The organism is Pseudomonas sp. PDM18 (assembly GCF_014852585.1).
Taxonomy (GTDB): domain Bacteria; phylum Pseudomonadota; class Gammaproteobacteria; order Pseudomonadales; family Pseudomonadaceae; genus Pseudomonas.
The window spans coordinates 168904-226574 of record NZ_JACVBX010000006.1 but is presented as its reverse complement, the minus strand read 5'-3'; the positions used below and the strand labels follow the sequence as shown (position 1 = coordinate 226574).

General features: G+C 62.5%; 47 protein-coding genes (2 of these 47 only partly in view). 33 read left to right on the top strand and 14 right to left on the bottom strand.

All coding sequences use genetic code 11. The features are described from left to right. Positions 1 to 561: the 3' end of an EAL domain-containing protein gene (locus IB274_RS14785; protein ID WP_192432684.1), read on the top strand. It extends 996 nt beyond the left edge of the window; only the last 561 of its 1557 coding nucleotides appear in the window; its start codon lies off the left edge, out of view; its stop codon occupies positions 559 to 561. A gap of 29 nt (positions 562 to 590) precedes the next feature. After that, positions 591 to 995 (top strand): g-type lysozyme inhibitor, encoded by a 405-nt coding sequence (locus tag IB274_RS14780; protein ID WP_192432683.1) that lies wholly within the window; start codon positions 591 to 593, stop codon positions 993 to 995. A gap of 3 nt (positions 996 to 998) precedes the next feature. On the opposite strand, the gene IB274_RS14775 is transcribed toward IB274_RS14780, so the two are convergent. From IB274_RS14775 to IB274_RS14755, 5 genes are all read right to left on the bottom strand, one after another. Further along, on the bottom strand, positions 999 to 2543 hold the full coding sequence (locus IB274_RS14775; RefSeq protein WP_192432682.1) for an MDR family MFS transporter: 1545 nt from the start codon (positions 2541 to 2543) through the stop codon (positions 999 to 1001). Then, a complete protein-coding gene (locus IB274_RS14770; RefSeq protein WP_192432681.1) occupies positions 2536 to 3681 on the bottom strand; it encodes an HlyD family secretion protein in 1146 nt (381 codons plus the stop codon). Before IB274_RS14770 ends, IB274_RS14775 begins: the two co-directional genes overlap by 8 nt. Beyond that, positions 3678 to 5165 (bottom strand): efflux transporter outer membrane subunit, encoded by a 1488-nt coding sequence (locus tag IB274_RS14765; RefSeq protein ID WP_192432680.1) that lies wholly within the window; start codon positions 5163 to 5165, stop codon positions 3678 to 3680. Before IB274_RS14765 ends, IB274_RS14770 begins: the two co-directional genes overlap by 4 nt. Positions 5166 to 5266: 101 nt before the next feature. Further along, on the bottom strand, positions 5267 to 6013 hold the full coding sequence (locus tag IB274_RS14760) for an AraC family transcriptional regulator (RefSeq protein WP_192432679.1): 747 nt from the start codon (positions 6011 to 6013) through the stop codon (positions 5267 to 5269). 182 nt (positions 6014 to 6195) lie between these two features. Further along, positions 6196 to 7149, bottom strand: a complete 954-nt coding sequence (locus IB274_RS14755; protein ID WP_192432678.1) for an AraC family transcriptional regulator — start codon at positions 7147 to 7149, stop codon at positions 6196 to 6198. 93 nt (positions 7150 to 7242) lie between these two features. Between IB274_RS14755 and IB274_RS14750 the strand changes: the two genes are divergently transcribed. Next, entirely contained in the window at positions 7243 to 8076 is an 834-nt protein-coding gene (locus IB274_RS14750; protein ID WP_192432677.1) for an oxidoreductase, read from the top strand. A 465-nt stretch (positions 8077 to 8541) separates the two neighbouring features. Here IB274_RS14750 and IB274_RS14745 read toward each other — a convergent pair whose 3' ends face one another. After that, positions 8542 to 9456, bottom strand: coding sequence for a LysR substrate-binding domain-containing protein (locus IB274_RS14745; protein WP_192432676.1), 915 nt, complete (start codon positions 9454 to 9456; stop codon positions 8542 to 8544). A gap of 154 nt (positions 9457 to 9610) precedes the next feature. On the opposite strand from IB274_RS14745, the gene IB274_RS14740 reads away from it, so the two are divergent. The 9 genes from IB274_RS14740 to IB274_RS14700 all read left to right on the top strand — a co-directional run bounded on the left by IB274_RS14740 (position 9611) and on the right by IB274_RS14700 (position 20033). Continuing rightward, on the top strand, positions 9611 to 10438 hold the full coding sequence (locus tag IB274_RS14740) for a MaoC family dehydratase N-terminal domain-containing protein (protein ID WP_192432675.1): 828 nt from the start codon (positions 9611 to 9613) through the stop codon (positions 10436 to 10438). Positions 10439 to 10485: 47 nt separating this feature from the next. Next, positions 10486 to 11646 carry an acyl-CoA dehydrogenase family protein gene (locus tag IB274_RS14735; protein ID WP_192432674.1) on the top strand — a complete coding sequence of 387 codons (1161 nt, stop codon included), beginning with the start codon at positions 10486 to 10488 and terminating at the stop codon, positions 11644 to 11646. An 18-nt stretch (positions 11647 to 11664) separates the two neighbouring features. Further along, entirely contained in the window at positions 11665 to 13014 is a 1350-nt protein-coding gene (locus tag IB274_RS14730) for an MmgE/PrpD family protein (RefSeq protein WP_192432673.1), read from the top strand. 80 nt (positions 13015 to 13094) lie between these two features. Then, positions 13095 to 14285 carry a CaiB/BaiF CoA transferase family protein gene (locus tag IB274_RS14725; RefSeq protein WP_192432672.1) on the top strand — a complete coding sequence of 397 codons (1191 nt, stop codon included), beginning with the start codon at positions 13095 to 13097 and terminating at the stop codon, positions 14283 to 14285. Between the two features lie 14 nt (positions 14286 to 14299). After that, on the top strand, positions 14300 to 15133 hold the full coding sequence (locus tag IB274_RS14720; RefSeq protein ID WP_192432671.1) for an HpcH/HpaI aldolase/citrate lyase family protein: 834 nt from the start codon (positions 14300 to 14302) through the stop codon (positions 15131 to 15133). Between the two features lie 227 nt (positions 15134 to 15360). Further along, on the top strand, positions 15361 to 16278 hold the full coding sequence (locus tag IB274_RS14715) for a LysR family transcriptional regulator (protein WP_192432670.1): 918 nt from the start codon (positions 15361 to 15363) through the stop codon (positions 16276 to 16278). A 108-nt stretch (positions 16279 to 16386) separates the two neighbouring features. Beyond that, positions 16387 to 17595 (top strand): M20 aminoacylase family protein, encoded by a 1209-nt coding sequence (locus tag IB274_RS14710; RefSeq protein WP_192432669.1) that lies wholly within the window; start codon positions 16387 to 16389, stop codon positions 17593 to 17595. Further along, positions 17592 to 18866 carry an MFS transporter gene (locus tag IB274_RS14705; protein ID WP_192432668.1) on the top strand — a complete coding sequence of 425 codons (1275 nt, stop codon included), beginning with the start codon at positions 17592 to 17594 and terminating at the stop codon, positions 18864 to 18866. The genes IB274_RS14710 and IB274_RS14705 overlap by 4 nt, the downstream gene beginning before the upstream one ends. Positions 18867 to 18923: 57 nt before the next feature. Next, the gene (locus IB274_RS14700; protein WP_192432667.1) at positions 18924 to 20033 is read left to right on the top strand and encodes a M14 family metallopeptidase; all 1110 of its coding nucleotides are present in this window, start codon (positions 18924 to 18926) and stop codon (positions 20031 to 20033) included. Positions 20034 to 20066: 33 nt separating this feature from the next. Here IB274_RS14700 and IB274_RS14695 read toward each other — a convergent pair whose 3' ends face one another. The 4 genes from IB274_RS14695 to IB274_RS14680 all read right to left on the bottom strand — a co-directional run bounded on the left by IB274_RS14695 (position 20067) and on the right by IB274_RS14680 (position 23612). Next, entirely contained in the window at positions 20067 to 20246 is a 180-nt protein-coding gene (locus IB274_RS14695; RefSeq protein ID WP_024762799.1) for a hypothetical protein, read from the bottom strand. A gap of 165 nt (positions 20247 to 20411) precedes the next feature. Further along, the gene (locus IB274_RS14690) at positions 20412 to 20858 is read right to left on the bottom strand and encodes a hypothetical protein (protein ID WP_192432666.1); all 447 of its coding nucleotides are present in this window, start codon (positions 20856 to 20858) and stop codon (positions 20412 to 20414) included. Between the two features lie 327 nt (positions 20859 to 21185). Then, positions 21186 to 22979: an acyl-CoA dehydrogenase gene (locus IB274_RS14685; RefSeq protein ID WP_192432665.1), complete on the bottom strand. Its 1794-nt coding sequence runs from the start codon at positions 22977 to 22979 to the stop codon at positions 21186 to 21188. Between the two features lie 291 nt (positions 22980 to 23270). Further along, a complete protein-coding gene (locus IB274_RS14680) occupies positions 23271 to 23612 on the bottom strand; it encodes a hypothetical protein (RefSeq protein ID WP_192432664.1) in 342 nt (113 codons plus the stop codon). A 117-nt stretch (positions 23613 to 23729) separates the two neighbouring features. On the opposite strand from IB274_RS14680, the gene IB274_RS14675 reads away from it, so the two are divergent. After that, on the top strand, positions 23730 to 24503 hold the full coding sequence (locus IB274_RS14675) for an ABC transporter ATP-binding protein (RefSeq protein ID WP_192432663.1): 774 nt from the start codon (positions 23730 to 23732) through the stop codon (positions 24501 to 24503). Between the two features lie 33 nt (positions 24504 to 24536). Here the strand turns inward: IB274_RS14675 and IB274_RS14670 are convergent, their stop codons facing one another. From IB274_RS14670 to IB274_RS14660, 3 genes are read right to left on the bottom strand one after another with little or no spacing between them, the layout of a single operon-like run. Further along, entirely contained in the window at positions 24537 to 24887 is a 351-nt protein-coding gene (locus tag IB274_RS14670) for a hydroxyisourate hydrolase (protein WP_192432662.1), read from the bottom strand. Further along, complete coding sequence (locus tag IB274_RS14665; protein ID WP_192432661.1) at positions 24884 to 25393, bottom strand: nucleoside deaminase; 510 nt, start codon at positions 25391 to 25393, stop codon at positions 24884 to 24886. The genes IB274_RS14670 and IB274_RS14665 overlap by 4 nt, the downstream gene beginning before the upstream one ends. 56 nt (positions 25394 to 25449) lie before the next feature. Next, entirely contained in the window at positions 25450 to 26787 is a 1338-nt protein-coding gene (locus IB274_RS14660) for a nucleobase:cation symporter-2 family protein (protein WP_192432660.1), read from the bottom strand. A 180-nt stretch (positions 26788 to 26967) separates the two neighbouring features. Here IB274_RS14660 and IB274_RS14655 point away from each other — a divergent pair, with 180 nt between their 5' ends. Further along, on the top strand, positions 26968 to 27882 hold the full coding sequence (locus tag IB274_RS14655; protein WP_192432659.1) for a LysR family transcriptional regulator: 915 nt from the start codon (positions 26968 to 26970) through the stop codon (positions 27880 to 27882). A 126-nt stretch (positions 27883 to 28008) separates the two neighbouring features. On the opposite strand, the gene IB274_RS14650 is transcribed toward IB274_RS14655, so the two are convergent. Then, positions 28009 to 29205, bottom strand: coding sequence for an MFS transporter (locus tag IB274_RS14650; protein WP_192432658.1), 1197 nt, complete (start codon positions 29203 to 29205; stop codon positions 28009 to 28011). Between the two features lie 635 nt (positions 29206 to 29840). Between IB274_RS14650 and tssB the strand changes: the two genes are divergently transcribed. The 19 genes from tssB to IB274_RS14555 form a co-directional block, all read left to right on the top strand. After that, on the top strand, positions 29841 to 30350 hold the full coding sequence (tssB, locus tag IB274_RS14645; protein WP_192432657.1) for a type VI secretion system contractile sheath small subunit: 510 nt from the start codon (positions 29841 to 29843) through the stop codon (positions 30348 to 30350). A gap of 10 nt (positions 30351 to 30360) precedes the next feature. After that, complete coding sequence (gene tssC / locus IB274_RS14640; protein WP_192432656.1) at positions 30361 to 31899, top strand: type VI secretion system contractile sheath large subunit; 1539 nt, start codon at positions 30361 to 30363, stop codon at positions 31897 to 31899. Positions 31900 to 31920: 21 nt separating this feature from the next. Next, entirely contained in the window at positions 31921 to 33273 is a 1353-nt protein-coding gene (tssK, locus tag IB274_RS14635; protein ID WP_192432655.1) for a type VI secretion system baseplate subunit TssK, read from the top strand. Next, complete coding sequence (gene tssL / locus IB274_RS14630) at positions 33270 to 33941, top strand: type VI secretion system protein TssL, short form (protein WP_192432654.1); 672 nt, start codon at positions 33270 to 33272, stop codon at positions 33939 to 33941. The genes tssK and tssL overlap by 4 nt, the downstream gene beginning before the upstream one ends. Positions 33942 to 33949: 8 nt before the next feature. After that, positions 33950 to 35704: an OmpA family protein gene (locus tag IB274_RS14625; RefSeq protein ID WP_192432653.1), complete on the top strand. Its 1755-nt coding sequence runs from the start codon at positions 33950 to 33952 to the stop codon at positions 35702 to 35704. Positions 35705 to 35716: 12 nt separating this feature from the next. Next, positions 35717 to 36208, top strand: coding sequence for an Hcp family type VI secretion system effector (locus IB274_RS14620; RefSeq protein WP_017519252.1), 492 nt, complete (start codon positions 35717 to 35719; stop codon positions 36206 to 36208). Between the two features lie 149 nt (positions 36209 to 36357). Then, positions 36358 to 39009: a type VI secretion system ATPase TssH gene (gene tssH, locus IB274_RS14615; protein ID WP_192432652.1), complete on the top strand. Its 2652-nt coding sequence runs from the start codon at positions 36358 to 36360 to the stop codon at positions 39007 to 39009. Continuing rightward, positions 39002 to 41374: a type VI secretion system Vgr family protein gene (locus IB274_RS14610; RefSeq protein ID WP_192432651.1), complete on the top strand. Its 2373-nt coding sequence runs from the start codon at positions 39002 to 39004 to the stop codon at positions 41372 to 41374. The genes tssH and IB274_RS14610 overlap by 8 nt, the downstream gene beginning before the upstream one ends. Positions 41375 to 41517: 143 nt before the next feature. After that, entirely contained in the window at positions 41518 to 41979 is a 462-nt protein-coding gene (locus tag IB274_RS14605) for a hypothetical protein (RefSeq protein ID WP_192432650.1), read from the top strand. 38 nt (positions 41980 to 42017) lie between these two features. Next, positions 42018 to 45230 carry a hypothetical protein gene (locus IB274_RS14600; RefSeq protein WP_192432649.1) on the top strand — a complete coding sequence of 1071 codons (3213 nt, stop codon included), beginning with the start codon at positions 42018 to 42020 and terminating at the stop codon, positions 45228 to 45230. A 4-nt stretch (positions 45231 to 45234) separates the two neighbouring features. After that, on the top strand, positions 45235 to 45663 hold the full coding sequence (locus IB274_RS14595; RefSeq protein WP_192432648.1) for a hypothetical protein: 429 nt from the start codon (positions 45235 to 45237) through the stop codon (positions 45661 to 45663). After that, complete coding sequence (locus tag IB274_RS14590; RefSeq protein WP_192432647.1) at positions 45663 to 46553, top strand: tetratricopeptide repeat protein; 891 nt, start codon at positions 45663 to 45665, stop codon at positions 46551 to 46553. Before IB274_RS14595 ends, IB274_RS14590 begins: the two co-directional genes overlap by 1 nt. Further along, positions 46546 to 47367: a hypothetical protein gene (locus IB274_RS14585; protein ID WP_192432646.1), complete on the top strand. Its 822-nt coding sequence runs from the start codon at positions 46546 to 46548 to the stop codon at positions 47365 to 47367. The genes IB274_RS14590 and IB274_RS14585 overlap by 8 nt, the downstream gene beginning before the upstream one ends. Before the next feature lie 73 nt (positions 47368 to 47440). Further along, complete coding sequence (locus IB274_RS14580) at positions 47441 to 48553, top strand: hypothetical protein (RefSeq protein ID WP_192432645.1); 1113 nt, start codon at positions 47441 to 47443, stop codon at positions 48551 to 48553. 146 nt (positions 48554 to 48699) lie between these two features. Beyond that, entirely contained in the window at positions 48700 to 48963 is a 264-nt protein-coding gene (locus IB274_RS14575; RefSeq protein WP_192432644.1) for a PAAR domain-containing protein, read from the top strand. A 2-nt stretch (positions 48964 to 48965) separates the two neighbouring features. Further along, positions 48966 to 50183, top strand: a complete 1218-nt coding sequence (locus IB274_RS14570; RefSeq protein ID WP_192432643.1) for a hypothetical protein — start codon at positions 48966 to 48968, stop codon at positions 50181 to 50183. A gap of 9 nt (positions 50184 to 50192) precedes the next feature. Next, complete coding sequence (locus tag IB274_RS14565; RefSeq protein ID WP_192432642.1) at positions 50193 to 53522, top strand: ImcF-related family protein; 3330 nt, start codon at positions 50193 to 50195, stop codon at positions 53520 to 53522. 15 nt (positions 53523 to 53537) lie between these two features. Then, positions 53538 to 54698, top strand: a complete 1161-nt coding sequence (locus tag IB274_RS14560; protein WP_192432641.1) for a zinc-ribbon domain-containing protein — start codon at positions 53538 to 53540, stop codon at positions 54696 to 54698. A 309-nt stretch (positions 54699 to 55007) separates the two neighbouring features. Then, positions 55008 to 57671: the 5' portion of a type VI secretion system Vgr family protein gene (locus IB274_RS14555; RefSeq protein ID WP_192432640.1), read on the top strand. The gene runs 684 nt beyond the window's last position; 2664 of the gene's 3348 nt are visible here — the first part of the coding sequence; its start codon is at positions 55008 to 55010; its stop codon lies off the right edge, out of view.

The window sequence follows — 57671 nt, the reverse complement described above, 5'->3', positions numbered from 1 at the left end:
ATCGCCACGGTGTGCCGAGAGCTGGGCGAAACGCTTGCCTCGGGGCAGTTGCAGCATGTATCGATCAACCTCTCAGCGCGGGACATCGCCAGCGCCGCCTACCTGCCGCACCTGACCCGGAAGCGGCGGCGGGCGGGAATTGCCGCCCAGGCTATCTGGCTGGAAGTGACCGAAAGCAGCCTGTTGAGTATCGACGCCGCGCACCGGACACTGGCGCAAAGCCGAGAAGCGGGCCACCCGATTGCCCTGGACGACTTCGGCACCGGTTACTCCAGCCTGCAATACCTGCGGCGCCTGCCGCTGGACCTGCTGAAGATCGACCGCTCCTTCGTCCAGTCGCTGTCGGCCGGCACGCCGTGCCCGGTCACCGATCACACCATCGCCATGGCGCGCCAGCTGGAGTTGCTGATGGTCGCCGAAGGCATCGAGACCGACGAGCAACTGCAGTACCTGCGCCAGCGCGGCGTGCAATACGGCCAGGGCTGGCTGTTCGGCAAGGCGATGCCGCTGGACGAATTCCTCGCTTACATCGCCGGCCAGACCTGGCTGGCGGCCTCATGACTTCCAACTCCTGAAACAGGATGATCACCATGAAAACCTCCCTGCTGCTGTTCTGCCTGCTCAGTGCCAGCCCCGCACTCGCGCTGGCCGCCGATACCATTACGACGGTCCCGGTGCACTTCGCCAAGGGCGCGAGCAGCACCACCGTCAAAGGTAGTTTCAAGGGCTATGACACGGTTCTCTACACCCTTTCGGCAAAGGCCGGGCAGCACATGAAAGTCGCTGTCAGCGGCAGCAACAACGCCAACTTCAACCTCTACGCGCCAGGCGACGAACCAGGCGAATCCACCGCCCTGGGCAGCGGCGCCGTCGGCCAGGATTGGAGCGGTGCATTGCCGGCCTCGGGGACCTACAGCGTGCAGGTCTACCAGATGCGCGCCACCGCCCGCCGCGGGACGAAGGTGGACTACAGCATTCACGTCGGCATCCAGTGACGATCAGGCCTGGCGGTTGCTGCGCAGAGCCAGCGCGGCCACTGCACAGGCCAGCAGGGCGAGGAAGGACAGGTAGAACGCATCTCCATAAGCCATGAGTAATGACTCATGACGGATATGTGCGCCGAGGCGGGCGAAGGATTCGGCCTGTGCCGGCAACCACTCGGTGATCCCGAAGGTGCTGGCGGGCTCGCCTTGCAGGCGTTCTTGCAGGGCAGGGGAGAAAAGTGTCACCTGCTCGCCGATGCGTTCGGAGTGGAAGCGCTCGCGCTGCGACACAATCTGTGTCAGCGCCGCCGTACCGACCGCGCCGCCGAGGTTGCGCAGCATGGAGAACAGCGCCGACGCCGAACCGGCCTGCTGCTTGGACAGGCCCGAGACTGCCAGCACCGACAGCGCCACCATGATGAAAGGCTGGCCGATGCCGCGCACGACCGTCGACGGGATGATCACGTTGGCTGCGCTGTCGGCGTCCAGGTGCGCACCCAGATAGCAGCCCAGCGCCATGATGGCAAAGCCGCTGGCGACCATCAGTTTGGGGTTCAGCCAGCGCATCAGGCGCGGCATCAGCGGCGCCAGGAGCAACTGCACCAGGCCATAGGCGATCAGGCTGACGCCGATCTCGCGGGCGTTGTAGCCGTGCAGCTGGGACAGGTAGTTGGGCACCAGGAACACCAGCCCGAAGGTCGCCGCGCCGAAGATGAACATCGCCGCGCTGGCCACACCAAAGTTGTAGCCGGCCAGCAGGCGCAGGTTGATGAAGGAGCGCCGCCCGAACAACTGTGTGTAGATGAACAGCAATAGCGCAATCACGCCGATGACCAGCATCCAGACGATGAAATCGGAACCGAACCAGTCTTTGCGGCCGCCTTCCTCCAGCACGATCTGCACCGCGCCCAGGCCGACGATCATGCTGGCGATGCCCAGCCAGTCGCCATTTCGCAGTTTTTTCAACTGCATGGTTTTGGGCTCGATGGCCCAGGCCACGGCGGCCAGCAGGAGCACGCCGGGGATCAGCTGCAGGTAGAAGATCCAGCGCCAGCTGTAGGCATCGGTGAGCCAGCCGCCGATGGACGGGCCGGCGGCCTGGGCGACGCTGTTGGACAGGCTGAACAGCGCCATGCCCATGGCCACCCGCGAGGCCGGAAGCTCAGTGATGATCAGCTGGAACGACAAGGGGATCAGCACCGCGCCGGCCGCACCCTGGATGACGCGAATAGCAATCAGGGTGGCGAGGTTGGGGGAGAACGAGCACGCCACCGAGGCCGCCAGGAAAATCGCCGAACCCACCAGCATCACCCGCCGCAGGGAGAACACCTCCACCAGCCAGGCGGTCAGCGGGATCATCACGATCTCGGCGACCAGATAGGCCGTGGAAATCCATGACCCCTCCTCGAAGCTGGCGCTCAGCGAACCCTGGATTTCCGGCAGGGCGGCGCTGGTGACGTGGACGTTCATGCCGGCCATGAAGCAGCCGAACAGCCCGCCGATCACCGCTACCCAGGCCTTGAACGAGGTCTTTTCGCTGTTACTGGCTGCGCTAGTCATGCGGTTGCACCTCGCCGTCGCGGGTATCGACTTCGGCGATCACCGACATACCGGGCAGGATCGGCGCCTGTTGCCGCGCGCCGCCATCCAGGGCGATCCTCACCGGGAAGCGCTGGACGATCTTGGTAAAGTTGCCGGTGGCATTGTCCGGCGGCAGCAGGGCAAAGATCGCCCCGGAGCCAGGCGAAAAACTCTCGACGCGACCGTGCATCACGGCACCGGGAAAACTGTCCACGCGCACTTCCACCGGCTGGCCGGGACGCATGCGGCGCAGTTGGGTTTCCTTGTAGTTGGCCACCACGTAGGACTGTTCCACCGGTACCAGTGCCAGCAGCGGCAGGCCGGGCGTGACGTACTGGCGCTGCCGCACGCGGCGCTGGCCGACCACGCCGGCAATGGGGGCACGGATCAGCGTGTCGTCCAGTTCGTGCTGCGCCAGGGCGAGGCTGGCGTCCGCTTCGGCGGCGTGGGCCTGCTGCTGTCGCAACCGGGCGGCGGCCTGTTCGCGACTGGCCTGGAGCACGCTCAGGCGGGTGCGCTGCCGGCTCGCCGCCGCATCGGCACGGCTGAGTGCCGAGCGCGCGCGGGCGAAGTCCGCGGTGACGCTCTCCAGTCGCTGGCTGCTGGCGGCCTGCTGGGCCACCAGATCGCGGTAGCGCTGGAAGTCCAGTTGTGCGCGCTGGCGTTCGGCGCGGGCACTGTCGATATCGGCGACGGCCTGGTCGATCAGCGCCTGCTGTTCCTTCAGCTGCGCATCCAGCGTTACCAGAGCCGCCTGCTGTACGGCGATGGCAGCCCGGGCTGCGGTCTGCCGCGCCCTTGCCTGCTGCATGCGGGCCTGGTAGTCGCGGTCCTCGATGCGCACCAGCGGAGTGCCGGCGGCGACGCTCTGGTTGTCCTCCACCAGCACCTCGGCGACATAGCCGGATAGCTTCGGGCTGATGGCGATCCAGTCGGCGCGCACATAGGCGTCGTCGGTTTCTTCCAGGTAGCGGCCGACACCGGTCCAATAGATGCTGTATCCCAGTGCGGCGAAAGTGAGCACGCCGCCGCCCAGCCACAACAGTCGGCGCTTGCGCTCGATCCTGCTGATCTGTTCGGCGGAGTTGGCTTGTTGTTCATCGACGGCCATGTTCATCGGGCGGGTCCTGTGGAATGGGTGGAGTACTCGGCGAGTTCCCGGGCCGGCGTTTCCTGCCAGCCGCCGCCAAGGGCGTGGAAGAGGTCGATCTGGCGCTCGACCAGTTGCCGGTCGGCCTCGGCCTTGTCCGCTTCGAGGCGGACCATGGCGCGCTCGCTGTCGAGCACATCGAGGAAGTCCAGCGCGCCGGCCTGGTAGTTCAGTTGTGCCAGGCGGTAGGCGTTGCGGCTGCTGACCAGGGCACCAGTGAGCGCGTCGCGGTGGCGGCTCTCGCCGTTGTAGCGAGCCAGGCTCTGGCGTACCTCCTTGAGCGCAACCAGCGCCTGCTGCTGGAAACGGGCGAGCTGCTGGCGTTCGTGGGCCTGGGCGCCGTCGAGGTGGGCTCGGGTAGTGAGCAGGTTGGGGAAGCTCCAGCTGATCAGCGGCCCGACCGCATAGGTGATCGCCTCGTGTTCGCCGAGGTCATGCAGGCGCTGGGCGGAAGAGCTGATCGACGCGCCGAAGGAGACGCTCGGGTAGAAGTCGGCCTGGCGTGCGCCAACTTCGTGCCCAGCGGCGGCCAGCGTGCGCTCGGTGGCACGGATGTCAGGACGCCGCTGCAGCAGTGCCCAGCCATCACCGACCGGGAGCGCCCGGCTGAGTTGCGGTACGTCCTGGCAATCGCTGACGGCTGCCGGGAGTTGCTCCGGCCCGTTGCCGGTGAGCACGCCGAGTTCCTCCAGTGCGGCCTGGTGTTCCGCCTGCAGGTGCGGCAGCAGGGCACGTGTCTCTTCCAGCAGGCTGCGCACGCGATCCACCTCCAGGTCGGTGATCAGGCCAGCGCGGCGCTGGCGGAGTGTGAGTTCGAGGCTGCGTTCCACCGTCGAGACCGAGTGCTGCTGGATAGCGGCCCGCGCGGCGTAGGCGCAGGCATTGGCATAGGCGCGGGCAGTGCCTGCAGCGATGTTCACCAGCAACTGGTCATGGGCTGCCTGCGCGGCTTCAGCATTGGCCTGGGCAGAGAGGATCGACTGGCGCATCTGGCCCCAGAGGTCGAGTTGGTAGTCCAGGGCGAACCCCGGCGCCTGGTTCCATTGCGAGCCGGCGCGACTGCCGCTGACTTTGGCCTCGCTCTGGTCATCGCGGGTGCGACCGTAGAAGGTCTGCCAGCTCGTCGTGGTGCTCGGCCAGCGCTGGGCCCTAGCCTGGCCAAGCTGTGCCAGCAGTTCGTCGACATGGGCGAGGGAGGCTTGCAGGTCCTGGTTGTATTGCAGTGCCTGGGTTACCAACTGGTCGAGCTGTGGGTCCTGATACAACCGCCACCAGTCGGTGGGTGGCGCCTGCTCGGCGGTGGCGGCGGCGAGCGCCTGCCAGTCGCCGCTGGCAGGCAAATGGGCCGCCGGCGTTTCATGTTCGCTGACTGCCGCGCAGCCGCCCAGCAGCAGGCCGGCGCAAGCGAGCGCGAGCAGTGAGTGTCGCGGGTTGGAAGAAGGTATGGGCATGTCGGGAAGTCACGTGGTTTCGGACTTCCGCAGGTTAGGGATTCAGCCGGTGCGGCTCTCTCGCAAGGCCGACAACCTGTCTCGCGAAAATGACAAACTGCTCAGCCGCGCGCCGCCAGGTAGTGGCTGGGCGATTGCCCAAGGATGCGCTTGAAGGTCTGCGAGAACGCACTCGGACTCTGGTAGCCGTGCTCCAGCGCAACCTCCAGCACCGAGGCGCCGGCGATCAGGCGTTGCAGGCTGAGGACCATGCGCACGCGGGTGCGCCAGTCGCCGAAGTTCATGCCCAGTTCGCGCTGGAACAGGCGGGCGAGGGTGCGGCTGCTCATGTTCAGCTGCCGCGCCCAATCCTCCATGCCGGTTTCATCCGCCGGTGCGGCGATCACCGCGTTGCACAGGCGCAGCAGGCGCAGGTCCCGCGGCATGGCGAGGTGGATACCGACCGTCTGCGCTGCGTCCATTTCGACCAGCAACAGTTCGTGCAGGCAGCGGCGGCGGTGCTCGCTGCCATCGCCGGCCTGCACCGCAGTGGCCGCAACCAGCAGCTCGCGCAGCAGCGGTGTTACCGCGATCAACTGGCAATGCTGGCCGCCCCAGGGCCAGGTGGAGGCGGGCATGAACAGGGTGCGCATGCGCACGCTGCCGAACATGCGGATCTGGTGCTCGGTGCCCGGCGGCACCCACAGCGCGTGGCCGGCTGGCACGACCCAGTTCTTCTGCGCCGCGCCCACCAGCATCACGCCGGAGATGGAGTGGATCAGCTGCGCCTGCGAGTGGCAGTGCAGGAGGATTTCCTCGCCATCCTGATGGTCGTAGGCCAGCGCTTCGAGGGATAGGGCGCAGGTCATGCTGTCGTGCCTTCGGGGCGGGTGGGCGTGTCGAGCGGGTTCATGCAGGGCTCCTGGGGGAGCCTGCAGTCTAAGTGAAACTTGAGGCAGGTAATCGGCGATATGTGGCTGTAAATATCCTGTTTCAGCAATAAATAATCTAGAAGCGGTGGATTCATGAAATTTCTCCCATTTTTCACGCTTCAGTGAGACGAAACGTAAGCCGAAGCTTCCTGCACCGGCGGAATCGCGAAGTTCTCCCGCATGCGCTGCGCCTCCGCCAGTGGCGTGCGGCCGAACAGACGCTTGAACTCGCGGTTGAACTGCGAGGCGCTGGCGTAGCCGACCGCCAAGCTCGCCGCCTGCGCCGTCATACCCTGGCGCACGATCAGCAGCCGCGCCTGGTGCAGCCGCGTGCACTTGAGGTACTGCATGGGCGAGGTACGGGTAATGGCTTTGAAGTGGCTGTGGAAGGACGGAACGCTCATGCCGGCTTCGCTCGCCAGCTGCGGCAGGTCCATGGCCTGCGCGTAGCTCGTGTGAATGCGTTGCAGGGCCTTGGCGATGTTGCCGAAGCGGCCACGCATGGCCAGCGCCGCGCGCATGGCATTGCCCTGGGCGCCAGTGAGCACGCGGAAGTACAGCTCGCGCAGCAGCGCTGGCGCGAGGATCGTTGCCGCCAGCGGATCGCCCAGGGCTTCGAGGAAACGCAACACCGACTGCGTCAGTGCCGGGTCCATCGGGCTGGAGAACAGGCTGCGCGGCGCATCTTCGGTCAGCGGCGTGCCCGATTGGTCGATCTGCAACATCAGATCGGCGGCAAGCTGGAAGTCCAGATGCAGGTAGATGGCCAGGAGCGGGCGCTCTGGTGTGGCGTCGGTTTCCATGGTGAAGGGCACCGGAACCGCGACGGCCAGGTAATGCTGTTCGTCGTAGACGTAGATTTCATCGCCGAAATAGCCGCGCTTGCAGCCCTGGCAGACGATCACGATACCGGGGTCGTAGAGCACCGGGGTGCGCGCGAGCGGGCGATTCGAGCGCAGCAAGCGCACACTCGGCAGCGCGGTCAAGTTGTAGCCCTCCTGTGGGGCCAGTGCTGCCAGCAGGGCGATCATGCGAGCCGGTTCGGTGCCGGGTACTTCGACAGGCGTATTCATAGAATCAGGCAATAAAGGCAGAGATTGAGGCCTGCGAAAAGGGAGTTGAGGCCACGTATTGTGCACTCAATTTCCCTGCAATGGAGCCACCCTATGTCATCTCCCAAGACCCTGCTGATCACCGGCGCCAACAGCGGCTTCGGCCTGGCCCTGGCCCGCGAGGCACTGACCGTTGGGCATCGCGTAGTCGGCACGGTGCGCACCGAGCAGGCCCGCGCTGATCTCGAAGCATTGGCGCCCGGCCAGTGCTTCGGCCGGCTGCTGGACGTGACCGACTTTGACGCCATCCCCGGCGTGGTGGAGGAAATCGAAGCTAGCGTCGGCCCCCTGGACGTGCTGGTGAACAGCGCCGGCTACGGCCACGAGGGCATCCTCGAGGAGTCGCCGCTGGATGCGATGCGCCGGCAGTTCGAGGTCAACGTCGTCGGCGCCGTGGCGATGATCCAGGCCGTGCTGCCGCACATGCGCGAACGCAGGCGTGGCCACATCCTCAACATCACTTCCATGGGCGGCTACATCACCATGCCCGGCATCGCCTATTACTGCGGCAGCAAGTTTGCGTTGGAGGGCATCAGCGACGCGCTGGGCAAGGAAGTCGAGGGCTTCGGCATCGCGGTGACCGCCGTGGCGCCGGGTTCTTTCCGCACCGATTGGGCCGGGCGCTCCATGGTGCGCAGCCCGCGCTCCATCGCCGACTACGACGCGCTGTTCGACCCGCTGCGCCAGGCGCGGCAGGAAAAGAGCGGCAAGCAACTGGGCGACCCGCAGAAAGCCGCGCAAGCGATGCTGGCGGCTATCGGTGCTTCGGTGCCGCCACGGCATCTGCTGCTGGGCAGCGACGCGCTGGGCCTGGTGCGGCAGAAGCTGTCGGCACTGCAGGACGAGATCACCCAGTGGGAGGCGCTCAGCCGTTCCACCGACGGCTGAGTTGCCGGTCAGTAGCCGGCGTTGCGCGCCTCTGGGCGTAGGGTGCACCTGCTAATCCGTCGCGGTAACCGCCACGGTGGAGCCGTGCTGCCTGCCGTGCCGTTCGATGGCGTGGCCGACGTCGCCCAGGCGCTGGACGCCTGAACCGAGCGATTGCGGGCCAGCGGCGAAGGGCACGAATTGCTGCGAGGGGCCAGGCCTTGCTCGATGGCGAACTGGTACTCCTGCAGGGCGACGCCGAAGCGCCTGCGGCGCTGCTGGAGAACGGCGTGCGCCTGGCGCGATCCTGCGCCGCCCCCTACATCCTCCATGGCCTGCTGGGTCTTGGCGGAGCGGGCACGCCTGTAGCAGTTGCGCGAGGCATGCCAGATCCTGCGTGTCAGGCGCTGGCGAGCGAGGTCGAGCATGCCTTGCACAGTGAAGCTCGGCGTGCGTCGGCGGACCCAGGCCATCGTCCGCGCGAAGTCACTGGGGCTGCTCAGTTGAACCTACGTCCTGCATGCCGCGCAGCAAGTCCACCAGCGCCCGGGCGCAGGCCGGCAGCGCCTCGCGGTCGCGCAGCAGCACGCTGCGTTCGCGCACCACCCAGGGCTCGTCCAGCGGCAGAATTCGCAGATTCATGGTGCGGCTGTGGCGGATGGCGGCGGTCTCCGGAATCACGCCGATGCCGACCCCGGCCTCGACCATCCGGCAGATGGCTTCGAAGCTGGCCACCTGGATACGCAGGTTGAGGTCGCCGCCCATGCGCTCGACCCGTTCGCGCAGGAAGCTCTGCAGGGTGCTGCCTTCATGCAGGGCGATGTGCGGGTAGTCCAGGGTGTCGGCGAGGGTCAGGCGGGGCAGGGCACAAAGCGGGTGGTCGGGCGCTACTGCGAGGACCAGCCGGTCAGTGCTGAAGTGGACGATCTGCAGGCCTTCGGCGCGCACCGGGCCGGCGACTATGCCTAAGTCCGCCGAGCCGTCGAGGATGGCGCGGACGATGTCGCGGTTCAGCCGCTCCTGCAGGTCGACGCTGACACCGGGGCGCTCGGCGAGGAAGTCCGCCAGCAGTTCGGGGAGGAATTCGGTGACCGCCGTGGTGTTGGCGAAGATGCGGATGTGCCCGACCTGGTCGCCGGCCTGGCCACTGAAATCGCTTTTCAGGTGGTCCACCTGGCGCAGGATCAGGCGCGCGTGCTGCAGCAGGCGCTGGCCCGCCGGGGTCAGCTCGACGCCACGGTTGTCGCGGTAGAGCAGGCGGCAGTCGAGTTGGCCTTCCAGCGCCTTGATCCGCGCGCTGGCGGCGGCCGCCGAGAGATGGGCGCGGCGGGCGCCCTGGGTCAGGCTGGGGGCTTCGGCGATGTGCGCGAAAAGCCGCAGGTCGGCGAGGTCGAAGTGCATGAGCGGTTCTCCGCGAAGCGACCGACAGCGGCGCTAGGCTTGAAGTGTGGAAATGGCGTTAGGAATTGCCTAACGCTGGATTATGAAAATGTGGATTCGACGAACGCAAGCCCTGTTGCATGCTCCGTTCATCAAACCTGCCAAGAGGTCCGCAATGAGCGATTCACCCTACGCCGACTGGATCGGCCGCTCCCAGGAGCGCGAGGAAGAACTGAGTACGCTGCTGGTCCGCCGTCTGGCCGTGACCCTGGCCGAAGACGCCCCGGCCGCCGGCGAGGCACTGCCGCCGCTGTGGCACTGGATGTTCTTCCAGGATGAAGTGACCGAGCCGGGCCTGGGCGCCGACGGCCATCCGGCGCGCGGCGGCTTCCTGCCCCCGGCCGATGGACGCAACCGCATGTGGGCGGGCGGTCGCCTGGAGTTCCATGAGCCGCTGCGGGTCGGCGGCGTGGCGAAACGCACCACCACCATCCTGAACGTCGAGGAAAAGCACGGCCGCACCGGCTCGCTGCTGTTCGTCACCCTGCGCCACGAATTCGCCCAGGACGGCCGCCTGGCGTTCAGCGAGGAGCAGGACATCGTCTACCGCGAGCCCACTCCGCCCAAGCTCACCAGCGGCGATGCGCTGCCCGCCGGCGACTGGAGCGAGGCCGTGGTGCCGTCGCCGATCCTGCTGTTCCGCTACTCAGCGCTGACCTTCAACGGCCACCGCATCCATTACGACTGGCCCTACGTCACCGAGGCCGAGGGCTACCCCGGCCTGGTGGTGCACGGCCCCCTGATCGGCACCCTGAACCTGCGCGCGTTCTGCCGCGCCAACCCCCAGGCACGCCTGCGCCGCTACGCCTACCGTGGCCTGCGCCCGCTGATCAGCCCCGAACCGTTCGACGTCGGCGGCCGCCTGAGCGGCCCCGGCAAGGCCGAAGTCTGGGCCGGCAACGGCGCCGGTATTGCCCAGCGCGGCGAAGTGGAATTCGACTGACCGCACCTTTCCCGGTGCCTCCAACAAGAAAGACATGAGGTGTTTCGATGACGTCCACCACCGAAGAACTCCAGGCCATCCGTGACGGCGTGCGCGCCCTGTGCGCGGAGTTCCCCGCCGAGTACTGGCGCAAGATCGACGAAGAGAAAGGCTTCCCCGAGGACTTCGTCCGCGCCATGACCGAAGCCGGCTGGCTCTCGGCGATGATCCCGGAAGAATACGGCGGTTCGGGCCTGGGCCTGGCCGAAGCCTCGGTGATCCTCGAGGAGGTGAACCACTGCGGCGGCAACTCCGGCACCATCCACGGGCAGATGTACAACATGTTCACCCTGCTGCGTAACGGCAGCGCCGAACAGAAGGCCTACTACCTGCCCAAGCTCGCCAGCGGCGAGCTGCGCCTGCAGTCCATGGGCGTCACCGAGCCCACCACCGGCACCGACACCACCAAGATCAAGACCACCGCCGTGCGCCAGGGCGACAAGTACGTGATCAACGGCCAGAAGGTGTGGATCTCGCGCATCCAGCATTCCGACCTGATGATCCTGCTGGCCCGCACCACGCCGCTGGCCGAGGTGAAGAAGAAGTCCGAAGGCATGTCGATCTTCCTCGTCGACCTGCGCGAAGCCATCGGCAACGGCCTGACCGTGCAGCCGATTGCCAACATGGTCAACCATGAAACCAACGAGCTGTTCTTCGACAACCTGGAGCTGCCGGCCAGCAGCCTGATCGGCGAGGAAGGCAAGGGCTTCAAGTACATCCTCGACGGCCTCAACGCCGAGCGCACGCTGATCGCCGCCGAGTGCATCGGCGACGGCCGCTGGTTCAACGAGAAGTCCGCGCAGTATGCCCGTGACCGCGTGGTGTTCGGCCGCCCGATCGGGCAGAACCAGGGCGTGCAGTTCCCCATCGCCGAGGCGCATATCGAGATCGAGGCCGCCGACCTGATGCGCTGGCGCGCCTGTCAGGAGTACGACAGCGGCAAGAACGCCGGCGCCGCCGCCAACATGGCCAAGTACCTCGCGGCCAAGGCCAGCTGGGAAGCGGCCAACGCCTGCCTGCAGACCCACGGCGGCTTCGGCTTCGCCAACGAATACGACGTCGAACGCAAGTTCCGCGAGACCCGCCTGTACCAGGTGGCGCCGATTTCCACCAACCTGATCCTGTCGTACGTGGCCGAGCATCTGCTCGAACTGCCGCGCTCCTTCTAAGCCGGGACGAGAAGAACAATGAACAATACCCATGCCCTGGCCGAGTTCCTTGCCGGCCTGCGCTACGAAGACCTGCCCACGTCCGTGGTCGAGTACACCGAGGAACTGTTCCTCGACTGGCTCGGCTCGGCCCTGGCCAGCCAGAATCGCCACCCGATCCCGCTGTTCCAGCGTTACGCCCAGCGCATGGGCCCGGCCAGCGGTAAAAGCCGCGTGCTGGTGGACGGCACCTCGACCTCCGCGTACTTCGCCGCGCTGGTCAACGGTGCCAGCTCGCACCTGGTGGAGCAGGACGACCTGCACAACAGCTCCGTGCTGCACCCGGCCACCGTGGTCTTCCCGGCGGCCCTGGCAGCCGCGCAGGAGCTGGGCAAGTCCGGCCGCGAACTGATCCTCGCCAGCGTTGCCGGCTACGAGGCGGGCATCCGCATCGGCGAGTTCCTCGGTCGCTCGCACTACCGCATCTTCCACACCACCGCCACGGTCGGCACCCTGGCTGCCGCACTGGCCGTGGGCAAGTTGCTGGGCCTGGACAGCCGGCAGTTCGTCAACTGCCTGGGCAGCGCCGGCACCCAGGCCGCCGGGCTCTGGGAGTTCCTGCGCGACGCCGCCGACTCCAAGCAGCTGCACACTGCGAAAGCCGCCGCTGACGGCCTGCTCGCCGCCTACCTGACGGCCGATGGCCTGACCGGCGCGCAGAACATCCTCGAAGGCGAGCAGGGCATGGCTGCCGGCATGTCCAGCGACGCCGACCCGAGCCGTCTGGTGGACGGCCTGGGTACCCGCTGGGCGCTCTGCGAGACCTCCTACAAGTTCCATGCTTCCTGCCGCCACACGCATCCTGCCGCCGATGCGCTGCTGGGCCTGATGCAGCGTGAAGGGCTCGAGCATGGCGACATCGCCCAGGTCACCACCCGCGTGCACCAGGGCGCCATCGACGTGCTTGGCCGCGTGGTGGTGCCGCAGACGGTGCACCAGGCGAAGTTCTCCATGGGCACCGTGCTGGGTCTGATCGCCGTGCATGGCAAGGCCGGTCTGGTGGAGTTCGAAGAGTTCTCCCTGAACGATGCCGAGGTCTCTGCCTTCCGCGAGAAGGTCAGCATGCAGCTCGATGCGGAAGTGGACGGTGCCTACCCGCGGCGCTGGCTCGGCCGTGTGGACGTACTCACCACCGACGGCCGCCAGCTGCACGGCGCCATCGACGAGCCCAAGGGCGATCCGGGCAACGGCCTGAGCCGTGCGGAGCTGGAAGACAAGTTCCGCCGCCTGCTGGCCTTCGCCGGCCAGCGCAGCCAGGCCGAAGCGGATCGCCTGGTGCAGGCCAGCTGGGCTCTGCACCAGTTGCCGAGCCTCGACGTCTTCCACTGAGTCTGCCACGGGCGGCTGGATGGCCGCCCGGTACTTCTGACTATGCACGTCGGCCAGCCGGCCGGCGTCTGGAGTTGCCCATGAGTTCGCGTCCCCTCGACGGCATCACCGTCGTCAGCCTGGAACACGCCATCGCCGCGCCGTTCTGCACCCGTCAGCTGGCCGACCTTGGCGCCCGCGTGATCAAGGTCGAGCGCCCCGGCGTCGGCGACTTCGCCCGTGGCTATGACGAGCGCGTGCGCGGCCTGGCCTCGCACTTCGTCTGGACCAACCGCTCCAAGGAAAGCCTGTCCCTGGACCTCAAGCAGAAACCGGCGCAGGCGGTGCTGGAGCAACTGCTGGAAACCGCCGACGTGCTGGTGCAGAACCTCGCGCCGGGCGCCGCCGCGCGTCTGGGCCTGTCCTTCGACGCGCTGCATGAACGCTTCCCGCGGCTGATCGTCTGTGACATCTCCGGCTACGGCGAAGGCGGCCCCTACGAGCAGAAGAAGGCCTATGACCTGCTGATCCAGAGCGAGAGCGGCTTCCTCTCGGTAACCGGCGGACCGGGCGCCGACGAGATGGCCAAGGCCGGTTGCTCGATTGCCGACATTTCCGCCGGCATGTACGCCTACAGCGGCATCCTCTCCGCGCTGCTGCTGCGCGGCCGCACGGGGGAGGGCAGTCGCGTCGAGGTATCGATGCTCGAAGGCATGGCCGAGTGGATGGGCTTCCCCATGTACTACGCCTTCGACGGCCAGTCGCAGCCGCCGCGCGCCGGCGCTGCCCACGCCACCATCTATCCCTACGGGCCGTTCCCCACCGGCGACGGCGGCAGCGTCATGCTCGGCGTGCAGAACGAGCGGGAATGGAAGCTGTTCTGCGAAGTGGTCCTGCAGCGTCCGGAGCTGGCGGTCGATCCGCGTTTCACTGCGACCAGCCTGCGTGTGGCCAACCGCGACGCCCTGCGTGGGCTGATCGTCGAAGCCTTCGCCAGCCTCGGCGCCGAACAGGTGGTCGAACGCCTGGAGCAGGCGCAGATCGCCAACGCCCACGTCAACGACATGCGTGGCCTCTGGCAACACCCGCAGCTGGCCGCCCGCGACCGCTGGCGTGAGATCGACAGCCCGGCCGGCCGCCTGCCGGCGCTTTTGCCGCCGGTGAACAGCAATGCCTACGCGCCGCGCATGGATGCCGTGCCGGCATTAGGTCAGCAGACGGATGACCTGCTGCAGGAACTGGGTTATACCCCCGGTGATATCCAGCGCCTGCACGAGCAGGGCGCGGTATGACCCAGGAGAACCCAATGATTCAGCAAAGCCCGGCGGATTCCATCGTACGAACCGCGCTGTTCGTCCCCGGCAGCCGCCCGGAGCGTTTCGCCAAGGCCCTGGCCAGCGGCGCCGACGTGGTGATCGTCGACTTCGAGGACGCTGTCGAGGCCTCGCTCAAGGCCCAGGCGCGTGACAATCTGGAAGCCTTCCTCGGCGCCAACCCGGAGGCCCGCGTGCGGGTTCGAGTGAACGCCGCTGGCGATCCGGAACAGGCAGCCGATCTCGAACTGTGCCGGCGCCTGCCCGGCGTCATCGGTATCCTGCTGCCCAAGGCCGAACGCGCGATGCAGGTGCGCATCGCCGCTTCCTGCGGCAAACCAGTCTGGCCGCTGATCGAAAGCGCCCGTGGCCTGCTCGCACTGGGCGAAATCGCCGCCTGTGAGGGTGTGGAACGCCTGACCTTCGGTGGCCTCGACCTGGCGCTGGATATCGGCATGAGCAGCGGCACCGAGGCTGCCGCGGTGGTTTATGACCAGGTGCGCCTGAGTCTGCTGTTGCATTCGCGGGTGAACGACCTGCAACCGCCGCTGGATACCGTGTTCCCGGCGTTCGACGATGCCGAAGGCTTCGCCGCGACCATCCGCCATGGCCGCGACCTCGGTTTGCTGGGCGCGCTGTGCATTCATCCGAAGCAGGTGGACGTCGCCCATGCGGCTTTGGCCCCGAGCGCCGACGAACTGGACTGGGCGCGACGGGTGGTGGCTACCGCCGAGAGCGGTGCGGCGGCCTTCCAGGTCGACGGGCAGATGGTTGATGCCCCGGTATTGGGCCGCGCGCGGCGTCTGCTGGCCAGTGCTGGAAACTGATCGCCATTGGCGGGGCAGCCTTTGTTGGGACCAGCCAGTAGGCGTCGCTCCGGATTGCCGCTGCGATGCACCGCCGCATCACACCCTGTCCTTTCAGTGATGCGGCGACGCCCAGAGGCGCTCCGCGACCCACCAGTCCATTCTCGTTTACCAACCGTTACTCACGCCGGCCTCGATTTTGCTTTATGTTCCGATCTGTTACCGATCCCCGAGCCGACGACCACTCCATGAAGTTGCATCAACTCCGCGCCATCGTCGCCATCTGCGAAAGCGGCAGCATCCAGGAAGCTTCGCGCCTGCTGCACATCTCCCAGCCCGCCCTGTCCAAGAGCATCAAGGAGCTCGAGGCCGAGTTGGGCGTGCCGCTGCTGGTGCGTTCCAACCGCGGCATCACCGCCACTGAATACGGCGAGCGCCTGGTGCGCCGCGCCCGCCTGGTAGTGGAAGAGGTGCGCCGCGCACGAGACGAGATCGAGACGCTGAAAGGCGCCATGGACGGCCGCGTGGCCATCGGGGTGTCACCGGTTACGCCCAGCCAGCAGTTCGCCAGTTGCCTGCTGCGTTATCGCAAGCGCTACCCCAAGGTGCAGTTGCAGATCAACGAGCTGCGCCCGGCAAAGCTGCTCGAAGGCCTGCGTGAAGGCCAGTTGGACCTGGTGCTGACCTCGCAGCCGTCCTCGCGCAACGTCGATGGCTTCCATTGGCAGGAACTCTACGCCCAACCCACCACACTGGCGGTGCGCAAGGGGCATCCGCTGCGCAACGCGCGGTCGCTCCACGAGTTGCTGGACGAAGAATGGCTGGTGCCTGATTCGCTGGACGTCTCCCTTGCCGGGCAGATGTTCGAGCAGTACCAGGTGCGCCACCCCGAGCGCGTCATCGAGTGTGCCTCGGTGGTGCTCTACGCAGAGCTGGCGGCCAACACCGACGCAGTGAGCTTCTGGTCGCGGCGGGTGTTCGACCTGCCGGTGGTATCCGGCACACTGGAAGCGCTGGACATCGCCGAAACCGTGCCGGGCACCGACATCTCGCTGGTCTGCCGTCCGCCAGAGTTGATGACCCGCGAGGCGCAGACCCTTGTGGACGAGCTGGTCTACGCCTTCAAGGGGCCGCACCTGCGCAAGGCGACTGATCCTGGTGGATGAAAGCCGCGTCGATAACCAGCCTTGATAAGCATGCGCGAAGGTCATTATTCAGCGCCTCGCGCGTGGGGCATCCTGCCGGCCACATCAGAACAATGAGCAGGATGCGGCATGAGTCAGCACCCCCTTACCCAGCACGAGACAGTCGAAAGACTATTCGCTTCCCAGGAAGCCTTCGCCCGGATTCGCCGGGACCTTCACCAGCATCCCGAGCTGGGCTTCGAGGAGGCGCGTACCGCCTCCATCGTCGCCGGCTACCTGCGCGAATGGGGCTACGACGTCCATGAAGGCGTAGGCGGTACCGGGGTGGTCGGTGTCCTGCGCCAAGGCAACAGTGCACGCAGCATCGGCATTCGCGCCGACATGGACGCGCTGCCCATCGACGAAGCCAGCGGCGTGCCCTACGCCAGCCAGCACGCTGGGCGCATGCACGCCTGTGGTCATGACGGCCACACCGCCATCCTGCTCTGCGCCGCCCGCGACCTGGCCGAGCAGCGCAACTTCGACGGCACCCTCAACCTGATCTTCCAGCCCGCCGAGGAAACCCTGGGTGGCGCCGTGGCGATGATGGACGACGGCCTGTTCGAGCGCTTCCCCTGCGACGCGGTGTACGCGCTGCACAACGCGCCGGGTCTGCCGGTGGGCTGCTTCCTGACCCGCGAAGGCGCGCTGACTGCATCCTCGGACCGTGTATCGATCCGCCTGACGGGCGTCGGCGGCCATGGCGCCATGCCGCATTTGACCAAGGACCCGATTGTCGCCGCCGCGGAACTGGTATTGGCGCTGCAAAGCGTCGTCGCTCGCAACGTGCCGTCCACCGAAGTGGGCGTGGTGACCGTGGGCATGCTCAAGGCGGGGGAGGCGGCGAACGTCATTCCTGACCACGCCGACCTGCGCCTGAGCGTGCGCGCCACCAAACCGGAGGTGCGCGAGCTGCTCAAGCGGCGCATCGGCGAGATCACCCGTGGCGTCGCCGATGTGCACGGCATGGAACTGCATTACGAGTACGAGGAGCTGGTGCCGGTGCTGGTCAACACGCCGGAGGAAACCCGCCTCGCGCGCCAGGTACTGACTGAACTGGTCGGACCGCAGCGGCTGCTCTCCGAGATTCCTTCGGGCTTCCTTGGCAGCGAGGATTTCGCCTGGATGCTGGAGCGCCGTCCCGGTTGCTACATCGCCCTGGGCAATGGCAACAGCGGCCCCAGCGGCTGTATGGTCCACAACCCCGGTTACGACTTCAACGACGGCGCCATTCCCTTCGGCGCGGCGCTCTGGGTGCGGCTGGTGGAGACTTCGCTGTCGAGAGAGGAGCAGGCATGAAACAGCGCACCGTAGTCCTCATCCTGCTGATGCTGGTGATGGTCATCAGCGTACTGGACAAGACCATCTTCGCCTTCGCCGGCGCGCAGATTATCGATGAGCTGAAGCTTTCACCGACCGAGTTCGGCTTCATCGGCAGCGCGTTCTTCTTCCTCTATTCGATCTCCGGCGTGCTGGTGGGCTTCCTCGCCAACCGCTTCCCGACGCGCTGGATTCTCGCCGGGATGTCGGTGGTCTGGATGGCCTCGCAACTGCTGGTGGCGTTGTCCAGCGGCTTTGCCGCGCTGGTCGCCGGGCGCTTGCTGCTCGGCGCCGGCACCGGGCCGGGCACGGCGGTTACCCAGCACGCCTGCTTCAAGTGGTTCGGGCCGAAGGAGCGAGTGCTGCCCTCGGCGCTGATCCAGGTATCGATCATGCTCGGCGCGGTGCTCGGCGCACTGAGCCTGCCGCTGGCGATCCAGCACTTCGGCTGGCGTACCGCGTACTTCCTGCTGGCGCTGCTCGGGCTGGTCTGGCTGGTGGTCTGGCTGATCTTCGGCCGTGAAGGCCAGCAGACCGAAGAGGAGGGGCCGGGGTCGTCGCTGCGCCTGCCGTACAGCCGCCTGCTACTCAACCGCAGTTTCATCTGGATCACTCTGATGGGCTTTCTCAGCTATCTGCCTACCGCGCTGGTGTACAGCTGGGTACCGGTGTATCTGCAGAAGGGCCAGGGCATGACGCCCATGCAGTCGGGTTACACGGTGATGGTGGTAACGGTCGGGGTGATCCTCGCCAACCTGCTGCTCTCCACGCTTTCCCAGCGGGCGATGAAGCGCGGCGCCTCGGTGCAGCGCGCCATGGTGCTGCCGCCGATGGCCTTCGCAGTGGTCGCCGGTGTCGCCTTCTGCGCGCTGACCCTGCTGCACGGCGATCGCCTGGCGATCCTGGTGCTCTACGCCCTGGGCGCGATCCTGGTGAACGTCCTGCCAACCTTCTGCAACACTCTGGTTGCCTACATCGCCCCGAGCGCCCAGCGCGGTTCGATGCTGGCCATTCACATTGGCGGCATGACCAGCGCCGGGATGCTCGCGCCGTGGATCGTCGGCCAGCTGGTCGAGCTGCGCGGTGGCGACATCGCCCATGGCTTCGAGACGGCGCTCGGCCTGTTCGGCGTGCTGACCGTGGTCGGTGCCATCCTCGGCTGCCGGATCATCGCCCCCGAGCGCACCCGCCAGTCCGTGCAGGGCGAGCATGGCGAAGCGCCGGTGCCCGGTGCGGTCGGCCACGCCTGATATTCCCCGAAGGGCCCGCCCAGCGGGCCCTGCAACATCCAATCATCCGGAGCGGTGATGAACCCGTCTGCCTGTTTCTCCCAGAGCTACGCCGAAGCGCGTGGCAAGTTTCTCGCCGCGTGCCTGTCCGCCGGCCTGGTCGTCGAATCCCACCGCCACCCGCTGGCTGGCCGCGATGGCGAACCGCTTGCGCTGGACGTGGCACGCAGTGGTCCGCGCGATGCGCAGAACCTGCTGATCATCAGCAGCGGCTGTCATGGAGTGGAAGGTTTTTGCGGCTCGGCGGTGCAGGTTGCGCTGCTCAATGATCCCGACTGGCTGGAGCAATGCGCCAAGGCCGATTGCGCGGTGCTCTATCTGCATGCGGCCAACCCTTACGGTTTTTCCTGGTGGCGGCGCTGGACCCACGAGAACGTTGACCTCAACCGCAACTTCATCGACTTCTCCCAGCCGCGACAGCGCAACCAGGCCTACGCGGTGCTGGACCCGATCCTGATCCCGCGCCGTTGGCCGTCCTTCGCCAGCCATCTGCGCCTGCTGCGCTACGCCATGCGTCACGGCCGCAAGCAACTGCAGGCGGCCATATCCAGCGGCCAGGACAGCCATCCCAACGGCCTGTTCTACATCGGCGCCAAACCGACCTGGAGCAACCAGGCCGTGCGCCAGGTGCTGCGCCAGCACGCCCGCAACTGCGCACGACTGGGCTGGATCGACGTGCACACTGGCCTTGGGCCAAAAGGCCACGGCGAGCGCATCTATGTGGGCGGGAACGACCCGCAGACGCTGGCGCGCACGCGCCGCTGGTGGAGCGATGAGGTGACTTCGGCGCACGAGGGGGGATCGGTGTCGGTGCAACTGCATGGGCAGATGATCCTCAGCGCTGCGAGCGAGTGTCCGCAGGCCGAGCTGACCGCCATCGCCCTGGAGTTCGGCACGCTGCCAGGGCTCCAGGTGCTCAAGGCGCTGCGCGCGGACCAGTGGCTGGCCAACAACCCCGGCGTACCGGCGGAGAAAGCCCTGCGCATCCATCGCCAGCTGCGTGATGCCTTCTATGTGGACGAGGACGGCTGGAAGCGCCAGGTGCTGGAGCAGGCGGGCGAAGCGGCGCGGCAAGCCCTTGCCGGGCTCGGTGAGGCTCAGGCGGCGCCGGTTCGCGTGTCTGGGTAACTGAGAGTCTTGCGCTGCAACCCGTGGGCCCGATCAGCGGCCAGGCAGCATCGGCGTCAGGTGCAGGATGTTCAGCAGGTGCGGAACGCGCAGCGGGTAGCAGGCCTGCAGGCGCACGCGCGCCTCGGAGAGGGTCATCTGACGGGAAAACGAGCGCAGCACGGTCTTGCCCAGGCAGTGACCGTCCTGAAAATGCACGAGGAATTCATTCATGGCGAAGCGACAACGAGGAAACACGCACGAGGTGGCGCACAGGGCGCGAATAATAGCGACTTCGACGCGTTCATCGTTGCCATAAATCATCCTTTGCAGGAACAGTCCGACGGAACGCTCGTTCCGCCACCGGCCGAACCGACGACCGGCGGCGTCGGAAAAGGCCTAAAGCCCAGAAGCATGCTCGTAAGAGTAGTCCAGGCGCAGCACGTTGTAGTCCAGCCGCATGCCGAAGGCGTGCATGAAGAAGGCTTCCAGTTGCAGCTCCAGCGAGCGCGAAGTCAGCGTCGCCAGGCGCGCGCCCTGGCGGCGCGTGCGGCGGTTCACCGCAGTGAACTCCTCGTGGACTATGCCTTGGGCGGCGGGGTCCGCGATCAGTCGATAGCAACTGTCCGGCAGGTCATCGCGCTGGGTCGCGCTAAGGCTCAGTTCGGGATGGCCGTCAGCGTTGGTGATCAATTCCACGCTACAGCGCAGGCCCCGGTCGCGGGCGAAGCGCGAGGCCTCTTCGAAGGCCGGCAGGGCCTTCTGCAGGACCTGGATCTCGAAGGCGAGGAGGAATTGCTCGTCGAATTCGACGTCCTGGGTATTCCGGGGTGCCTGGTTCAACATCGCCGGCATCTCCTGTGTCGATGAAACGAGAAAACTTTCGTAAGCGAGTCGGGATCGCCAAAGTTTCGTCATCGCGGCATTGCAGGACACAACGCACACAGTCGACCAGCAATGCCATTTGCCTGAACGAAAGGCCATCTCACTGAAGCGGCGAGACCCTGTCAACGAGCATTCCTGCATAACGGGATCCTTCCGCAATAGCCAAGTGTGCGCACGCTTGGTGCGCGGCCTGTTGTGGCCACGGGCGACAGGATCGACAGGGGGTGTAAAGTTTGCGTTACGGAATGTGGCCGCCCTCAGGCACTTCGGACGGGCGGCGATATCCGCTCAGAAGGCAAAGTCCTCCATCGCCAGAGCGGCGTCGCCCCCCTCGACGATGACCTGCGCCAGGCCCGGTGCGCGGGTGAGGAAATGCCCGGCATAGAACTGCGCGGTGCGCAGCTTGGCCCGGTAGAACGCGGCGTCGCCGCTGTTGTCGGCCAAGCGGTGGCGGGCCACCTGGGCGGAGCGCGCCAGCTGCCAGCCGCCGGTGACGATGCCGAACAGCTCCAGCAGCGGTACCGAGCCCAGTGCTACCTGGCGCACCTGATCGTCGAAGTGGTTCACCACGTAGTTCACCGCATCATCAAGGGCGTTGATCGCCGAGAACAGGCGATGACGAATCGCCGCCAGTTGCGGGTCGTCGTCCGGTAGCGCCAGTTGCGCTTCACGCAAGCGGGTGATGAGGGCGAAGGCGGCCGCGCCCTTGTCGCGGGCAATCTTGCGACCGATCAGATCGAGCGCCTGGATGGCCGTGGTGCCCTCATAGATCGGCGTGATCCGAGCGTCGCGCAGATGCTGGGCGGCACCGGTTTCCTCGATGAAGCCCATACCGCCATGGACCTGCACGCCAAGGGAGGCGATGTCCACCGCGCTCTCGGTGCACCAGCCCTTGATCACTGGGATCATCAGCTCGACGAAGGCTTGCCGCTCACGGCGCACGGTTTCGCTCGGGTGGCTGTGGGCCAGATCGGTCGCCAGTGCCACTTCGCAGGCCAGCGCGCGCATGGCTTCCACCCGTGAGCGCATCGACATGAGCAGACGACGCACATCCGGGTGGCGGATGATCGCGGCCTTTTCTCCCCCCGGTACGCCAATCTCCGAGCCCTGGATGCGCAGCCGGGCATAGGCCAGCGCGCGCTGATAGGCCCGTTCGGCCAAGCCGATCCCTTCGATGCCAACGGAGAAGCGCGCCGCATTCATCATGATGAACATGTACTCCAGGCCGCGATTCTCTTCGCCTACCAGCCAGCCTTGGGCGCCGCCCTGGTCGCCGAAGGCCAGCACGGCGGTCGGGCTGCCGTGGATGCCAAGCTTGTGCTCGATGGAGACGCAGCGCACGTCATTGCGCTCGCCCAGGCTGCCATCGGCGTTGAGCAGCACCTTGGGCACGACGAACAGCGAGATGCCTTTCACGCCGGCCGGCGCACCCGGCACGCGCGCCAGGACCAGGTGGACGATGTTGTCGGTAAGGTCGTGCTCGCCGTAGGTGATGAAGATCTTCTGCCCGAATACCCGGTAGCTGCCGTCCGCCTGCGACTCGGCGCGCGTGCGCACGGCGGCGAGGTCGGAGCCTGCCTGGGGCTCGGTGAGGTTCATGGTGCCGGTCCATTCGCCGCTCACCAGTTTGGGCAGCCAGGTCCGCTTCAGTTCCTCCGAGCCACGCAGCTCGATGGCCTCGATGGCCCCTCGGGTGAGCATCGGGCACAGGCCGAAGGCGACGTTGGCGGCGTTCCACATTTCCTCCACCAGCGCCGAAACCAGTCGGGGCGCGCCCTGGCCGCCGAAGTCGGGCGGGCAGGAGAGCGCATTCCAGCCCTTGTCGGCGAATCGTCCGTAGGCCTCGCGCCAGCCCTCGGCCGTGCGCACATCGCCGTCCTGCCAGCGCGCACCCTGGCGGTCGCCCACGCGGTTCAGCGGCGCCAGCACGCCCTGGGCGAAACGCGCGGCCTCGTTGAGGATGGCGTCCACCAACTCGGCATTCATCTCTTCCTGGCCGGGCAGCTGATTCAGCTTGTCGAGTTGCTGCAGTTCGCGCAGGACGAACTGCATGTCGCGCAGCGGGGCGATGTATTCACTCATGTCGGAACTCCTGTATGGCCAGCGGCGCGTCCTGGCCCAGATTGGTCGAAGACCCCATTAGAAGGGGGGACGAGCGGTGCTTCGCCCCTCTCTTCGAGTGGGTGCCGATCGGGCAGGGTCAGACAGTGGACCTGTTTTGGGCGCTGGAAGTTTTGAAGGGTAATTTTCGAGCGAGCGAGGAAGTTGGAGGTCGAGACGGAGATTGGGCGCTCGGGTGCGGCGCGCCGCTCTATATCGCTGGACTACGGGGCATTTAATTGCGGTTCAGTGTGCCTGTTGCGGTCGAGCGGGTCAGGTGGTGGGTGTGGAGGTCATTGCCCAAGTAATGAAGCTGGCGTTGGCCGCGGTGAACAGCAGGGCACCAAGAAATACGCTGTCGGCGATGCGGGTCATGATCTGGCCGCGGCGTGTGCGGTGGGCGCGCAGGCTCCAGTAGGCACAGAAAGCGGATACGACGTAGAGAAGCATATTCACCGCCACCAGGTCGTCGATGATCAAGTCATCATGACGCAGCGTCAGGATCACCCGGATGATGCCAATCACCGTCAGGCAAACGCCGACCATGGTGGCGGAGACGGAGAAGATGTGGACGCAGATATCGTCATCCAGGCTGGGAGGTTCATGTTCGCTCATTGGGCGCGCCCGCTTGTGGGAAATACCGAAAGCGTAGTTGCGATTCGATGAAGACTTGAGTGCCAGGCCTAACGCGCCTACTGTCAGCGGCTGCCCTCAGCCCGATATGAAAAGTCCATGATCGAATTCAATAACGTCACCGCCTACCAGCAGCAGACCCGCGTGCTGGATGGCTTTTCCCTGCACATTGGCGAAGGCGAGAAGGTCGCCATCCTCGGTCCCAACGGCGCCGGCAAGAGCACACTGCTCAAGCTGATCAGCCGCGAGCTTTACCCGGTGGATCGCCCGGACAGCTCGCTGAACCTGTTCGGCCTGCAGAACGTCACCCTGTGGGACCTGCGCAGCCGCATCGGCTTCGTCTCCCAGGACCTCCAGGAAGACTATACGCCGTTCACCCAGGCGCTGGATGTGGTGATCTCGGGCTTCTTCGGCGCCATCGGCAGCCACAGCCACCTGCAACCGACGCCAGAACAGGTCGAAAAGTCCCGCGAAATGCTCGCCGCCGTGGAGATGGGCGACTATGCCGAGCGCATGTTCCAGCGCCTGTCCACCGGCCAGAAGCGCCGCCTGCTGTTGGCCCGTGCGCTGATCCACGAGCCCCGGGCACTGATCCTCGATGAGCCGGCCAATGGCCTGGATATGGGCGCCAGCCTGCAGATGCTTACCCTGCTGCGGCGCTTCTGTGGCCCGGAGCACGCAATGATCATCACCACCCATCACCTGGACGAGATCATCCCGGAAATCGAACGCGTGGTGCTGATCGCCAACGGCAAGGTGGTGGCTGACGGGCCAAAGGCCGAGATTCTCACCAGCGAGCACCTGTCCGCGCTGTACCAGGCACCGTTGAAAGTGACTGAGCAGGATGGCTGGTATCGCTGCTGGCATGCCTGAGCAGCGCCAGGGCTTTCGCAACCCCGGCGCTGGTCAGGCTCCGCCACGGAAGCAGGAAAGGCCCCAGGCGGTGAGCTTGAACGGCAGGTGATAGTGCTGGTGCGCATCGCCAATGCCGAAGCGATAGATCAGCTCGTCGAGAAAGGGAGTTTCGGGCAGCGCAGTTCCGTTTGCCCGATAGAAGTCGGCGACCTGCAGGCGCACTTCGTAGACCCCGCTGCCAAACTGCTCGGCGAGCGCCTCCAGCCCCGGTAGCAGTCCTCGCCCATCGATGCTGCCGCGCAGGATGACGTCGCCATCCTGCCGCTTCACGCATAGCTCCAGCCCCTGCGCGACATGCCCCCTGGCGATGTCGACGACATGGATGGAGAGGCCGCCATTCATTCCCAGAACCCCACATGGGCCGTCGCGGCCTCGTCCTCCAGCAGTGGACCGTGCACGTCGATCACACGCTGACCACGGGCAAAGACTTCCCGGCAGGGCAGGGAGAAGGTCGGGTTCTCCGGATGTGCGCCAGTCAGGCCCAGCAGCGAGTGCTCGGAGAGCGCGTAGACCACCCGACCGATGCCGGTCCAGTAGATCGCCCCGGAACACATGCAGCAGGGCTCGGCGCTGGTGTAGAGCGTGCAGTCGGCCAGCTCTTCCGGGCTCAACTGACGTGCGGCAAGAGCCGCTGCCACCAGTTCGGCGTGCTGGGTCGGGTCACCTTCGGGCGGCATGGAGTTGTTGCCGGCGCTGGCGATCACCCGCCCCTGGGCATCGGCCACCAGTGCGGCAAAAGGATGGCGTCCGCGTTCACGGGATTCCTCGGAAAGGCGGATCGACTGGCGCAGCAGGTCGAGATCGAGTTCGGAAAGTCCGGCGGGGGTGAGTTTGTTGAAGTGTGTCATAGGGGTTCCGTGGGCAGTGAAGTAGTGCGTGCGCCCGCAGGCGCACGCCGGAATGGTCACTCGGTGACGCTGGCCTGGCCGGCGGGTTTGGCGGCAGGGCTCTTGTCGTTGTTGAGCAGCAGATTGAGCAGGATGGCGGTGATCGCGCCGAGGAAGATGCCGCTCTCCAGCACCAGCTTGAGCGGGCCGCTGGCGTGTTCGAAAAGGGCCGGGAAGGACATCGGCAGCACACCGACGCTGACCGAGACCGCGACGATGATGCCGTTGCGGGTGCCTTCGAAGCGCACGCGAGAGAGTTCCTGGATGCCGGCCACGGTGGTCATGCCGAACATCACGATGGCGCAGCCGCCCAGCACTGGCGTGGGGACTGCGGCGATCAGCGCGCCAAGTTTGGGGAACAGCCCCATCAGCACCATGATTGCGCCGGCGGCGGCGACCACGAAGCGACTTTTCACATTGGAAAGGGCGATCAGCCCTGTGTTCTGGGTGAACGCGTTGTAGGGGAAACTGTTGAAAATTCCGCCGAGCAGGGTTGACAGGCCGTCGGCGCGGAAGGCGTTGCCCAGGGTGCGCTGGTCGGTCGGCTTGCCCACCAGCTTGCCGATGGCCAAGCAGTTGCCGGTGGTCTCGGCCATGATCACCAGCATTGCCAGGACCATGATCAGGATCGGTGTGAGCGAGAACTGCGGGACACCGAAGGCCATTGGCGGGCTCAGCTCGAACCAGGCTGCTTCGCCCACCTGGCCGAAGTGGGTCATGCCGAAGGCGGCGGCGACCAGACTGCCGGCGATCAGCCCGATCAGCACGCTGAGGTTGCCGATGAACCCCGAGAAGCGTGCGTAGATCACCAGGGTAATCGCCACCGTGGTCATGCCCAGTAGCAGGTTGGCTGGTTTGCCGAAGTCCTCCGAGCCCGGATTGCCGCCGCCCAGCCAGATGGCGGCGGCAGGCATCAGCGAGATGCCGATGATGGTGATCAGGCTGCCGATGACCACCGGCGGAAAGAACCGCAGCATCCGGCTGAACACTGGCGCGATGGCGATGGTGATGGCACCGGCCGCTATCACCGCACCGAACACTTCCTGCAGGCCGAACTGCTTGCCGATCATGATCATCGGTGCCAGGGCGATGAAGGAGCAACCCTGGATCAACGGCAGGCGCGCGCCGAAGCGCCAGAAGCCGAGTGTCTGGATCAGCGTGGCGATGCCGGAGGTGAGCAGGTTGGCGTTGATCAGCGTGACGATCTGCGCCTGGGTCAGGCCCAGGGCGCTGCCGAGGATGAGCGGCACGGCGACGGCGCCAGCGTACATTACCAGGACGTGCTGCAGGCCGAAGGTGAAGAGCTGCCGCAGGGGCAGGATCTCGTCCACCGGGTGAACGCGGGTAAGGCTCATGTCTTGAATCTCCTGAAGGTGCGGCTCTTATTGTTATTACGGGCGCCCGGAGTGACACGCAGCACAGTGGTCGGGGGCAGCTGCTGCCGATGTCGCGGGAGATAGTCCTGCGAAATAAGCGATGGAACAAATGAATAACCATCGCTAGCATCGATGGATCGAGTCAGGAAAGGAATCACCATGCGCTTTTCGCTGGAGCAGTTACAGGTGTTCGTCATGGCGGTCCAGGCAGGGTCCTTCTCCGCAGCGGCGCGGCGCCTGGGACGGACACAGTCCACGGTCAGTGCGGCGATCGCCAACCTGGAGGCGGACCTGGGGGTGGATCTGTTCGACCGCTCCAGTCGGATCCCGGCACTCACCGCGGCGGGTCGCAAACTGCTGCTGCAGGCGGAAGCAGTACTGGAGCGCTGCTATGCCCTGGAGGGCAGTGCCGACAGCCTGGCAGAGCAGGTCGAGCCATCGCTGACCCTCGCTATCGAGGTGCCGTACGGTTCCCTGATCCCGGCGCTGCGCGAGTTCGACGCGGTGTTTCCCTTCGTTGACCTGCTGATCCGCCACCCCGTGCATGGCGACGTCAGCGAGCTGGTGCTCAAGGGGGAGGCCGACCTCGGTGTGGCGTTCTCCCAGCCGGAATACCCGCAGGAACTGGCTTTCCAGCAGCTTGGCAAGCTGATCATGGCTCACGTCTGTAATGCGCAGTTCGCGCTGGCGCAGCGCGAACAGGTCGGATTCGCAGACCTGCGCGCGCACCGTCGCCTGGCCTACGTTGCGCATGCCCACAAGCTTCCCAGCAGCGAATACCTTCGCGCCACCCAGGTCTGGCAGGCGGAGAGCTACCTGGCGCTGGTGGAAATGGTCCGGGCTGGGCTCGGCTGGGCAACGCTTCCCCGGCAACTGATCCAGCGTGAGCTGGCGGCGGGCGAGCTGGTGGAGTTGCAATTGGAGGCCTACCCGCACACCGATTGGCTGGTGGGCGTCGACCTGCTCTGGCAACGCCAGCGACGGCCAGGCAAGGCCGAGCGCTGGCTACGCGAATGCCTGCAGCGCAGCAAGGTGTTCGAATTGGATCGGCGAGGCGTGTCCACGACCTTGTGAAGGTAATCAGCCGACAGGGGCTTAGGTAGTGGTCGAAGTGCTCCAGTACAAACGTTGTTGGTGTATCGATCAATGCGCCACTGGACCTGCTGCCGCTGCGCATCTACGGCGCAATGTTGGTATAGGTCACCTAACGGCTCTCTTGCACGGCAGCATGGTCCAGGCGACGCCGCAAAGCAGAAGTGCGGCGACCAGTACATAGGGAGCGCGGCTGTCCACCTGGTGCAGCAGGGTGCCCAGCAACGGGCCGCTGATCATGCCTAGCCCATGCACGGCCACCAGGCTGCCGGCAGCGGCGCCTTGCTCGTCTGCCTCTACGGCATTGGCGTTGAGCGCCGAGACGGCGGGGAAGACCCAACCCATGCCGGCGGCAGCGACGAAGCAGGAGGCGTAGAGCATCCACGGTGCCACGGCGAAGCACACTGTGGCGAAGCCCAGCGCGGAGACGGTGCCACCAACGCTGATCAGGCGCAGCGGCGCCCAGTTCAGCTTGCGCACCAGCATCTGCGCACAGATCAGCGCCACGCCCACTGACGTGAGCGCGATGCCGGCCACGCGGGCGGCGTCAGCCGGAGGCAGTTGCAGCCGGTCGAGGGCGAAGAAGCCGACAGTCATCTGCGCCACGGTCACGCACACCATGGCGATGAAGCCGAGGGTCAGCGAGCGGCGCAGACGTTTGTCGCTGATCGCCAGGGCTGGGCCCTTGCGCTGGTGGGCGTGCTCGTGATGCGGCAGCCACTTCCACAGCACGGCCAACGCAAGCAGCGGCAGCAGGCAGGTGAGCAGCAGCGGCAGTGCCAGACCGAGCATGGCCAGCAGGCCCGCGAAGCTCGGCCCGACTACCATGCCCACGGCGCTGGCGGCCCCCAGCCCGGCCATGGCCGAGGCGCGCTTGTCCGCGCTCACATGGTCCGCGACCAGCGCCGCGGAGCAAGCCGGCACGGCGGCATAGAAACCTCCCGCCAACCCGCGCAGTGCAACGATGCCAATGAAGGCCGGCAGCGGTGACATGGAGGTGTTCAGTGCCAGTGCCATGAACGCGCAGAGCAGCGCGTAGGTCACTGCGAAGCCAGCCAAGCCGCTGAGCAGCACGCGACGGCGGCCGAGGCGGTCACTGGCGATACCCCAGACACGCGCCATGAGCATCCAGGCGATGCCGCCGACAGTGACCGTCATCCCCGCCTGCCAGGGTGCCAGGCCCAGGGTGCGCGCTACCGGACCAATCAGTGCGACGAAGGACATTACCGCCACCGTGCAGACGAAGGTCTCGAACATCAGTGGGCGCAGGTTGAGCGGGGGCGCCTGGGGCGGCATGGCAGTCATTTCAGCGTGGCTCCTTGGGATGGCGAGGCATTCTCCTCTACAAAGACGATCAGCAGCAGCGGAACACCAAGGGAAATCCGCGACTACATGTCGAAAGCTCCATCGCCCAGCAGAGCGGAGATCAACCCGAAGGTGCTCAGTTCCGCCAGCAGAGCGGGCCGAGCCCTGAGCCTTCTGACCGGCGCTCGGTGGAATGAAATTAATGGGAATGCGGGTTCTGACTGATTCGATCTGCGCGAATGAATTGCGTGGTCTCCGCGGTTTGAATTTGGCCTGCTCTGCTTTTTCTTGCGGCGAATTGTCCTTTGGGAGTTTGAATTTCTACTTGTTAGAAGCGATTTTCGATTCGGATTTGTAGGCTGTTTCCTAAATTTATTTATCCATTGTAGGTGGGGTTGAATTAAGAAAGGTTCATGGCAGTCTTGAGCTTCTTTCAGAAGGCAAGGGTGATTGTTCAGTATTTGAACGTCTGAATTTTTCAGAGTGAGCTTGAGGCGTTGCTTGAATATCTGGTCGATAGTTCGGGCGATTCAAGTAACTCGATTTTTCGATTCGTCGCGTGTGTCGGTCCGCACTTCCAGTGCTGACCGCGGTGCGTGCTTGCATTAACAAAGGGATTGTAAGGCAGGGTGATCATGGCGTCTGATAGTTTTCAGAATGAAGTTCCAAAGGCTCGCGTCAATATAAAGCTTGATTTGCATACTGGTGGCGCGCAAAAGAAGGTCGAATTGCCGCTAAAGTTGCTGATGCTGGGTGATTATAGTAACGGCCGGGAGCACCGGTCGCTGTCGGAGCGCAGCAAAGTCGATATCAACAAGAATAATTTCAATAGTGTACTGAGCGAGTTTCGCCCCAGCATGAAACTGGCGGTTCCCAATACACTGACCGGCGATGGTTCTGATACCAGCGTCGAACTCACTTTCCGCCACGTGAAGGACTTCGAGCCGGAGCAGGTAGCGCGTCAGTTGCCCGAACTTCGCGCTTTACTGGCCATGCGCAACCTGCTGCGTGACCTCAAGTCGAACCTTCTGGACAACGTCACTTTCCGTCGTGAGCTGGAGCGAATCCTAAAGGATGACGCCCTGAGCAATGAACTGCGCGCCGAACTGGCCGCGCTGGCTCCGTACGACGAAGCAAAACAATAAGGAGAGTGACATGTCCGTAGAAACCAGCACCGTATCCGCCGCCGGCAGCACCGTCCTGGCCCGTGATGGGCAGGGTGTCTATGCCACGCTGTTCGACAGGATCAACCTCAGCCCGGTGTCTTCCCTGACCGATATCGAGGTCTTCCAGAATACCGATGCGCTTTCCGATGTATCCGCCGACGAGCGCGTCACCGCAGCGGTCAGTGTCTTCCTCGATCTGCTCAAGCGCTCTTCGCAGAAAGTCGAACGCCTCGACAAGACCCTGCTGGATGAGCACATCGCCCAATTGGACGGGCAGATCAGCCGCCAGTTGGATGCAATCATGCATCACCCTGACTTCCAGCGTGTCGAGTCCACCTGGCGTGGTGTGAAGTCGCTGGTCGATCAGACCGATTTCCGTCGCAACGTGCGCATCGAGTTGCTGGACATCAGCAAGGACGACCTGGTGCAGGATTTCGAGGATGCTCCCGAAATCGCCCAGAGCGGTCTGTACGTCCACGCCTATACCCAGGAGTACGACACCCCCGGCGGCGAACCGATCGCGGCGGCAATCTCCAACTACGAGTTCGATCGGGGTCCGCAGGATATCGCGCTGCTGCGCAGCATTTCCAAAGTAGCGGCGGCGGCGCACATGCCGTTCATTGGCGCTGTCGGGCCGGCCTTCTTCGGCAAGGACACCATGGAGGAAGTGGCCGCGATCAAGGACATCGGCAACTACTTTGATCGCGCCGAGTACCTGAAGTGGAAGTCATTTCGCGATTCCGATGATGCCCGTTACATCGGACTGACCATGCCGCGAGTACTGGGGCGTCTGCCGTACGGGCCTGATACCGTGCCGGTGCGCAGCTTCAACTACATCGAAAGCGTGAAGGGGCCGGACCACGACAAATACCTCTGGACCAATGCCTCCTTCGCCTTCGCCGCCAATATGGTGAAGAGCTTCATCAACAACGGTTGGTGTGTGCAGATTCGCGGTCCGCAGGCGGGCGGGGCGGTTACCGACCTGCCAATTCACTTGTATGACCTTGGCACTGGCAACCAGGTGAAAATCCCGTCGGAAGTGATGATCCCGGAAACCCGCGAATTCGAGTTCGCCAACCTCGGCTTCATTCCGCTCTCGTACTACAAGAACCGCGACTACGCCTGCTTCTTCTCCGCCAATAGCGCACAGAAACCGGCGTTGTACGAGACCGCCGACGCAACCGCAAACAGCCGCATTAACGCGCGCCTGCCGTATATCTTCCTGCTCTCGCGCATCGCTCACTACCTGAAACTGATCCAGCGCGAAAACATCGGCACCACCAAGGACCGTCGCGTCCTGGAGTTAGAGCTGAACAACTGGATCCGTGGCCTGGTCACCGAGATGACCGATCCCAGCGACGACCTGCAGGCATCGCATCCGCTGCGCGATGCCAAAGTGACGGTAGAGGACATCGAAGACAACCCCGGCTTCTTCCGCGTGAAGCTCTATGCCATCCCGCATTTCCAGGTGGAAGGCATGGACGTCAACCTGTCCCTGGTGTCGCAAATGCCCAAGGCGAAAGCCTAAGCGTCGTTACGGAAGGCATTCATGAAGATCGACCGCCCCTTATGGGCCGCGGGGGCTTTGTTGTCCCCGCAGCAATTCCAGCAACAGGCACGCTGGGAGGCCTGGACCAACGAATGCGTGGCGCGCATGTCGTGGGTCCACCCCTGGGGGGTGCAGGCTGTAGTGTTCGACCATGACGCACTGCGGCTGGGCAAGCTCAAGGCTGCCCGGCTGCGGGTGCGGCTCCCGGACGGAGCCCTGATCGACAGCGACATGGCCGACCGCCTGCCGCCCGCGCTGGATCTTGACCGTCTCCCCGAGCAGGAAATGTCAGCCACCTTGCTGCTGGCGTTGCCACTGGAGCATGCCAATGGCGGTAATTGCCAGATCAGCGAGGGCAAGCCAGCCCAACCGATTCGCTATCGCCAGGACTGGCGGCGCGTGCAGGATCTCTACGGCGACGACTCAGAGTCCATGGCCGCGCTGGAGCACATCCTGTCGTTACGCCTGGGCAGCGACGAAAACGCCGATTACCTGACCTGCCCGGTGGCTCGGGTACAGCGCGACGGGCAAGGGGTCTGGACACTGGACCCGTCGTTCGTTCCGCCTCTGCTCAGTTTCGACGCGCATCCGCCTTTGCTGGAGCAACTGGACAACCTGATGACCCAGCTGGCCGCCAAGCGCAGCCGCCTGATGGGCATGCGCCGCGAGAGCAATCAGCGCATGGCCGACTTTGCCGTGGCGGATGTCTCGCTGTTCTGGCTGCTCAACGCATTGAACAGCTACCAGCCGGTTCTGGCAGATCTCCTTGCGCATCCGGGGCGGCATCCGGAACTGGTCTACCTGGAACTGATCAAGCTCGCGGGCAGCCTGCTGACCTTCTCGCTGGAGCATGACATCAGCGCCATTCCAGCCTACCGGCATGAGCAGCTGGAGGCGGTATTCCCGCCGCTCTTCCGGCTGATTTCCACGCTATTGGAAGCCAGCCTGCCGTCGCGGGTCATCGCACTCGACCTCGAGAGGCCCACCGCGAACCGCTGGCAAGTGGCATTGCACGACGGGCGTCTGCGTGAAGCCGACGGCGCGGACTTCTACCTGTCGGTGCGTTCCAGCGTGCCGACGGCGCAAATCCAGAGCCAGTTCCCCAGGCTGTGCAAAGTGGGGAGCCCGGATGAAGTCGATCACCTCGTCAACGTGGCGCTCGACGGCGTTCCGCTGCTACCGCTGAGCCACGTCCCCGCCGCCATACCGGTTCGCCTGGGCAACCAGTACTTCGCCCTCGACCTGAACCATCCGATGGGCCGCGCCATGTTGTCCTCGGGCACCTGCGCACTCTATGTCCCCGGCACGCTCGGGGACGTCCAGCTTGATCTGTTCGCGGTGCTGCGCTCATGACGAAGATGCTCGGGAAATCCAGCAGCGTTGATATCGATGCGCTCCTGCAGGACAGCTATCTGCTGGTCGTCGAACTGCAGCAGGGCGCTGCGGCGAAAGGCGGCGAAGCCTTGTGGAAGCACTGCGCAGCGCAGATCGAAAGCTGCCGCAACAGCCTCATCGAAGCCGGGATGAGCCAGCGCGCGATCAACCAGATCTGCTATGCGCAATGCGCGCTGCTCGACGAGATGGTGTTGCGCAAGGCCAGCGACGAGACGCGTTCGGTCTGGACTGCCAAGCCCCTGCAGGCACACTTCTTCAACCGCCACCAGGCCGGCGAGCAGCTCTACGAAGACATGCGTGAAGCCCTCGCTGAACCCGCCCCGGACCTGCGTGTTCTGACCTGCTACCAGCGTGTGCTGATGCTGGGCTTCCTGGGGCGCTACGCGCAGCAGGATCACGCCGAACGCGAGCGCCTCCTGAACGCGCTGAATGAGCAGGTGAAGCCCTTTGGTGCGGCTGGAAAGGTACCGCTATTGATCCGCGCGAGCGGAGGTGGCTGGCTTCGCTGGCTGGGCGAGCCCTGGATCCACCTGACGGTGGCGGTTGCCCTGCTGGTGGGCTTGTGGCTGGTACTGCAGCGCCTGCTGGTCGATACCGTCGCCACCTTGCTGCCCGGCCAGGTGTAAGGATGCCCATGCAGCTCAATTGGACGCGCGCCCTGTGGCCTTGGGCCGGGGGGCTGGGACTGGTCCTGATCCTGGCGATACTTCCTTTGTCTCCCTTGCAGCGCGGCATGTCGGCATCGCTGGTCATTCTGCTGGCAGCCCTCGGCTGGTTGTTCGCCGGTCGCATTGCTTCACGCCAGCGTCAGACGATGGTTCTGGCCCAGGGTTGTGCCTTGCCTTCCACTGAGTATCGCCAGCCAGTCGTCGTTGTCTGTGGCGATGGGTTGCTCGCCTTGTTCGGTGATGCACCGGCCGAGCAGCTGGTCGTGCGCGTGACGGAGCAGGGCTGCTATGTGCGGGTGCCGAGCCTCGAACGCCTGACATCAGTCGTCGACTATCTGTTGGCGAGTCGTCCGCACTGGGCAGGGCAGATCAGCGCCTTCTACATAGTCAATCCCGCTGAGCGACCGGATCAGGCCCGGCTGGCGGGGAGCATTCAGTCGTTCCGTCTTCAGGTCACTCGCGTTCGCCGCAGTGGCGTGGTGCTGCCGGTACTGCTGGGAAGCTATCTGCATGCAGCGCGCAGCGAGCGCTCGTGGTTCACCAGCGAGGTGGGCCACGAAGGGCTGGCGGTTCTCGATGGTTCAGCGAGCGTTCCGCTGGATCACTGGCAACTGAGCTGCACGGACATCCCTTCGCGCGCGCAGCGCATGCGCCTATGCGTCGAGGCCGAAAGCCTGGCGAGCTGGCTGGCGATTGCGGTACTGCCGCACTTGTCGTCCCGAGAGGCGAGGGCGGCGCTGTGTCCCCCTGTTGCTTGTACTATGGCGCTGGTTCCCGGCGCGTCGGTGATGCACCCCGGCAATCTCTGGTCGACCTGGCTGCAGGAGCGGACCGCACTGGAGCCTTTTACGGTCGTGGAAACCGGCAGCCAGGCAACCCTGCCATTTCCCGATCCCTTCCTGACATTACTGCCTCGCCAACCCGGGCTCACGCCCATCCGGCGGGCTCTGCTGCGTGCACTGTGGTTGTTCGTTCTCGCGGGGTTCGTCGCGCTGTGCAGTTCCGCGTGGCAGAACGTGCTGCTGCTCCGCCAGGTGGGCGATGACCTGCGCCGCTACCAGGCGATCCCCGAACCCTCCACGCCGGGCCAGCCCGAGCATGGCCTCAGGGAGCAGGCGATAGCTGTCCTTCGGAAGGACGCCGTCAGGTTGGATCGCTACTACCGCGAAGGCGAACCCCTGTCTCTCGGACTTGGCCTGTATACGGCGGAGCGGATTCGCCCGCCATTACTGGCCGCCATCGCTGCCTATCGCCCACCGATCGCCAGCGCCCAGCCCGCGATGAAGATTCCCGACCCCGTCCGGCTGGACAGCCTCTCGCTGTTCGGCAGCGGCAGTGCCGAGCTCAAACCGGGCTCGACCAAGGTGCTGGTCAACGCGTTGGTCGGCATCAAGGCGCAGCCGGGCTGGCTGATCGTCATCGCCGGGCACACCGACTCCACCGGCGACGACGCGCGCAATCTGGCTCTGTCACGGAATCGCGCAGGTGCGGTTCGCGACTGGATGCAGAAGATGGGCGATCTGCCCGACAGCTGTTTCGCAGTGCAAGGCCATGGCGCCTCGCAACCCATCGCCAGCAATGACACACCGGCGGGCCGAGCGGCCAACCGCCGGGTCGATATCCGTCTGGTGCCGGAAACGGGGGCCTGCGTGCTTCCCGTCAGGGCGCTGGAAGGACAACCCCAGTCGCCTCATTACCAGGCGACGCTTTCTACCCAATAGAAGGAACTTCCCATGGCAATTCCCGTTTACCTGTGGCTGAAAGACGACGGCGGCGCGGACATCAAGGGTTCGGTCAACGTCCAGAGCCGTGAAGGCAGTGTCGAAGTCGTGGCCCAGGATCACAGCCTGTACATCCCCACCGACAACAACACCGGCAAGCTGACTGGCACCCGCATCCACACGCCGTTCAAGTTCACCAAGGAAATCGATGCGTCCAGCCCGTACTTCTACAAGGCGGTGAGCTCCGGCCAGACCCTCAAGAGCGCTGAGTTCAAGTGGTATCGCATCGACGACGCCGGCCAGGAGGTCGAGTACTTCAACACCCTGCTGGAGAACGTCAAGGTCGTGAAAGTGGCGCCCAAGATGCACGACATCAAGGACCCCTCCAAGGAGAAGCACAACCACCTCGAAGAGGTGGAACTGCGCTACGAGAAAATCACCTGGACCTACAAGGACGGCAACATCATCCATGCCGACGCCTGGAACGAACGTCAGACCGCTTGACGCCGTTCGCCCGGCAGTCGGCATTGCTCGACTGCCGTGATCGGGTTGGCCGCCGGGTGTCCGGTGGCCAGCTACTTCCCCGAGATATCACGGGTGATTCGTCACCGCTGCCGATCGGCAGCTCCACCGCCACGAGCAAGGAACGCATCATGGGACAGCAGTCCACCCACCTGCTTCGCCGCCTCAACCCCTATTGCGCCCAGGCACTGAGCGTCGCCGCTACGCTCTGCCAGACGCGTGCCCACCCAGGCATCAGTGTCGAGCACTGGCTACTCAAGTTGCTGGAGCAGGGCGAGGGCGATCTGACGCTGATCGCGCGACGCTATGAGTGGGACCTGGACGGCATCTGGCAAGGTTTGCTGGACCATCTCGACAGCCTACCGCGGCAGGTGCGCGGCAAGCCGCAGCTGGCTGACAAGCTGCAGCAGTTGATCAAGAACGCGTGGCTGCGCGCCTCACTGAATGAGGACAACCAGAGCCTGCGTTCGATCCACTTGCTGGCAGCGTTGCTCGAAACGCCGGCATTGCTGGAATGCGAAGCGGCGTGGCCGCTGTTGAGCCTCAGCGAAGTGCAGCTGGAGCGCCTGTTGCCCTGGCTGGACGAGCAGTCGGAAGAGCGGCCGCAGCAACAGCGCGAGGCGGCCCTGGCCGAAATCCCGCGTACGGAACTGGCGGCGCCGAAAGACAAGCAGGACGCACTGCTCGCTATCCTCGACAAGTTCACCCAGGACGTCACCGCCAAGGCGCGGGAAGGACGTATCGACCCCGTCTACGGTCGGGACAATGAAATTCGCCAGGTGATCGATATCCTCGGTCGCCGGCGCAAGAACAACCCGATACTGGTGGGTGAGCCCGGTGTGGGCAAGACCGCGCTGGTCGAGGGCCTGGCCTTGCGTATCGCTGAAGGCAACGTGCCGGACAGCCTCAAACCGGTGAGCGTACGCACGCTCGACCTCGGCCTGCTGCAGGCCGGCGCTGGCGTGAAAGGCGAGTTCGAGCAGCGCCTGAAGAACGTCATCGACGCCGTCCAGCAATCGCCCACGCCGATCCTGCTGTTCATCGACGAGGCCCACACCCTGATCGGCGCCGGCAACCAGGCCGGCGGCGCCGATGCGGCCAACCTGCTCAAGCCGGCCCTGGCCCGTGGCGAGTTGCGTACCGTCGCCGCCAGCACCTGGTCCGAGTACAAGCAGTACTTCGAGCGTGACGCAGCCCTGGAGCGCCGCTTCCAGATGGTCAAGGTGGACGAGCCCGACGATGCCGGCGCCTGCCTGATGCTGCGCGGCCTGAAGTCCCGCTACGCCAGTTACCACGGCGTGCATATCCAGGATGAAGCGGTGCAGGCTGCCGTCACCCTGTCGCGGCGATTCCTCACCGGACGGCAACTGCCCGACAAGGCCGTCGACCTGCTCGATACCGCCAGCGCCCGCGTGCGCATGGGATTGGACTGCGAGCCCCAGGTTCTGGTGCAGGTCAAGGCTGAGCGTGCTGCCCTGGAGCTGGAGCGCCAGGCACTGCGGCAGGATGCGCAATTGGCCGGCACCTGCGCCGGCGAGCGCCTGGAAGCAATAGCGATCAGCGAAGCCGATCTCTCACAGCGCCAGAGTCGTCTCGAACGGCAGTACCGGCGCGAGTGCGAGCTGACCCGGCAACTGCTGCAGGCGCGCCAGGCCGAGTCGCCCAACCATGCCCATATCGAATCGCTCAAGGCTCAACTGGCCGACGCCCAACAGGACCATCCATTACTGACATTGGACGTTGAAGCCCGCAGCGTCGCCGAGGTCATCGCCGACTGGACCGGTGTCCCCCTAGGCAGCTTGCTCAAGGACGAACAGGCCGGGTTGCTCGACCTGGAAAACCGCCTGGGCGAGCGGGTGATAGGGCAGGACACCGCGCTGGCGGCACTGGCCCAGCGCCTGCGTGCCGCCAAGACCGGCCTGACCAGCGAGAACGCCCCACTGGGAGTTTTCCTGCTGGTGGGCACCAGTGGAGTGGGCAAGACCGAAACCGCGCTGGCACTCGCCGACTGCCTGTTCGCCGGCGAGAAATCGCTGATCACCCTCAACCTTTCCGAGTACCAGGAAGCCCACACCGTCAGCCAGCTCAAGGGCTCGCCTCCGGGGTACGTCGGTTACGGCCAGGGCGGCGTGCTCACCGAAGCCGTGCGCCAGCGTCCGTACAGCGTGGTACTGCTCGACGAAGTGGAGAAGGCCCACCGCGACGTACTCAACCTGTTCTACCAGGTCTTCGACCGCGGCTTCATGCGTGATGGGGAAGGGCGCGAGATCGACTTCCGCAACACCGTCATCCTGATGACCTCCAACCTCGGCAGTGACTGCCTGCAAACACTGGTCGACGAACAGCCCGACGCACCCGATAGCGTCTTGCAGGAGCTGTTGAGGCCAGCCCTGCGCGACCACTTCCAGCCAGCGCTGCTGGCACGCTTCCAGACACTGATCTACCGCCCGCTGGATGCCAGCGCGCTCAAGCGAATCGTCGCCATCAAGCTCGCCCAGGTCGCACGCCGACTGCAACGTCACTACGGCCTGAAATGCCGTGCCGAGGCAGAGCTGGAAGACGCCTTGGTGGCTGCATGCCTGCTGCCCGACAGCGGCGCGCGCAACATCGACAGCCTGCTCAACCAGCAGATCCTTCCCGTCCTCAGCCAGCAACTGCTGCAGCGTCAGGCCGCACACCAGGCCAGCCGCTGGGTGAGCCTTGGCTACAGCGAAGAAGAGGGCGCCGTTCTGACATTCGGCGACAGCAATGGGACTCACCAGGAGGAGTTGAACCATGCTTAATGAATTGCGGACGTTCTTCGATCATTCTCGGCACAGCCTCGGAGTCCAGGGCGTTGCTGCACCACTCGATGTGCTGGCGTTCAGCGGCAGCGAAGGGCTGAGCCAGACCTTCGCCTACCGCATCGAATTCACCAGCACCGATCTCGACCTCGACGCCGACACCTTCCTGCTCAAGGACGCCAGCTTTAGCTTGCGCGCGCCGCCCGAGCAATTGGGTATTCCCGGCTATACGCCGCCGATTGCCGCACCGCTGCGTACCTTGCATGGCAGCATCACCTCGTTCAAACGGCTCTCCGGGTCGCGTGACGAAGCCCACTACGAGGTGACGCTGGAGCCACGCCTGAAACTGCTGGACCGTGCCCGCCAGTACCGCCTTTACCAGAACCAGAGCGTGCCGGAGATCGTCGAGCAGGTGCTACGCCGCAACGACTTCGAAGGGCAGGACTTCCTCTTCGACCTGACCCGCGAATACCCGCAGCGCGAACAGACGATACAGTATGGCGAGGACGACCTGGCGTTCATCCAGCGCCTCACCTCCGAGGTTGGCATCTGGTACCGCTTCAGCATGGATGCACGGCTGAAAATCGATGTATGCGAATTCTCGGACGACCAGCGGCATTACCTCCCCGCGCCGCCGCTGCCCTTACGCCCGCTGTCATCGTTGGAGTCCGCCGGGCAGGATGCCGTCTGGAACCTCCAGGTCAGCCATGCAGTCGTGCAGCAGCAGGTCAGCAACCGCGCCTACTACTATCGCGATGCTGGCGCGCAACTGGACGCCAGCATCGATCAGCTCAACTCGCCGAAAACCACCTATGGCGAGGCTTACCACTATGGCGAGCCGCATCAGACGCTCGGCGATGCCTATGCCCAGGACGAAGACCTGGAAAGCGAGAGCGGCTACTTCTACGCGCGCCTTGCTCACGAGCGCTATCTCAACCAGCGCATCCGCCTGACCGGCGTCACCAGTACCCCGGCCATCACCCCCGGCCAGGTACTGAAGCTCGACGGCGCGCCCAAAGCCTTCGCCTCCGGCGCAGTTATCGTGCGCCTGCACAGCAGCGCCGCCCGCGACCGCAGCTTTGAGGCGCAGTTCGAAACCATCCCCTACGCCGAGCACATCTGCTTCCGTCCGGACGTACCGGCCAAACCGGTGATCGCCGGCACCATCCCGGCCCGCGTCACCAGCCCGGAACCGAACGACCTGTACGGCCACATCGACATGGAAGGCCGCTACAAGTGCCACTTCCTGTTCGACCGTGATACCTGGCCCGCCGGGCGCGAAAGTCTTTGGTTACGCCTGGCGCGCCCCTACAGTGGCGACACCTACGGGCTCCACTTCCCATTGATCCAGGGTACCGAAGTGCGCATCGCCTTCGAAAACGGCGACCCCGACCGGCCCTATATCGCCCACGCGATCCACGACAGCCAGCACCCCGACCACGTCACGCTGAAGAACTACAAGCGCAACGTCTTGCGCACGCCCGACAATAACAAGCTGCGCATGGACGACTCGCGCGGCAAGGAACACATCAAGCTCAGCACCGAGTACAGCGGCAAGAGCCAGCTCAACCTCGGGCATCTGGTGGATGCGAACCGTGAGCAGCGCGGTGAAGGCTTCGAGCTGCGTACCGACGGCTGGGGTTCGGTGCGGGCAGGGAAGGGCGTGTTCATCAGCGCCGACGTCCAGCCCAGCGCGCAAGGTCAGGTGCTGGCCATGCAGGAAGCCATCGCCCGCCTGGAGCAAGCCGGCGAGGAGATGCGCAGCCTCTCGACCGATGCCGAAACCGCCAAGGCCGATCCGGCCCAGGTGCAGACCCAGATCGACCTGCTGCGCAAGGACCTCGACCAGCTGAAATCCTCCGTCCTGCTCCTCAGCGCTCCCAGGGGCATTGCCATGACGAGCGGCACGCACCTGCAACTGGCAGCCCAGCGCAACCTGATGCTCAACGCCGGTAACCAGGCGGACGTTAGCGTGGTCAAGCGCCTCTTCATCGGCGCTGGCGAAGGGGTGAGCCTGTTCGTGCGCAAGCTCGGCATGAAGCTGATCGCCAACCAGGGCCCCGTGCAGGTGCAGGCCCAGAACGACCGCATGGAACTGATCGCCCGGCAGGCGCTGGATCTCACCAGCACCGAGGACGAAATCCGCATCACGGCGAAGAAGAAAATCGTGCTGAACGCCGGGGGTACCTACATCACCCTGGATCCGAGCGGCATCGAATCCGGCACCCAGGGTGATTACAAGGTCAAGTCGCCGCACTACGAGTACCTGAAGACAGCGGCATCGCTGCCGCTGCAGACGCCCACGATGCCCAAACTCACCGAGAGCCAACCGCACCGGTTGAGCGACCGCACGCTATCGATCTAGCTGGCAAGGAACATCCACCGAACGCATTCAGTTCGGAATGGGCAGGCGAGGTGACTTCGTCACCGAATGGCGCCTAAAGAATATGCGTGAAAGGTCTAAAAGTTTGCTTGGGTTGATTAGAAAACTATATCGGTGGTGGCCTTATGTTAAGTCGAATCGCATTTTTTGTTTTATTGGCTTTTTTATCTGAGTCTGGTTTTGCTTCATCTGTTTCTGCAAAGGAACCAGCAGGGCTCCAGGCGCTGACATTTAACGAGGCTCTTACTGCTTATCATGCTTCTGGTGAGGTAGAAGCGTTCCAGTGTGTGCACATTCCTGTCGGGAAAAATAATATGGGTCTCAAGTATGAAAATCCGATTGCTGTAGAGTTTGATGAGAAAATTTATGTGAAAATTAATGGGGCTTTGTTGGGTTTGGATCGGGTTGGTTCTACCGATAAGCATTCTAGTTATTCAAGTAAGACCACAAAGGCAGATGTTTACATCAGAAAGTCAAAAAATCCGAGCGAGTACGGAGAGTCGGCCGACCGTTTGATGACGCTGAAAGTAGTTAGCGCTGGGCGGACTTTTTTGCTCAACACCTTCGGCGCCGCCTGTGGGATATGACGAAAGCTTGATATGGCAGTGGAGTTGGAGGTACTGAAATGACGGAACAACGCTATACCATTGTCGAAAGCGTTGGCAGTGCCATCGAGAGCGTTGAAAGATATAGTGATCTGGCTAAGCATCACCCTTCTTCTGGCCAGGAGCCAAATCGGTCTTATCAGACAATTGATGGTCAGTTGGAAGAGGTCCGATATACGCCAGACGGCCGGACGCTGATTAAAAAAGACTTCGTGCTTTTGGTTGATGGAAGCAATCAAAGTATTCGAGTTCCTTCTCCTATCGCCGGCTACGTTAAGACAAGTAACTCCTACGGGACGGTAAAAATTTTTGACGTGCCGGGCGGGAAGTTGTTGGGTCAAGTACTTCACCTGAAACCGCCATTTTTAGTCGCTACCGGCGATACCGTCGTATACGGCCAGCCCATTGGGCTTCAGGATGGGACGGGAGCGAACGGAACCCGTACTTATGCCATACATGTCCACGCGGAACTGGAGCAAGCTCAGTTCGAGCGTTACATCGCTGACCTCGTCAGTGGGGCGTTGACGCCAGGCGGGAGCACTTCGACTCCAGCCCCGGCTCTCCAGCCGTTGAAGAGCTGGAGCCACCCCCTGGGCGATAACTCCAACCCGTTGGTGCAACTCACCAATCTGGCTGATGCGGCAGGTGGTTACTATCCGTTGGGGCGTAATGGCTTCTGGCATGGTGGCATCCATTTCGACCCCGGCACCGATGGCAAAACCGATCCCTCCCACGTGCGCTGCATCGCCGATGGAGAGGTGGTCGCCTACCGTATCGACTCCGAATACCCGCAGAGCACCTTCTACAACGCATCGAACGAAGCCTTCCAGGCTCCCTTTGCCACCGGCTTCGTGCTGGTCAGGCATCGCCTGCAGGCGCCGGCGATTGCCGGAAGTGAAGCGGCGCCGCCGGAGCTCATCTTCTATAGCCTCTACATGCACCTGCAACACTGGGCGGCTTATCGAGACGATGAGTCCATCGCGCGACCGGCCTTCTGGCCCGAAGGCACCGAGCTGCGAGTAAAGCAGACGGTGAACGACACCCGCGCCGGTAGGCGAGGTCTGAACGTCCGTAGCCGCGCCAACCACAACTCTGCGCACCCGGCCCCTGTCATCGATCTGCTGGAGCGCGGTACCAAGGTCACCGTCAGCGGCGAGGGCGCCTTTCGTAAGCTGGAAGGTACACGCGGGTCTGCGTGGCTCATGGAGGAAGATGGCGCGCTTCGAGGCTACCTGTCTTTCTCGCACCTGGAACTAATCGCGGGCGATCTCTATCGAGTGAAATCCACTTCACTCAATGTCCGCGCCGAACCCAACAGCAATGCCGGGACCGCCATCATTGGCAAGCTGCCCAAAGGCGCAGAAGTCACCGTCAGTGGGGAAGGCGATTTTCGCAAGCTCGAAAGCGTCAACCAGTACGTCCACTTTGCGTCGCTGGAAGGGCAGCTTGAGCCACAAGCGCGAGATGCCGTTGTGGTTCTGGCCGCACCCTTTGCCATCAAGGCAGGTGCGTTGATCGGCCACATCGGCGACACCCAGGACGCGAAAGACACCCGTCCACAGCACCGCCTGCACCTGGAAGTCTTCAGCGGCCAGAACGTCGAGACCTTCATCAGCCAGAGCCGTGACTGGGCGAAAGACCTGCCCGCCAGCGGCAAGACATGGCTGAAGTTCGCCAAGGGCACAACCGTCATTGCCCATCAGGACAGCTTCAACGCCAGCCATCCGCCCAGCCCCACTGCCGCCGGCACGCTTACCGGGAACGATCTGATACTGCCGAAAAGCCTGCTCACCGGCCTGCGTGCGGAATACAAGATCCAGGTGCCCGCCGCCGGCACTGAAAGAGCCCGCAACTGGTATCGCCTCGAGGGGCTGTTCAATAACGCCGGGTTCGCGCCCCTCGATGGTTGGGTATGCGAAGAGGTTGGCGTAACGCCTTGGGTCAATCCGTGGGCCTGGGAAGGCTATGAACTGATCTACAACGACAGCACACCACGGGAAGAACTCGCCTATTCAATGTGCGCAGCGCATGAGTTGAATGAAGAGCAACTCGTACGCTATCAGCCCTGGATCGAGCAAGCGACAAAAGGGCCCTTGCACAAACGCCTGCATGACCTGGTCCCCGATGGCGCCGACGGCATGTTGACCTCCGACGAGTTGCAGGCTGGCTTGCACCTGCCCGCCGTTGCCCAATCAGTGTCGAGACTGATCATTCACTACGAAAGCGAATGGTTCGGCGGATCGCAGAAGTGGGACCCACTGGACGACTTGTTGGGGCATAGCGGTTCGACGCCAAACCCCAACTGGGTGGCTAGCAAGGAGCGAATGGGGAAGTTGGGGTGGTGGAACGACGTTGCGCCGGGCCTTGGATTGCTGGGACGAGGGGAGGTGTATCACTTTCATTCGGTGGGGTTAGTAGTGCACCTTTCCCAAGGAGATTGCGCTTGTGATCGAGATATTACCGAGGAAGAATTAAAGAGAATATCTCCAAGCTCTTCAGATGTCGTAATTCGTCGGCACCTGGATTCAATTAATCAAGGTTTTTCTCGTTTTGGAATAAATAAGTGCAGGGATAAAGCCCATTTTCTTGCGCAGGTTTTGCATGAAAGCGACAAGCTTAACGCAGTAAGTGAGTATGCAGGGTCAACTAAATCCTATAGCCCATGGTATGGTAGGGGGGTAATGCAGCTTACTTTGCAAGAAAATTATGTGAAATATGGGGAGTACATTGGGGGGGACTTTATTTCTACTGCGGCAGCAAGAGATAAGGTAACAATGGCACCGCACAGCGCACTATCTGCTTTCTGGTTTTATAAGATTTACAAAGGGCTGAGTGCGGTGGCGTCCGCAGATGATTTTAATATGGTTACCGCCAAAATAAATGGAGGATTTAATGGGTATAATGATAGGTTGGGATTCTTTAATAGAGCGGTAAGCGCTCTTGGTGCTGAACATTTGAGAGTGCTGGAAGTTTCTGGCGGGTTTTCGTTTGAAGATAGCATGATATATGGAAATAAGATCTATTGCTTGGGGTGGGGTATTTGGCATGATCCGGCGAGAGCGGAGTCGGGCGTAGAGAAGAGCTCCAACAAGGCATTGACTGGCTATTTGCGCGCTAGAATCATGCTACAGGCCAATCCATTGCCTAATGCTCCAAATAAAAAGATATACGGAATTAGGTATGTAGATGTTATTCCATATCTTAATCAAAGAATAAATTCTCTAGGAGGCTGACGGGATGATTAGGGCTTTGTTGGTTTTGAGTTTTGTGGTTTTCCCAGTCATTACTCACGGCGAAGAATTGAAGTTTGATACAAGGTGCTTTACTCATTACGCTAAAAAGCCAGTTAATATAAAGCTTTCTACTTCATATGTTGAAGATGGTCGTTTGAATGTTGGGTATGTGCAATATGATGGGTCTAGTGAGGCAATTTTGCTGGTGTTTGTCGGAGCGGAAGAAAGGGTTTTAGATAAGGATCGTCCTTCTGAAGTAACAACCATTTGGAAGGAAGTGTTCAAAACAAAGTTTGGTGGTGAGTACAAAGTGTTGTCTCAGGGAGCTAATATTTATGGGTTTAGTTATAAGGCCAATTCCGGTAGGGTGGTAGATTTCAAGTACAATGACTCTGCTAACTTGCCGGATTATACGGGCTGCAGTTGGGAGTAGTGATTGAGTTGAATAGATATATATATTTCATCCTTATTTTTTTGTTTGCTAGGTATGTGGTTGCCGCTTGCAGCGCCGATTCGCATTCACTTGAAGTGCGGGGGGTGGGGGAATCCAAAATTACACTTTCAGCTTGGGATTGTGAGGCGAATGCATGGAATGTCGCTAAATACCAGGATGAAGGTGAGGGCTTTTTGTTGTATGTGACTAAGCCGGAGCCTCTTCAGGCTGGTAGAGTTTTTGTTTCGCCGATACAACAAGATTTATCTCAAGATAAGAAAATTTTAAGAGCGCAAAGGTTGGTCTTAGGGCAGCTCTATCTTGAAGATGGTTCAAAGAAAGTGGTTGAAAATAATTATTGCGATGTAATCGACATGTCGACTGGTTGCGTTGCGAAAACTCTACCGGGCGGTAGTTGTTCTGGGCGATGGGTTCAGGGGCAGTGGAGGTTATTTGGTGCAAATGGCCAAGACGAAGATGGATTGGCTGTTGTCACGCAATCCCCAAAAGAGATTATCGATAGTGTTTCCAAAATTTCGGACGCGAGAGAGAAAGCGTCAGCTATATCGGATAATTTATATATGGGGGTTGAGTCGTACCTGGCTTGTTATAAGCCAGAGAGGAAGAATGTTGTCGATCTAAATAATATTGCATTTTATTTGGCGGAGGGTGGGGATTTTTATAACTCCTTAAAGATATATATGGTTCTGGAGAAGATTGATCCTTCACGAATTGTTCTAAAAATAAATATCGCGGATGCGCTGTGGCAGTCAGGGGAAAGAAGTAGGGCACGTTCTTATTACAAGGAGTATGCGTCGGAAATGGTTAGGTCTGGTAGAGAGAGTCGAATTCCAGCCAGAGTTGGGGCGAGGGTGGCTAGCGGTGAATAGCCTGTTTTGGAGTGGTGATCGTAGGTCTCTTGGAATTGCAGTTGTAATATCGTTTTTGCTCGCTTTATCGAGCGGTGTTTATGCATGCTCGGATGTAGAGAAGACGGCTCTGGCTAATGTTGTTGCTGGTGTTAAGGAAGAGATTATATTGGAGGGCTATTCAGGTCTGGATTTCACTTTCACTGAAGTTAAATGCAAGCCGTGGCCCGCAATGCGAGAGTACTCTATATTGGTTAACCCATATACTTATGCCTTTTCGAATGGGCGTGTGGATGGGGCTTACTTAGGGGCGGTGGTTGTCGTTATTGACTCGAAATCTGGTGAGGTGACCGGGAGTCTGAACGATAGACGTATCTCAGAAGTCGACGCCATTTCGTTAAAGTCGATATTTATTGATGCCGCAAGATATCGATTGTCTGATGATGGCGTTGCATTTGGTATTCGATTTTTGCAGGCGAATCAGTCTAGCGCGACACCACTGCAAGAGGAGTTTATGAATTTATATATCCCTAAAGGGAGGGGCTTTAAATCGGTTGCCAGGGGGCTGTTAACATCAAGTTATAGTGGGGAAGGGGATGGGTGGTGCGTTTTTGAGGGTGGTGCGTCGAATTCTATTTTCGTGATGGGTACAGGGATTGCTCATAATATGAGGGATATTCAGGTTGTAAAGACTGATAGGAGGATCTCTTCGCGGCAAATTAATAATGGTTGCTCTCGAACGGAGAGTGTATCTGGTAGTGTTCGAGTTTTGCTGAAGTTTGATGGGGAGCAATATAAGGTTCCTGACGAAATAAAGTCATCATTGTCGCTATAGTTTTGGAGTGGTTGGATTCTGAGTGGGGTGTGGTTGGCGTTAAGAAATATTTTTATTTTTGGGGCGTGTGTTGATGGTTGCTAGAATAATTTATTTTTCTCTCTTGTTGCCTGTTTTTTATCTCTCCTTAGGTCTCGCGCTAGGAGAGACTTCTTGTTTTTCTACAGTCGACTGCAACGAAAAAGGAGGCGAGAGTTATGTGCGGAGGAGTTATCAAGATGCAATTGATAAATATCTATGGCAGCTTCGTTATGCGGAGCTTTCAAAAGAGGAGGGAAGTCAAGCTCAAGAGCTGGCACTGAATAACTTGATAGTGACAAATTTGAAGGCAGGGGATGCGTCGAAGGCTCGGCTTTGGATGGACGTGGCATTGCAGAACAGGTTTGACGGGGCAGCCACAAAATTTAATGTCAAGAAAGTTAATCGAATTTTTGATGGTAAAGCTATGCGTGGTTTTCATGGGCACTATGAGCGCTACGCTGGCATGGGGGAGTGGGAAACACTGAATATCGAACGTAACGTAAAAGGTGTCGATATCGCGATCTTCTCAATGATCAATATCGGAAATCCTGCGACGCTACTCAAATATGGGCCGGCGGCGGTCGGGGATTTGAGTGTTCGATTGGAAGGTGGAGGGAACTATTTTCACGCGGTTTCTGCAGATCTAGAGCAAGGCTGCAAGCTGGGGATGTACAGGGAGGGGCTTGATATTCGGGTGGTCGAGCCAATGAAATTGGAATGTCACGGTTACGGCGGAATTAACGTGTTTGCCGCAGGAATCTGGAGGAAAGTTGGTCAGATAGTCACAAATGGCACTAATGGGGATTGTATAAGGGTTCGCGATCCGGACGGCGAAAGCCAGGTTTCTGCTGGATTTAGGTGTATGCAGTTTAGCTATGAGAAGAAGCATTTGGTTGAAACGCAAGGTCTTTATTTTGGCATGTCCTATCTATTGGTTGCAAAACATCTTTCTAACGAAGGGTGGGTGACCGATGAAAAATGGTTCAGCCAGCTGAAGGGAGATGAAGAAAGTTCTAAAAGCCTTCCTGTTTGTGGGCAGGGATGGGATGCGGTTTGCCAGGCGGTGATGCTGAAAAAGGGTGTTCGAATGCAGTTGGAGTTCAGCGCTGCAAATGAGGGTTTCCCTTTGGTTGATATTCAGTTGTCTGGTGTGGCTCGTGATTGATTATGGCTTGTTGGTGAGGGTGCATTAGGTCGACGTTTCTGGGTTTTTATTTTGAGATTTTGTTTTGTTTTTATTTTTTAAGTTTAAAAGGTTGTCGCCATCATCGACGAGGCTGCCATTCAAATATTTTAGGTGGAGGATTTTATATGAAAGGCGTTATCCGCATTGGCGACAAGACCACCAGCGGCGGTACCGTGCTATCGGGGTCGGAAAAGATGATCTTCGAGGGCATCGGCGTCGCCCGGGTTGGTGATCCGGTCAGTTGTCCGATCCCCGGCCATGGCCCGACTGTAGTGGCGGAAGGGCATCCCTCCTACGAGGACAACGGCGCCCTGGTGGCCTTCCATGGGCACCGGTGTGCCTGCGGTTGCGCGCTGCTGACTTCGCTGCCTGAGGCGACGGCGGGCTGATCATGGTGGTGAGGCTGGACAAGGTCCCCCCCGCGCTGGACGGGCCGAAGAAGCCGCGTCTCTGGCTGTGGCTGCTGCCGTTGCCCGCGCTGTTGACGCTGGGCGTGGCACTGACGCTGTGGCTCGGCGGCGAGGGGTTGGCCCCTGCTCGTTTCTGGCTGTTCGCACTGGGCATCCCGGCGCTTGTCTGGTGCGCAGCGGTTCTTGTGCGGGGCCTGATTTACCTCGGTGAGCTCAGTTCCGTGGAGGGTTGGAACGAAGCCCGGGAAGCGGATCTGACGCAGAAGATGCGCCGGGGCAGGCGCTCGCAGCAGGTGCTGGCTGTGAGCTTGCACACGGCGCTACGCGACCTCACGGCAGATAACGGTCAGGCGCAGCATCTTGCTCTCGTGGCCAATGATGGAAGCCAACTGCGAGCGCAGCCGGGTTGGCAGGGGAGTGCGCGCCATAGCCGATTGCCGCTGATGGAGGTCGAAAACCAGGAGCGATTGCTTCGCCGTGTGTTGGTGAGCGTGCTGGGGGACCTGGCGGCAAAACTTTCCGCATTCCCTTCGGATAAGCCCGTGGCGCTGCTGCTGGAGATGGATAGTGGGTTGGAGGAGGGGCGTGCGGGCAGGGTATGGAATGAAACCCTGGCCGAGTCCGGCATCCGCCAGACCCTCAAACTCATCAATGGCAGCGGTATGGCGGCCATCGACCAGTGGCTGGATGAGCGCATACGGGACGAGGCCCTGTTGATGGTGGTGTCGTTCCAGATTGCGCGCGGGCAGGTGGAAGGTTCCGCAGAGTCCGTGGTGGGTCTGCTGCTGGGCAATCGCCTGACGCAGGAAAGGCTGCCAGCGCTGGCTTACCTGCATCGCCCGGAACCGACGCACGGAACTGACAAGAAGGCTGCCTTACAGGCCACGGCGCAAGCGCTGGACTGGGTTCCGTTGCCAGCCTCTTCCATCGGCCGGGTCTGGCTGGCGGGTACCGATGCGTCGCGCAACGCGCTCATTACTTCGGCAATGGAGTCGGTTGAGTTGCCGGCCAAGGCCACTCATAACCTCGGCGCGTTGTTGGGCGATGCGGGCAAGGCATCGCCGTGGATGGCCATTGCGTCGGCGGTTGAGGCAACGGCAAGCGAGGCCGAGCCACAGTTCATTTTCACAGGCGACAGCGCGGAAGACGCGTGCATGTGGTGTTCGGTCGTGATGCCGGCAGCAGTACCCCAGGAGTAAGGAAGTCCGATGCGTAAGGTGAAGATTTGGGGGCTGATTGCCCTGGTGGCGATAGTGGGGGCGGCGGTTTGCCTGCTGTTGTGGTTGCGGCCGGAGCTGCTGGGGATACGTCCGGGCAGCGATGCGCAACGGGTCGGCTGGTGGCTGGTTTCTGGCCTGACGTTGCTGCTGGTCACTCTGTTGGGCGGCTATCGACTCGTGGCGCGCAAGGTGGGCTTGAAGAGCTACCGGCAGGCAACGGCTGACGATGCGCCTGCGAAGCCCGACAGGGACGCTGGTAAGAAGGACGCGAGCACCGATTTGCAGGAGCTGCGCGACTATCTGCGCGACAACTTCGGCTACTTCTGGCGCCGCAAAGTTCGCCTGCTGCTGGTCGTCGGCGAGCCTGGGGAAACCGGCGCCATCACACCGGCTCTGTCGGGACAGCAATGGCTCGAAGGCGAGGGAAATGTCCTGCTCTGGGGCGGTAGCTTGCAGGGCGCAGTGAACGACGACCTGCTGGAGCGTCGGCGCACTCTCTGCCCGAGCCGCCCCCTGGACGGCATCGTCTGGGCACTGAACAAGGAGCAGAGCGCCGACCCCGCGCACATCGGCAATGCCGTACGCCATCTGCGCAAGATGACCCAGGCGCTGCGTTGGCAGGCTCCCGTGCATGTCTGGGAAGTGTGCAGTAGCGCGTGGGCCCAGGGGCAGCGACCGGTGGAGGCCGTGGGTTGCCAGTTGGCGCCGCGTCTGAGTCGCTCGCAACTAGCGAGCCGGCTGGAGCGCCTGGAGCTGCCGTTGCGGGAAAAGGGCCTGGCGCAGATGGAACAGGACAGTTCCCACGACTTCCTGCTGCGTCTTACCCGTGACCTTCAGAGTGAAGGCATCGCACGTTGGAAGGAGGCGCTGGAGCCGCTGCTGCAGGCGAAGAACCTGACGGCGCGAGGGCTGTGGTTCAGCTTGCCGTTGCGTGGAATGAGCAGCGGTCTCGAGCACGGATGGCAAGTGGACCCGGCATGGCGGGGCGTGCTCGCGGACAATTCCCTGGGCGGCAAGCCGAGTGGCTGGACCTGGCTACGCGGCCTCTACACCGCCGTCCTCGCCGGCGCCGGCCTCTGCCTCCTGGCCCTGCTGGTGTCCTTCACCAGCAACCGCGCGCAGATCGCCACGGTGGAAACCGCGCTGGAAACCATCGGCCAGCCCGGTGATCCGGATGCCCAGCTTTCGGCGCTGAACGAGCTGACCCGTGAGATAGCGCGGCTGGATTATCGTCGTGAGCATGGGGTGCCCTGGTACCAGCGTTTCGGCCTGAGCCAGAACGACGCCTTGCTGGAGTCGCTGTGGCCGCGCTACGCGCAGGCGAACAATCGGCTGATGCGCGATGTGGTTGCCAAGGAGCTGGAAGCGCAACTGAGCGATCTGGCGGCCTTGCCGGCGGACAGCCCCGAGCGGGGCGAACGCGCCGAGGAGGCGCACGGGCAGCTCAAGGCGTACCTGATGATGGCGCGGCCGGAGAAGGTCGATGCGGCCTTCCTGACCAAGGTGCTGACCCAGACTGAACCGACGCGCGCGGGCGTGGCGCCTGGCCTGTGGCAAGGCATTTCGCCCAACCTGTGGGCCTTCTATGCGCAGCACCTGGCGGCGCATCCGCAGTGGCGTATCAAGACGCAGCCTGCACTGGTAGCGCAGGTTCGTCAGGTATTACTGGGGCAGCTCGGGCGGCGCAATGGCGTGGCTAACCTGTACCAGCAGGTGATCGAACAGGCGAGCAACAACTACGCCGATCTGACGCTGATGGACATGGTCGGGGAAACCGACTCTTCGAGCCTGTTCGATACGCCCAACAGTGTGCCGGGGGTATTTACCCGCCAGGCCTGGGAACGGCAGGTGAGCAAGGCCATCGACGAGATGGCCGAGACCCGCCGCGAGGAAATCGACTGGGTGCTGAGCGACCAGCAGAGCACCATCGACAGCGAGCTGACGCCCGAGGTGCTCAAGTCGCAGCTGACCGAGCGCTACTTCCGGGACTTCAGCGATGCCTGGCTGACCTTCCTCAACAGCATCCGCTGGCGTAAAGCGGACAGCCTCTCCGACTCCATCAGCCAACTGACCCTGCTCAGCGATGTGCGCCAGTCGCCGCTGATCGCTCTGATGAACACCCTGGCCTACCAGGGCCGCACCGAGGTCAAGGGCGAGGCGCTGGCCGACTCGCTGATGCGCTCGGCGCAGCAACTGCTGGAGAAGGACAAGCAGCCGGCGATCGAGCAGAGGACCCGTGCGCCGCAGGGCCCGCTGGACAATACTTTCGGCCCGCTGCTCGCGCTGCTGGGCAAGGAGAAGGGTGCTTCGCGGGGTGATGACGCGCTGAGCCTGCAGGCCTTCCTGACCCGGGTCACCCGCGTGCGCCTGAAGCTGCAGCACGTGACCAATGCCAGCGACCCGCAGGCGATGACCCAGGCCCTGGCGCAGACGGTGTTCCAGGGCACCAGCGTCGACCTCACCGACACCCTCGACTACGGCGGCTTGATCGCTGCCAGTCTCGGCGGGGAGTGGAGCGGCTTTGGCCAGAATCTCTTCGTGCAGCCGCTCAACCAGGCCTGGGAAGGTGTGTTGCAGCCGTCGGCAGCAGGCCTGAACCGCCAGTGGCAACGCGCCGTGGTGGACAACTGGAATCGTGCCTTCAAGGGGCGCTATCCCTTCGACTCCACCGGCAGCGACGCATCCTTGCCCATGCTCGGGCAGATGATCCGTTCGGGCAGCGGGCGGATCGACCAGTTCATCAAAACCCAGCTGGGCGGCGTGCTGCGCAAGGAAGGCAACCGCTGGGTACCGGACAGCACCCACAGCCAAGGCCTGCATTTCAATCCGCAGTTCCTGCGGGCGGTCAACCAGCTCAGCGACCTGGCGGACATCCTCTACACCGACGGCGGCATGGGCATGAGCTTCCAGCTGCAGGCCAAGCCGGTGCGCAACGTGGTGGAAACCACCTTCATCCTTGATGGCGTGAAGCTGGAGTACTTCAACCAGATGGAGAGCTGGCAACAGTTCACCTGGCCGGGCGGCACCGATCATCCGGGGGCGTCGCTGAGTTGGACCAGCCTGAAGGGCGGTGCGCGACTGTTCGGCGACTACGCCGGCGTCTGGGGGCTGATCCGCCTGCTGGAGCAGGCGCAGGTGACCTCCCTGGACGGCAGCGATACCCGTTTCGAACTGGTGCTCAAGGCGGCGGACGAACTGCCCCTGACCTGGCAGCTGCAGACGGAGCTGGGCCGCGGCCCGCTGGCGGTGCTGCAACTACGCGGATTCGCGCTGCCGGAGAACATCTTCGATATCGGAATAGCTCCGGAGTTAGTTTGAGAAAAGGTGAAGACGATGCAACCGAAGATCAGCTTTCCGCCGGACATCCTGCGAGCCCTGGAGCGTTTGCAGTTCATCTGTCTGGATGAGTGGGACGGCAACAACAAGGCTTATCGATTCCAATGCAATCAAGGGCATGTCTTCAAGCATCTCGCTCGAAGCCTGTACGTCATGAAAGGGTGCGGTCACTGCCTTGAAACCCAAAAGCTTCTCAAATTGAAGCGCAAGGCTGAGGAGGAGGGCAGTGAGTTGTTAACTACTCAATGGATAGGTGCAGGGTCCGCCTATTATGATTTTCGCTGTAGGCAAGACCCAAGCCACGAGTGGCAGAGAATATATAGCTTCGCCAAGACCAATTGTCGCTGCCCCCATTGCACGCCGCGTGGACGAAAGTTCGCCACAGATGGCTTGCGGCGGTTACAGTCCTTTGCTCGTGAGCGCGGTGGAGAATGCCTCTCCACTGACTACTTTGGAATTACCCAGGTGCATCGGTTTCGATGCGCGAGCGGCCACGTTTGGGATGTGGCAGCCAACGTTGTTATGAACAGCAATCGGTGGTGCCCTCAATGCAGAGGAACTCTTGAATACAGTATTGAGGATGCTAGGCGCAGTGCTGAAAAGCACGGTGGACTGTTTCTTTCTGATGAATATCGTAGCGTCAGAAGCTTTTACAGTTGGCAGTGTTCACGTGGGCATGTTTGGAAGTCGCGCTATAAAACTATTCTTGCCGGCAGCTGGTGCCCTCAATGCTCATATGAAAGTAGAAGGCTCGACCCCGAATCTTTGCAGATTGCCGCTGCTGCTCGGGGTGGGAAATGCCTTTCGACGGAATACCACACATCAACGACCAAATACCTCTGGAAATGCGCTAAGGGGCACGAGTGGAAAACAACTCTGCAGCACATCCGCCAAGGCGGTTGGTGCCGTGAGTGCATTAAGCTGACACTAGAGGATATGCAGCAGACCGCCGCTGCACGCGGAGGGAAATGCTTGGCCACGGAATATCTGAGCACTCAGCATAAATATCCTTGGGAGTGCGCGCGTGGCCATATCTGGAATGCACGATTCGGCAATGTTCGTAACGGGACTTGGTGCCCTATCTGCGCGCTAATGATTCGATCAAAGCCAGGTTCCGCTGCTTGGCGAAAATATCAAAACCATAGACCGAGTGAGTGACCTAGGGGAACAAGCTCGGTGCATCCAAGTTTCGATTGTGACGCGTCTGATTTGCGTCAGAGAATTTTCAGACATTTCCTAAATATCGAGCCTGACGTCTCTTGGTATAAGTGTGGAAATTTCCCAATTAAAAATTATGGGTTGTTTGGCTCTGGAAGAGCCTTCAAGCTTTCCGATCTCTAAGAAGTCATAAAATTCACGCGCAACAGGGACGCTTCTGCATGGATATTGTCATAACCTCATTCAGCTACCCCGCCCTAAAGACCTTTCCGGTCTCGCCTTGGAACTGTGATTGCGGGGAGTTGAAAAATGCTCAATGAGCTCCGTACGTTTTTCGACCACAGCCGCCATTCGCTCAGTGTTGACGGGCTTGACGCGCAACTTGACGTACTCGCCTTCGAGGGTTCTGAGGCACTGAGCGAAACCTTCCGCTACCGCATCGAAGTCACCAGTCTCCAACTGGATATCCCCGCAGACAGCATGCTCGGAAAGGATGCGGCCTTCAGTCTGCGCGCCGCACCTTCCTCGGTCACCATTCGCGGCTACACACCACCGGTTGTGCCGCCGCTGCGCACCCTCTATGGCGTGATTACCGGGTTCAAGCGCCTCTCGGCATCGCGTGACGAAGCCAGGTATGAGCTGATGCTCGAACCGCGCCTGGCACTGCTGAGAAATGGCAGCCAGAACCGCATCTACCAGAATCAGAGCATCCCCGAGATAGTTGAGATCATCCTCAGGCGGCATGGCCTGCGGGGGCAGGATTTCCTTATTGATCTTGGTCAGACCTACGCGCAGCACGAGCAGCGACTTCAGTATGGAGAAACGGATCTCGCGTACATCCAGCGCATCTGCGCCGAGCGAGGAATCTGGTTCAGCTTCGGCATGGATTCCCGGCTGCTGATCGATGTTGCTGAGTTCCATGATGCGCCGATGCATTACGAGCGGGAGATATCTCTTCCTCTGCGTCCCTTGAGTAGCCTTGAAAGTACCGGCAAGGAAGCAGTCTGGGACTTGCAGGTCAGCCATCAAGTTGTAGAACAGGTTGTCAGTGGCCGTGCCTATTACTCCCGCGATGCCGGTGCCAATCTCGATGCCCAGGCGGATTTGACTCGAGAAGCCCAAACCACCTACGGAGAGGCTTACCACTACGCCAATGAGCATTATCAAATGCTCGGCGATCCATACGCCCATGGGGATGAAGAGGGCTTTGCCGAGAGCGGCGTGTTCTATGCGCGCCTGGCTCACGAGCGCTATCTCAATCAACAGACCCGCCTGTTTGGCAGCAGCAGCAGCGCCGAGCTGGCCCCCGGTAAGGTACTCAAGGTCGAAGGTGGGGCGCCGGCCGCTTTCGCCCAAGGTGCCGTCATCGTTCGGATGCACTGCAAGGCCGCTCGCGACAGCAGTTTTGAGGTCAGCTTCGAAGCCATCCCCGATGGCGACATCGCCTTCCGTCCACCAGTACCACCCAAGCCGCGAATCGCAGGCACCGTCCCCGCACGGGTGACCAACCCGGAAAAGAACGATCCCTATAGCCACATCGATAAAGAAGGCCGCTACAAGGTCAACTTCCTCTTCGATCGCGACACCTGGCCGGCGGGAAGAGAAAGTATGTGGTTACGTCTTGCGCGCCCCTATGCGGGTGACACGTATGGGTTCCACATGCCACTCCTGGCGGGTACTGAAGTGGGTATCGCCTTCGAGCAAGGCGACCCGGATCGCCCCTTCATCGCTCACGCCATCCACGACTCCCTGCACCCCGACCACGTCACCATCCAGAACTACAAGCGGAACGTAATCCGGACTCCAAGCAATAACAAAATTCGCCTGGACGATACCCGGGGCCAGGAACACATCAAAGTCAGCACTGAACACAGCGGCAAGAGCCAGCTCAACCTCGGGCACTTGGTGGACGCGAAGCGGCAGAAGCGTGGCGAAGGCTTCGAGCTGAGAACTGACGACTGGGGCGCTCTACGTGCCGGCAAAGGCGTCTTCATTAGCGCAGATGTGCAACCGCAAGCCAGCGGCGACACGCTGGAGATGAGTGACGCCATCATTCAGTTGGAAAACGCACTCTCGTTAGCCCGCTCTATGGCCAACGCAGCGCGTAGCGGTCAAGCCAAACCCAACGACAGCGATAGCCAGGCCCGACTGAGTAAAGCGCTGACTGACCTGGCACAACCCGGCATCCTGCTGCACGCTCCGGCCGGGATCGGCGTAGTGAGTCCCGAGGCGTTGCAACTGGCCTCCAGCGCGGAAAGTGTCGGCATCATGGCTGGCCATAACGCCGATATCAGTGCCGGCCGAGACATCACTGCCAGTGCACAGCAAGCTGTCAGCCTGTTTGCGCAAAGCGCGGGCATGCAACTCAAGGCGGCAGCCGGCAAGGTTGAGGTTCACGCGCAAAGTGATGCCTTGCATGCCTTGGCAAAGGCGGACCTCAGAATTGAAAGCACCGACAGCCGTGTAGAAATCACCGCCCCCCAAGAACTGCTCCTCCACTGCGGGGGCGCCTATATCCGGATCAAGGACGGTAACATCGAGCTTGGCGCGCCAGGAAACATCTTTCTCAAAGCTGCCAATGTGGTGAAACAGGGCAGCACGAGCCTCGACATCCCACCCACGCCTTTGCCTGCTGGCTACAGTGCTCACTACATCCTGAGCGACCCAAGCCAGGCTCCGATGTCATATGCGCATTACCAAGTTGTCGCTCCACAAGGAGAGGTCTTCGAAGGGATCACCGACAAGGAAGGGCGGACCATGACTGTCCATACCTTGGTACCGGGGGACTTGGTGTTCAACTTGCCCGAGAGTGAAGGCCCCTTCGATGAGCAGCTATGCCTGTCCTGCTCCAATGGCAACGTGCCTGCTGGCCTGAAATATGTGGCATACCTGGCTGACGGCACCACGCAAGAGGGGCAAACCGACAAGAAGGGGCGCACTGCTCGGATAGTGACGAACAAGTCGGTCCAAATA

Coding starts and splice junctions, on each gene's coding strand:
- IB274_RS14685 (WP_192432665.1), bottom strand. CDS start 22,979: ATGAGTGAATACATCGCCCCGCTGCGCGACATGCAGTTCGTCCTGCGC.
- IB274_RS14655 (WP_192432659.1), top strand. CDS start 26,968: ATGCGCTTTTCGCTGGAGCAGTTACAGGTGTTCGTCATGGCGGTCCAG.
- IB274_RS14735 (WP_192432674.1), top strand. CDS start 10,486: ATGACGTCCACCACCGAAGAACTCCAGGCCATCCGTGACGGCGTGCGC.
- IB274_RS14580 (WP_192432645.1), top strand. CDS start 47,441: ATGGTTGCTAGAATAATTTATTTTTCTCTCTTGTTGCCTGTTTTTTAT.
- tssK (WP_192432655.1), top strand. CDS start 31,921: ATGAAGATCGACCGCCCCTTATGGGCCGCGGGGGCTTTGTTGTCCCCG.
- tssL (WP_192432654.1), top strand. CDS start 33,270: ATGACGAAGATGCTCGGGAAATCCAGCAGCGTTGATATCGATGCGCTC.
- IB274_RS14575 (WP_192432644.1), top strand. CDS start 48,700: ATGAAAGGCGTTATCCGCATTGGCGACAAGACCACCAGCGGCGGTACC.
- IB274_RS14690 (WP_192432666.1), bottom strand. CDS start 20,858: ATGTTGAACCAGGCACCCCGGAATACCCAGGACGTCGAATTCGACGAG.
- IB274_RS14595 (WP_192432648.1), top strand. CDS start 45,235: ATGATTAGGGCTTTGTTGGTTTTGAGTTTTGTGGTTTTCCCAGTCATT.
- IB274_RS14770 (WP_192432681.1), bottom strand. CDS start 3,681: ATGAACATGGCCGTCGATGAACAACAAGCCAACTCCGCCGAACAGATC.
- IB274_RS14720 (WP_192432671.1), top strand. CDS start 14,300: ATGATTCAGCAAAGCCCGGCGGATTCCATCGTACGAACCGCGCTGTTC.
- tssH (WP_192432652.1), top strand. CDS start 36,358: ATGGGACAGCAGTCCACCCACCTGCTTCGCCGCCTCAACCCCTATTGC.
- IB274_RS14745 (WP_192432676.1), bottom strand. CDS start 9,456: ATGCACTTCGACCTCGCCGACCTGCGGCTTTTCGCGCACATCGCCGAA.
- IB274_RS14765 (WP_192432680.1), bottom strand. CDS start 5,165: ATGCCCATACCTTCTTCCAACCCGCGACACTCACTGCTCGCGCTCGCT.
- IB274_RS14670 (WP_192432662.1), bottom strand. CDS start 24,887: ATGAATGGCGGCCTCTCCATCCATGTCGTCGACATCGCCAGGGGGCAT.
- IB274_RS14675 (WP_192432663.1), top strand. CDS start 23,730: ATGATCGAATTCAATAACGTCACCGCCTACCAGCAGCAGACCCGCGTG.
- IB274_RS14775 (WP_192432682.1), bottom strand. CDS start 2,543: ATGACTAGCGCAGCCAGTAACAGCGAAAAGACCTCGTTCAAGGCCTGG.
- IB274_RS14610 (WP_192432651.1), top strand. CDS start 39,002: ATGCTTAATGAATTGCGGACGTTCTTCGATCATTCTCGGCACAGCCTC.
- IB274_RS14750 (WP_192432677.1), top strand. CDS start 7,243: ATGTCATCTCCCAAGACCCTGCTGATCACCGGCGCCAACAGCGGCTTC.
- IB274_RS14715 (WP_192432670.1), top strand. CDS start 15,361: ATGAAGTTGCATCAACTCCGCGCCATCGTCGCCATCTGCGAAAGCGGC.
- IB274_RS14740 (WP_192432675.1), top strand. CDS start 9,611: ATGAGCGATTCACCCTACGCCGACTGGATCGGCCGCTCCCAGGAGCGC.
- IB274_RS14700 (WP_192432667.1), top strand. CDS start 18,924: ATGAACCCGTCTGCCTGTTTCTCCCAGAGCTACGCCGAAGCGCGTGGC.
- IB274_RS14725 (WP_192432672.1), top strand. CDS start 13,095: ATGAGTTCGCGTCCCCTCGACGGCATCACCGTCGTCAGCCTGGAACAC.
- IB274_RS14660 (WP_192432660.1), bottom strand. CDS start 26,787: ATGAGCCTTACCCGCGTTCACCCGGTGGACGAGATCCTGCCCCTGCGG.
- IB274_RS14680 (WP_192432664.1), bottom strand. CDS start 23,612: ATGAGCGAACATGAACCTCCCAGCCTGGATGACGATATCTGCGTCCAC.
- IB274_RS14755 (WP_192432678.1), bottom strand. CDS start 7,149: ATGAATACGCCTGTCGAAGTACCCGGCACCGAACCGGCTCGCATGATC.
- IB274_RS14665 (WP_192432661.1), bottom strand. CDS start 25,393: ATGACACACTTCAACAAACTCACCCCCGCCGGACTTTCCGAACTCGAT.
- IB274_RS14780 (WP_192432683.1), top strand. CDS start 591: ATGAAAACCTCCCTGCTGCTGTTCTGCCTGCTCAGTGCCAGCCCCGCA.
- IB274_RS14695 (WP_024762799.1), bottom strand. CDS start 20,246: ATGAATGAATTCCTCGTGCATTTTCAGGACGGTCACTGCCTGGGCAAG.
- IB274_RS14705 (WP_192432668.1), top strand. CDS start 17,592: ATGAAACAGCGCACCGTAGTCCTCATCCTGCTGATGCTGGTGATGGTC.
- IB274_RS14565 (WP_192432642.1), top strand. CDS start 50,193: ATGCGTAAGGTGAAGATTTGGGGGCTGATTGCCCTGGTGGCGATAGTG.
- IB274_RS14560 (WP_192432641.1), top strand. CDS start 53,538: ATGCAACCGAAGATCAGCTTTCCGCCGGACATCCTGCGAGCCCTGGAG.
- IB274_RS14650 (WP_192432658.1), bottom strand. CDS start 29,205: ATGACTGCCATGCCGCCCCAGGCGCCCCCGCTCAACCTGCGCCCACTG.
- IB274_RS14570 (WP_192432643.1), top strand. CDS start 48,966: ATGGTGGTGAGGCTGGACAAGGTCCCCCCCGCGCTGGACGGGCCGAAG.
- IB274_RS14620 (WP_017519252.1), top strand. CDS start 35,717: ATGGCAATTCCCGTTTACCTGTGGCTGAAAGACGACGGCGGCGCGGAC.
- IB274_RS14760 (WP_192432679.1), bottom strand. CDS start 6,013: ATGACCTGCGCCCTATCCCTCGAAGCGCTGGCCTACGACCATCAGGAT.
- tssB (WP_192432657.1), top strand. CDS start 29,841: ATGGCGTCTGATAGTTTTCAGAATGAAGTTCCAAAGGCTCGCGTCAAT.
- IB274_RS14600 (WP_192432649.1), top strand. CDS start 42,018: ATGACGGAACAACGCTATACCATTGTCGAAAGCGTTGGCAGTGCCATC.
- IB274_RS14730 (WP_192432673.1), top strand. CDS start 11,665: ATGAACAATACCCATGCCCTGGCCGAGTTCCTTGCCGGCCTGCGCTAC.
- tssC (WP_192432656.1), top strand. CDS start 30,361: ATGTCCGTAGAAACCAGCACCGTATCCGCCGCCGGCAGCACCGTCCTG.
- IB274_RS14710 (WP_192432669.1), top strand. CDS start 16,387: ATGAGTCAGCACCCCCTTACCCAGCACGAGACAGTCGAAAGACTATTC.
- IB274_RS14625 (WP_192432653.1), top strand. CDS start 33,950: ATGCAGCTCAATTGGACGCGCGCCCTGTGGCCTTGGGCCGGGGGGCTG.
- IB274_RS14605 (WP_192432650.1), top strand. CDS start 41,518: ATGTTAAGTCGAATCGCATTTTTTGTTTTATTGGCTTTTTTATCTGAG.